Annotated in this window: 51 protein-coding genes, 1 tRNA gene and 1 pseudogene (1 of these 53 running past the window's edge); 31 read left to right on the forward strand and 22 right to left on the reverse strand. The window is 63.5% G+C overall.

The features are described from left to right. The 4 genes in view from CVS48_RS00265 to CVS48_RS00280 are tightly spaced (each overlapping or abutting the next) and all read left to right on the forward strand, a layout consistent with a single transcriptional unit that may run on beyond the window. Positions 1-298, forward strand: partial view of a Smr/MutS family protein gene (locus tag CVS48_RS00265; protein WP_100852829.1) — the final stretch only. 371 nt of this gene lie to the left of the window's left edge; 298 of the gene's 669 nt are visible here — the last part of the coding sequence; its start codon lies off the left edge, out of view; the stop codon is at positions 296-298. Next, positions 295-624 (forward strand): DMT family transporter, encoded by a 330-nt coding sequence (locus tag CVS48_RS00270; RefSeq protein ID WP_054424385.1) that lies wholly within the window; start codon positions 295-297, stop codon positions 622-624. Before CVS48_RS00265 ends, CVS48_RS00270 begins: the two co-directional genes overlap by 4 nt. Then, complete coding sequence (locus CVS48_RS00275) at positions 621-1,319, forward strand: hypothetical protein (protein WP_100852830.1); 699 nt, start codon at positions 621-623, stop codon at positions 1,317-1,319. Before CVS48_RS00270 ends, CVS48_RS00275 begins: the two co-directional genes overlap by 4 nt. Continuing rightward, entirely contained in the window at positions 1,306-2,439 is a 1,134-nt protein-coding gene (locus CVS48_RS00280) for a hypothetical protein (RefSeq protein WP_100852831.1), read from the forward strand. The genes CVS48_RS00275 and CVS48_RS00280 overlap by 14 nt, the downstream gene beginning before the upstream one ends. Before the next feature lie 7 nt (positions 2,440-2,446). Here the strand turns inward: CVS48_RS00280 and CVS48_RS00285 are convergent, their stop codons facing one another. After that, on the reverse strand, positions 2,447-4,537 hold the full coding sequence (locus CVS48_RS00285; RefSeq protein WP_100852832.1) for a sodium:solute symporter family protein: 2,091 nt from the start codon (positions 4,535-4,537) through the stop codon (positions 2,447-2,449). After that, positions 4,537-4,827 (reverse strand): DUF4212 domain-containing protein, encoded by a 291-nt coding sequence (locus tag CVS48_RS00290; protein ID WP_100852833.1) that lies wholly within the window; start codon positions 4,825-4,827, stop codon positions 4,537-4,539. The genes CVS48_RS00285 and CVS48_RS00290 overlap by 1 nt, the downstream gene beginning before the upstream one ends. Positions 4,828-5,570: 743 nt before the next feature. Here CVS48_RS00290 and kdpF point away from each other — a divergent pair. From kdpF to dapA, 9 genes are all read left to right on the forward strand, one after another. Further along, entirely contained in the window at positions 5,571-5,660 is a 90-nt protein-coding gene (gene kdpF, locus CVS48_RS00295; protein ID WP_050447213.1) for a K(+)-transporting ATPase subunit F, read from the forward strand. Continuing rightward, positions 5,660-7,456, forward strand: coding sequence for a potassium-transporting ATPase subunit KdpA (gene kdpA / locus CVS48_RS00300; protein WP_100852834.1), 1,797 nt, complete (start codon positions 5,660-5,662; stop codon positions 7,454-7,456). Before kdpF ends, kdpA begins: the two co-directional genes overlap by 1 nt. Before the next feature lie 22 nt (positions 7,457-7,478). After that, positions 7,479-9,638 (forward strand): potassium-transporting ATPase subunit KdpB, encoded by a 2,160-nt coding sequence (gene kdpB, locus CVS48_RS00305; protein WP_100852835.1) that lies wholly within the window; start codon positions 7,479-7,481, stop codon positions 9,636-9,638. A 77-nt stretch (positions 9,639-9,715) separates the two neighbouring features. Then, on the forward strand, positions 9,716-10,336 hold the full coding sequence (kdpC, locus tag CVS48_RS00310) for a potassium-transporting ATPase subunit KdpC (protein ID WP_100852836.1): 621 nt from the start codon (positions 9,716-9,718) through the stop codon (positions 10,334-10,336). A 51-nt stretch (positions 10,337-10,387) separates the two neighbouring features. Beyond that, positions 10,388-13,186 (forward strand): sensor histidine kinase, encoded by a 2,799-nt coding sequence (locus CVS48_RS00315; protein WP_100852837.1) that lies wholly within the window; start codon positions 10,388-10,390, stop codon positions 13,184-13,186. Between the two features lie 13 nt (positions 13,187-13,199). Continuing rightward, positions 13,200-13,892, forward strand: a complete 693-nt coding sequence (gene kdpE / locus CVS48_RS00320; RefSeq protein ID WP_100852838.1) for a two-component system response regulator KdpE — start codon at positions 13,200-13,202, stop codon at positions 13,890-13,892. Between the two features lie 126 nt (positions 13,893-14,018). After that, the gene (locus CVS48_RS00325; RefSeq protein WP_100852839.1) at positions 14,019-14,786 is read left to right on the forward strand and encodes a TorF family putative porin; all 768 of its coding nucleotides are present in this window, start codon (positions 14,019-14,021) and stop codon (positions 14,784-14,786) included. A 141-nt stretch (positions 14,787-14,927) separates the two neighbouring features. Continuing rightward, positions 14,928-15,248, forward strand: a complete 321-nt coding sequence (locus tag CVS48_RS00330) for a hypothetical protein (protein ID WP_242001133.1) — start codon at positions 14,928-14,930, stop codon at positions 15,246-15,248. 9 nt (positions 15,249-15,257) lie between these two features. Further along, positions 15,258-16,181 carry a 4-hydroxy-tetrahydrodipicolinate synthase gene (gene dapA / locus CVS48_RS00335; RefSeq protein WP_242001132.1) on the forward strand — a complete coding sequence of 308 codons (924 nt, stop codon included), beginning with the start codon at positions 15,258-15,260 and terminating at the stop codon, positions 16,179-16,181. On the opposite strand, the gene CVS48_RS00340 is transcribed toward dapA, so the two are convergent. The 3 genes from CVS48_RS00340 to icd form a co-directional block, all read right to left on the reverse strand. Then, the gene (locus tag CVS48_RS00340; protein ID WP_100852841.1) at positions 16,159-17,700 is read right to left on the reverse strand and encodes a methyl-accepting chemotaxis protein; all 1,542 of its coding nucleotides are present in this window, start codon (positions 17,698-17,700) and stop codon (positions 16,159-16,161) included. The two genes, dapA and CVS48_RS00340, sit on opposite strands and share 23 nt — an antisense overlap. Before the next feature lie 218 nt (positions 17,701-17,918). Continuing rightward, positions 17,919-19,184, reverse strand: coding sequence for an O-antigen ligase family protein (locus CVS48_RS00345; RefSeq protein WP_419191421.1), 1,266 nt, complete (start codon positions 19,182-19,184; stop codon positions 17,919-17,921). 120 nt (positions 19,185-19,304) lie between these two features. After that, the gene (icd, locus tag CVS48_RS00350) at positions 19,305-20,561 is read right to left on the reverse strand and encodes an NADP-dependent isocitrate dehydrogenase (RefSeq protein WP_050447222.1); all 1,257 of its coding nucleotides are present in this window, start codon (positions 20,559-20,561) and stop codon (positions 19,305-19,307) included. A gap of 201 nt (positions 20,562-20,762) precedes the next feature. Between icd and CVS48_RS00355 the strand changes: the two genes are divergently transcribed. After that, on the forward strand, positions 20,763-21,188 hold the full coding sequence (locus CVS48_RS00355; RefSeq protein WP_100852843.1) for a DUF1841 family protein: 426 nt from the start codon (positions 20,763-20,765) through the stop codon (positions 21,186-21,188). A gap of 7 nt (positions 21,189-21,195) precedes the next feature. Here the strand turns inward: CVS48_RS00355 and CVS48_RS00360 are convergent, their stop codons facing one another. Together CVS48_RS00360 and CVS48_RS00365 are read right to left on the reverse strand one after the other, a co-directional pair. After that, positions 21,196-21,558 (reverse strand): c-type cytochrome, encoded by a 363-nt coding sequence (locus CVS48_RS00360; protein WP_100852844.1) that lies wholly within the window; start codon positions 21,556-21,558, stop codon positions 21,196-21,198. A gap of 10 nt (positions 21,559-21,568) precedes the next feature. Next, positions 21,569-21,922: a c-type cytochrome gene (locus CVS48_RS00365; protein ID WP_100852845.1), complete on the reverse strand. Its 354-nt coding sequence runs from the start codon at positions 21,920-21,922 to the stop codon at positions 21,569-21,571. Positions 21,923-22,098: 176 nt separating this feature from the next. Here CVS48_RS00365 and CVS48_RS00370 point away from each other — a divergent pair, with 176 nt between their 5' ends. Both CVS48_RS00370 and CVS48_RS00375 read left to right on the forward strand, forming a co-directional pair. Then, on the forward strand, positions 22,099-22,980 hold the full coding sequence (locus tag CVS48_RS00370) for an AAA family ATPase (RefSeq protein ID WP_100852846.1): 882 nt from the start codon (positions 22,099-22,101) through the stop codon (positions 22,978-22,980). Between the two features lie 25 nt (positions 22,981-23,005). After that, complete coding sequence (locus CVS48_RS00375; RefSeq protein WP_100852847.1) at positions 23,006-24,178, forward strand: vWA domain-containing protein; 1,173 nt, start codon at positions 23,006-23,008, stop codon at positions 24,176-24,178. Positions 24,179-24,181: 3 nt separating this feature from the next. On the opposite strand, the gene CVS48_RS00380 is transcribed toward CVS48_RS00375, so the two are convergent. The 3 genes from CVS48_RS00380 to CVS48_RS00390 all read right to left on the reverse strand — a co-directional run bounded on the left by CVS48_RS00380 (position 24,182) and on the right by CVS48_RS00390 (position 26,080). Then, positions 24,182-24,739, reverse strand: coding sequence for a GNAT family N-acetyltransferase (locus CVS48_RS00380; RefSeq protein WP_100857456.1), 558 nt, complete (start codon positions 24,737-24,739; stop codon positions 24,182-24,184). Positions 24,740-24,852: 113 nt separating this feature from the next. Beyond that, entirely contained in the window at positions 24,853-25,230 is a 378-nt protein-coding gene (locus tag CVS48_RS00385; protein WP_100852848.1) for a hypothetical protein, read from the reverse strand. A 250-nt stretch (positions 25,231-25,480) separates the two neighbouring features. After that, complete coding sequence (locus CVS48_RS00390; protein ID WP_100852849.1) at positions 25,481-26,080, reverse strand: GNAT family N-acetyltransferase; 600 nt, start codon at positions 26,078-26,080, stop codon at positions 25,481-25,483. Positions 26,081-26,179: 99 nt separating this feature from the next. On the opposite strand from CVS48_RS00390, the gene CVS48_RS00395 reads away from it, so the two are divergent. The 3 genes from CVS48_RS00395 (at position 26,180) to CVS48_RS00405 (ending at position 31,245) form a co-directional block, all read left to right on the forward strand. Further along, positions 26,180-28,936 carry a M16 family metallopeptidase gene (locus CVS48_RS00395; protein WP_100857457.1) on the forward strand — a complete coding sequence of 919 codons (2,757 nt, stop codon included), beginning with the start codon at positions 26,180-26,182 and terminating at the stop codon, positions 28,934-28,936. A 284-nt stretch (positions 28,937-29,220) separates the two neighbouring features. Next, positions 29,221-29,610 (forward strand): DUF4148 domain-containing protein, encoded by a 390-nt coding sequence (locus tag CVS48_RS00400; RefSeq protein ID WP_100852850.1) that lies wholly within the window; start codon positions 29,221-29,223, stop codon positions 29,608-29,610. Positions 29,611-29,896: 286 nt separating this feature from the next. Then, a protein-coding gene (locus CVS48_RS00405; RefSeq protein WP_419191420.1) for an IS3 family transposase occupies positions 29,897-31,245 on the forward strand; the annotation gives its coding sequence in 2 pieces (ribosomal slippage) (positions 29,897-30,379 and positions 30,382-31,245; 1,347 coding nt in all). Between the two features lie 67 nt (positions 31,246-31,312). Here the strand turns inward: CVS48_RS00405 and dnaJ are convergent. The 7 genes from dnaJ to hrcA all read right to left on the reverse strand — a co-directional run bounded on the left by dnaJ (position 31,313) and on the right by hrcA (position 38,065). Then, positions 31,313-32,446: a molecular chaperone DnaJ gene (dnaJ, locus tag CVS48_RS00410; RefSeq protein WP_100852851.1), complete on the reverse strand. Its 1,134-nt coding sequence runs from the start codon at positions 32,444-32,446 to the stop codon at positions 31,313-31,315. A gap of 109 nt (positions 32,447-32,555) precedes the next feature. After that, entirely contained in the window at positions 32,556-34,481 is a 1,926-nt protein-coding gene (dnaK, locus tag CVS48_RS00415) for a molecular chaperone DnaK (protein ID WP_050447234.1), read from the reverse strand. 80 nt (positions 34,482-34,561) lie between these two features. Next, entirely contained in the window at positions 34,562-34,966 is a 405-nt protein-coding gene (locus tag CVS48_RS00420) for a thioredoxin family protein (RefSeq protein WP_100852852.1), read from the reverse strand. Between the two features lie 17 nt (positions 34,967-34,983). Next, a complete protein-coding gene (grpE, locus tag CVS48_RS00425; RefSeq protein ID WP_050447236.1) occupies positions 34,984-35,541 on the reverse strand; it encodes a nucleotide exchange factor GrpE in 558 nt (185 codons plus the stop codon). A 123-nt stretch (positions 35,542-35,664) separates the two neighbouring features. Further along, a complete protein-coding gene (locus CVS48_RS00430) occupies positions 35,665-35,901 on the reverse strand; it encodes a hypothetical protein (RefSeq protein ID WP_100852853.1) in 237 nt (78 codons plus the stop codon). Further along, positions 35,891-37,015, reverse strand: coding sequence for a ferrochelatase (gene hemH, locus CVS48_RS00435; protein WP_100852854.1), 1,125 nt, complete (start codon positions 37,013-37,015; stop codon positions 35,891-35,893). The genes CVS48_RS00430 and hemH overlap by 11 nt, the downstream gene beginning before the upstream one ends. Before the next feature lie 45 nt (positions 37,016-37,060). After that, complete coding sequence (hrcA, locus tag CVS48_RS00440; protein ID WP_050447240.1) at positions 37,061-38,065, reverse strand: heat-inducible transcriptional repressor HrcA; 1,005 nt, start codon at positions 38,063-38,065, stop codon at positions 37,061-37,063. A 141-nt stretch (positions 38,066-38,206) separates the two neighbouring features. Here hrcA and CVS48_RS00445 point away from each other — a divergent pair, with 141 nt between their 5' ends. Continuing rightward, positions 38,207-39,106, forward strand: coding sequence for an NAD kinase (locus CVS48_RS00445; RefSeq protein WP_100852855.1), 900 nt, complete (start codon positions 38,207-38,209; stop codon positions 39,104-39,106). A gap of 13 nt (positions 39,107-39,119) precedes the next feature. After that, positions 39,120-40,781: a DNA repair protein RecN gene (recN, locus tag CVS48_RS00450; protein ID WP_100852856.1), complete on the forward strand. Its 1,662-nt coding sequence runs from the start codon at positions 39,120-39,122 to the stop codon at positions 40,779-40,781. Positions 40,782-40,908: 127 nt separating this feature from the next. On the opposite strand, the gene fur is transcribed toward recN, so the two are convergent. Further along, entirely contained in the window at positions 40,909-41,328 is a 420-nt protein-coding gene (fur, locus tag CVS48_RS00455) for a ferric iron uptake transcriptional regulator (RefSeq protein WP_050447321.1), read from the reverse strand. Positions 41,329-41,483: 155 nt separating this feature from the next. On the opposite strand from fur, the gene CVS48_RS00460 reads away from it, so the two are divergent. Next, positions 41,484-42,020, forward strand: coding sequence for an outer membrane protein assembly factor BamE (locus tag CVS48_RS00460; protein WP_100852857.1), 537 nt, complete (start codon positions 41,484-41,486; stop codon positions 42,018-42,020). A gap of 18 nt (positions 42,021-42,038) precedes the next feature. Then, positions 42,039-42,830, forward strand: a complete 792-nt coding sequence (dapB, locus tag CVS48_RS00465) for a 4-hydroxy-tetrahydrodipicolinate reductase (RefSeq protein WP_100852858.1) — start codon at positions 42,039-42,041, stop codon at positions 42,828-42,830. A 64-nt stretch (positions 42,831-42,894) separates the two neighbouring features. Here the strand turns inward: dapB and murB are convergent, their stop codons facing one another. Further along, the gene (murB, locus tag CVS48_RS00470; protein WP_100852859.1) at positions 42,895-43,941 is read right to left on the reverse strand and encodes a UDP-N-acetylmuramate dehydrogenase; all 1,047 of its coding nucleotides are present in this window, start codon (positions 43,939-43,941) and stop codon (positions 42,895-42,897) included. A 210-nt stretch (positions 43,942-44,151) separates the two neighbouring features. Between murB and CVS48_RS00475 the strand changes: the two genes are divergently transcribed. The 4 genes from CVS48_RS00475 to istB all read left to right on the forward strand — a co-directional run bounded on the left by CVS48_RS00475 (position 44,152) and on the right by istB (position 48,786). After that, positions 44,152-44,227 (forward strand) — tRNA-Gly (locus CVS48_RS00475). Between the two features lie 227 nt (positions 44,228-44,454). Beyond that, positions 44,455-46,389, forward strand: a complete 1,935-nt coding sequence (locus CVS48_RS00480; protein WP_003097548.1) for a tyrosine-type recombinase/integrase — start codon at positions 44,455-44,457, stop codon at positions 46,387-46,389. A 119-nt stretch (positions 46,390-46,508) separates the two neighbouring features. Further along, a complete protein-coding gene (gene istA, locus CVS48_RS00485) occupies positions 46,509-48,008 on the forward strand; it encodes an IS21-like element ISPa36 family transposase (RefSeq protein WP_003097546.1) in 1,500 nt (499 codons plus the stop codon). Beyond that, positions 47,995-48,786, forward strand: coding sequence for an IS21-like element ISPa36 family helper ATPase IstB (gene istB / locus CVS48_RS00490; protein WP_003097544.1), 792 nt, complete (start codon positions 47,995-47,997; stop codon positions 48,784-48,786). The genes istA and istB overlap by 14 nt, the downstream gene beginning before the upstream one ends. A 212-nt stretch (positions 48,787-48,998) precedes the next feature. On the opposite strand, the gene CVS48_RS00500 is transcribed toward istB, so the two are convergent. Continuing rightward, positions 48,999-50,234 (reverse strand): TolC family protein, encoded by a 1,236-nt coding sequence (locus CVS48_RS00500; RefSeq protein WP_024099874.1) that lies wholly within the window; start codon positions 50,232-50,234, stop codon positions 48,999-49,001. A gap of 278 nt (positions 50,235-50,512) precedes the next feature. On the opposite strand from CVS48_RS00500, the gene CVS48_RS00505 reads away from it, so the two are divergent. Together CVS48_RS00505 and CVS48_RS00515 are read left to right on the forward strand one after the other, a co-directional pair. Then, a protein-coding gene (locus CVS48_RS00505) for an IS5-like element ISStma16 family transposase (RefSeq protein ID WP_086009121.1) occupies positions 50,513-51,305 on the forward strand; the annotation gives its coding sequence in 2 pieces (ribosomal slippage) (positions 50,513-50,772 and positions 50,771-51,305; 795 coding nt in all). Between the two features lie 415 nt (positions 51,306-51,720). Then, positions 51,721-51,996, forward strand: coding sequence for a hypothetical protein (locus CVS48_RS00515; RefSeq protein ID WP_003116793.1), 276 nt, complete (start codon positions 51,721-51,723; stop codon positions 51,994-51,996). On the opposite strand, the gene CVS48_RS00520 is transcribed toward CVS48_RS00515, so the two are convergent. Both CVS48_RS00520 and CVS48_RS00525 read right to left on the reverse strand, forming a co-directional pair. Beyond that, a protein-coding gene (locus CVS48_RS00520; protein WP_086009122.1) for an IS3-like element ISPa39 family transposase occupies positions 51,997-53,156 on the reverse strand; the annotation gives its coding sequence in 2 pieces (ribosomal slippage) (positions 51,997-52,898 and positions 52,898-53,156; 1,161 coding nt in all). A gap of 74 nt (positions 53,157-53,230) precedes the next feature. Beyond that, positions 53,231-54,397 (reverse strand): annotated as a pseudogene (locus CVS48_RS00525) (copper resistance system multicopper oxidase); the annotation flags it as partial. Positions 54,398-54,651: 254 nt separating this feature from the next. Between CVS48_RS00525 and CVS48_RS00530 the strand changes: the two are divergent. Continuing rightward, on the forward strand, positions 54,652-55,344 hold the full coding sequence (locus CVS48_RS00530; RefSeq protein WP_100857458.1) for a heavy metal response regulator transcription factor: 693 nt from the start codon (positions 54,652-54,654) through the stop codon (positions 55,342-55,344). After that, positions 55,328-56,752, forward strand: coding sequence for a Cu(+)/Ag(+) sensor histidine kinase (locus CVS48_RS00535; RefSeq protein ID WP_003121551.1), 1,425 nt, complete (start codon positions 55,328-55,330; stop codon positions 56,750-56,752). Before CVS48_RS00530 ends, CVS48_RS00535 begins: the two co-directional genes overlap by 17 nt. The last annotated feature ends 672 nt before the right edge of the window (positions 56,753-57,424 follow it).

The following is a 57,424-nucleotide window of genomic DNA, read 5'->3' on the forward strand; positions in this document are numbered from 1 at the left end:
GCGCGGCCAATGGCGCGCGGGCGCCGAACTGGACCTGCACGGCTTGCGCGTGGAGCAGGCGCGCCATGCGCTGCTGTCGTTCCTGGATGAATGCCAGGATCACGGCATCCGCTGCGTGCGTATCGTGCACGGCAAGGGCTATGGCTCGGAAGGCCTGGAACCCGTGCTGAAAGACAAGGCGCGCACCTGGCTGGTGCAGAAGAGCGAGGTGCTGGCGTTTTCCGAAGCGCCCGAACGCGAAGGCGGCGCCGGTGCGCTGCTGGTGCTGCTGCGGCAATCCGAAGGACAGCGCAAATGAAATGGCTATACCTGGGCGTGGCGATCATTGCCGAGATCTTCGCCACCAGCGCCCTGAAGGGCTCCGAAGGCTTCACCCGCCTGGTGCCGTCCATCATCACCGTGTTCGGCTACCTGATCTCGTTCTACTTCCTGTCGCTGACGCTGCGCGAGATCCCGGTCGGCATTGCCTACGCCATCTGGTCGGGCGTGGGCATCGTGCTGATCTCCATCGTGGGCGCGGTGTTGTTCAAGCAGCATCTGGACACGCCCGCGCTGATCGGCATCGGCCTCATCATCGCCGGCGTGGTGGTGATGAACGTGTTTTCGAAATCGGTCTCGCATTGACCGCGCGCACCGGGCGGTTTGGGTGGCCCGCGTCGTGGCGCAGGCAGGCGGCCTGGCTTTGCCTGGCTTGCCTGGCCGGGCTGGCTTGCCTGGGCTACCTGCCGGCCGCCAACGCCGCCGCCGACGCCACCAACGCCAACGCCAACGCTGCCGCACAGGATTTCAACCGCGCCGCCGAACTGGCCCGCTACCGCTCGTGGCTGAAGGACTTCACCCAGGATCTCAACACGCTGTCCGCCACGCGCCGCCCGCTTGGCGACGCCCAGTTGGACGAGATGTTCGCGCGCACGGTCGTGCCGGGTTCCCGGGGCGCGGGCTTCATCCGCCAGACCTTCGCGCGGCGCGGCACGGACGGCACCTACACGGCCCAATCCGGGCCGCGCCGCGTGTTCCTGGGCGTCTTGGAAAGCGGCATTCCTGCCGGCCAGGGCGGGCGTTACCCCGAGACGGACCCCGCCCTGAATGTCGCCGACCTGACCGTCTGGTACCTGCACGTGGACGTGGGCGACATGACCAATACGTACCTGCTGTCAGGCGAACATTTCACGCCCTACCGGCTGCCCCCGCCCGGCAAGCTGGAACGCAAGGCCTACCCCTTCCTGCTGATGCAGACCGACCATGGCGCCTTGCGCCTGGGCGGCGTCAGCAGTGAACTCTGGGGCCTGATCGTCTATTTGCAAAATGCCGCGTATTAAGTCCGCCCTGCGCCTGCTGGCCGTGGCCACGCTACCGCTCGCCTCTACATGGGCGCATGCGCTGTGCCAGCCCATGGCGGCATCCGGCCAACGGGAAACCGTGGTCGCCGATGTGCGCCTGGACGACACCAACACGCTGCTGGCGCTGGATGGCTCGCGCATCAAGACGTGGGAGCCCCCCGTTGGCATACGAACCGGCCAGCGCGCCACGCCCTACCTCTGGGCCGAAGCCGTGGACTGGTCCGTATACACCGCCGAACCAGGCGCCACCATCGGCCCTACCCTGCTGCGATTCGAGCGCGGCCCGGATGGCGTCAGGCATGTCTGCGGCATCGCCGAATACAGCGCCCGTGCCGTACACGAGGCGATGGAATCCGGGCAGGCCTCGCTGCCCATGCCCGACAACGAAACGCGCTTTCTTTACGACGACGCGGGGCGGCTTGCCGGCTATGAACTGCGGTCGCGCAACGCGGCGGGCCGTGCCAACCCCACGCAGCATTTCTGCCTGCGCTATGACCGCCACGGCTGGCTGGCCGAACAGGGCGCCAACGCCTGCAACAAGCCTTCGCAACCGCTGATGCGCTACGTGCACGATGCGTCCGGCCGCCTGCTGCGCACGATTTCCTACCTGGAAAGACAAGGCGACGCGATTGAGGTCAGGGAGTTCGACGCGCAAGGCAAGCCTGCCCAGCGCACCCTGCGCCAACGGCTGGATTGGGACAACGACAGGGTGGTGCTGGGTTTGCCCTACCCAGAGCGCGCATCGGAATATTCCATTCTGGTGCTGCCCGGCCCGAACTGGGCGGCACCGGCGTTGGAGTCGTATCACTATGACTGGGCCATCGTGCAGCCCAAGGGCGATGGCCGCGAGGTCTACGCCGCCCGGCGGGACCCCACCGCCGTGCTCGCGCAGGGCAACAGCGGCCCGAACGGCCGCTTCACGCTAAGCGCCGCGCAACGTCGGCAGGTTTGGGATGCAGTGGGCCGGCACCCCGGCGGCGTGCAATGGCTATGGGCGCCGGGGCAGATCTACACACTGATGCAAGCCCTGCCCGACCAAGTCTGGCAGGCTTGCATCGACCCCGAGAACCGGCAAGCGAACGCCTGCAAGGCGCCCTAGGCGCTTTCTAGCTACTTTCAGCAGGCGGCCGGGTCGCGCCGGGACGGCGCAGATAATCCACCAGCGCCACCGTCGCGCTGTCGGGTGGCGGGGTCAGCAAAGACACCACGATGATCGTCAGGAAGGCCACCGGCGCGCCGAACACGCCCGCCGCAATCGGCTGTATGCCCCACCACAAATCCACCGGTTGGATGCGCGAGATGCCCAGCACCGATTCGCGCAGCCACGGATGCGTGTAGGTCATATAGGCGAAGGTCACCAACAAGCCCGCCGCCATTCCCAAGGTGGCGCCCCATTTGTTGGCGCGCCGCCAGAACACCCCCATCACCAGCGCGGGAAAGAACGACGAGGCCGCGAACGAGAACGCCGCCGACACCATGAATAGAATGTCGGCGGGTTTGCGCGCCGCCACCCAGGCCGCGCCAAACGCCACCACCAGCAGCAGAATCTTCGACACCATCACGCGGCGCGCGGCCGACATGCGCGGCGACACCATCCGGTACCACATGTCATGCGACAGGGAATTGGACAAGGTCAGCAGCAGGCCGTCGGCCGTGGACAGGGCCGCGGCCAACCCGCCCGCCGCGACCAGCCCCGAAATCACATAAGGCAGGCCGCCGATTTCCGGCATGGCCAGCACCACGACGTCCGCCCCCATGCTGATTTCGCTTAACTGCACGACGCCGTCGCGGTTGATGTCGGTGACATCCAGCAGGTTGCTGTCAACCGCGCTCCAGGCATGCACCCAGTTGGGCAGGCTCAGGAAGTTGGAGCCGACCACCTGCGTGTAGACCTCGTACTTGACCAGCAGCGCCAGCGCGGGCGCCATGAAATACAGCAGCAGGATGAACAGCAGCGACCAGCACACCGACTTGCGCGCCTCGATCACCGAGGGCGTGGTGTATGAGCGCATCAATATGTGCGGCATTCCCGCCGTGCCCAGCATCAGGCACAGCACCAGCGCCAGGAAGTTGATGCGCATGTTGCGCTGTTCCTCGGGGTCCTTGGCGGGGAACGGTTCGGCGTGCGGCGTGGCGGGCGCGGCCCGCGCCTCGAAGGTGGCGCGCGCCTGCGACCAGGCCACCCGCGCATCTTCCACGCTGGCGGGGTAGGCGGCCAGTTCGCGCTCGACCGATCGGATGTCGACCATGGGCGCTTCGGTGGCGCTCAATTGCGCCAGGCGGCTGCGCAGCTTGTCTTTTTCCAGCGTCCAGGATTCCGGCAACGTCTGCACACGCTTGGCCATTTCATCGGCATGCTGCTGCCACAGCCGGCGCACCTCGATCTCGGAAGGATCATTCTGCAGATAGATCTCTTTTTCGGTCACCTGCTGCAGCACCACGCCCGCGGACAACTGCGGCACGGGCATGTTCGTATGCTTGACCGACAGCCACACCACCGGCACCAGGTAGGCAATGACCAGGATGATGTACTGGCCCACCTGCGTCCACGTGACGGCGCGCATGCCGCCCAGAAACGAGCACACCAGCATGCCGCCCAGCGCAACGAAGATACCCAGTTCGAACGAAATGCCGGTCATGCGCGTGGTGATGATGCCCACGCCGTAGATCTGCGCGACCAGATAGGTGAACGAGCACAGGATGGCGCAGGCCACACCGGCCAGGCGCGGCAAGTTGCCGCCGTAGCGCGCGCCCATGAAATCGGGGATGGTGTACTGACCAAAACGCCGCAGGTAGGGCGCCAGCAGCATGGCGACCAGCACATAGCCGCCCGTCCAGCCCAGGATGTAGGCCAGGCCGCCGTAACCCGTCAGGTACAACGTGCCCGCCACGCCGATGAAGGAGGCCACGGACATCCAGTCGGCGGCCGTGGCCATGCCGTTGTAGATGGCGGGCACACGCCGCCCGGCCACGTAGTATTCCACTTGGTCCGACGTGCGGCAGACGATGCCGATACCCGCGTACAAGCTCACCGTGACCAGCAGGAACACATAGCCGATCCAGTTGCGCGGCATGCCCAGCACTTCGGCCAGCGCCAGCAACAGAATCATCAGCGCAAAGCCCGCCGTGTACAGCACGTAGATACGCCGCAGCCGGATCTTGAATTCCTGGGGTGTATCTCCGCTGAAAAACGGCATCAGCGGTCTCCCCCGGCAGGGTCGGCATCTTCTTCAGCCAACTCATCAGCGCTGTTCATGACCCGGGCGTAGATACCAATGATGATCAGATAAGCCAGGGGTGCGCCATAAGCCGCCATCCAGAAGGCGAACGGCCAGCCGATGAAATCAAAGCTGAGCCTGCGGGCGAAGAAGGTAGGCACGAACGTCAGCGCCGCCCAGACGACAAGCAGCAACAGGATCAGCCGCAAATTGCGGCGCCAATAGGGAGTCGGGGTGGAAACAGGAAGAGGTGCGCGGGATTTCGGCATAGCTAGGATGTTTGCAGACCCTACCTGGATAGCGCGAAACGCTGCGTCTGAAAAGCCCTTGCGGCAGAAATTCAGGCTTTTTATGCGACAACGGCTGGCACTACCTGGTGCCAGCCGCTGTGCGTTTTGCTTTTTTTGAGTACTGCTTTACTTTTTTTATGTACCGGTGCCGCCGGTATTTGCCCATGCAGGGCTTTGTCTCCTCACCTGCATGGGAAGAGATTCTGCACCATGTGCGGGATTGTCACACTAGGGGAATGCCCTAAGACGGAGCATTCATTTACATATTCCATGCCCCACAGTGGTGCGAAATGACCACAAAGTTCTAAATATTGGGATTTTCTGGCTGAAATCCCGGAATTGAGCCGAATTCAGGAATCCCGCCCGTCCCGAAATATGACGCTTGCCACCGCGCGATGCCCGGAATCGGGCGTGGCGTGCCCTCCTTCCCCCGGGGCTGCATTTCACCTGGCCAGGGCGGCGTTTATTTCTTGTTTACGCCCCGTCCCCGAAGCTATATCCCGTTTTTACCCCCCGCTCCGTAACCTGCCGGTGTCCTGCTTTGGTCACCTGGCCTGCCCGGCGCGCATCCGCTTTCGCCGCGCAGGCCCGTCGTTCGAAGGGAGCGCCGCTCCCGGGAGGAAAAACGTGGATGCCATCTATATCACCGCCTTCGCCGTCATGGCTGGGCTGACATTCGGCCTGCTGCAGTTCTGCGCCAGCTTGTCGTCGGGAGAGCCGTCATGAACTGGCTCTATGCATTCAGCGGCCTGACGGCCGCGGCGCTGTTCGTCTACCTGCTGGTGGCGCTGTTCAAACCGGAGAAATTCTGATGACCGCCGAATTCATCGGGCTGCTGGTCTTGTACCTGGCAGTCCTGCTTGCGATCGCGCCGCTGCTTGGGCGCTACATCCGCATCGCCATGGAAAACGGCCAATCCAGGCTGACCGCCTGGGGCCGCCCCTTGGAACGCGGCATTTACCGGCTTGCGGGCATCGACCCGCAGGCTGAAATGGGTTGGAAGCGCTACGCCGTGGCAGTGCTGGCCTTCAACCTGATCGGCGTCGCGATGGTCTATGGCCTGCAACGCTTTCAGGGCATGTTGCCGCTGAATCCCGCGGCCATGGGCGCCGTCACCCCGGACTCGGCGCTCAACACCGCCATCAGCTTCGTCACCAACACCAACTGGCAAGGCTACGGCGGCGAAGCGACGATGAGCTACCTGACGCAGATGCTGGCGCTGACGGTGCAGAACTTCGTGTCCGCCGCCACCGGCATCGCCGTGCTGTTCGCGCTGATACGCGGTTTGTCGCGCCACAGCTCCGCCACGATCGGCAACTTCTGGGCGGATATGGTCCGCTGCACGATGTATGTGCTGCTGCCGCTGTCCTTCGTACTGGCGCTTGCGCTGGTCAGCCAGGGCGTCATCCAGAACTTCAGCCCCTATCAAGACGTGCAGACTGTACAAGCCCTGCATTACGAGCAGCCGCGCGTGAACACGGACGGCCAGCCCGTGCTTGATGCCTCGGGTCAGCCCGTGATGGATTCCGTGACGACATCGACGCAGACGCTCGCGATGGGGCCCGTAGCCTCGCAGGAAGCCATCAAGCTGCTGGGCACCAACGGCGGCGGCTTCTTCAATGCGAATTCGGCGCACCCGTTCGAGAACCCCACGCCGCTGGCGAACTTCCTGCAGATGCTGGCCATTCTGGCGATTCCCGCCGCGCTCTGCTTCGCGTTTGGCGAAATGGTCGGCAGCCGCCGCCAGGGCATCGCCATCCTGGCGGCCATGACGGTGCTGTTCGCCGTTTTCGCGCTGACCACCGCCTATTTCGAACAGCAGCCCAACCCCATGGCCGCGCAGGCGGGCGCCGACAGCGCGCTTACCGCGTTGACACCCGGCGGCAACATGGAGGGCAAGGAATCGCGCTTCGGCATCGCGGCCACCTCGCTCTTTGCCATCATCACCACGGCCGCGTCCTGCGGCGCCGTGAACGGCATGCATGACTCATTCAGCGCCATGGGCGGGCTGCCGCCGATGCTGCAGATGCAGTTGGGCGAAGTGGTCTACGGCGGCGTGGGCTCCGGGCTGTATGGCATGCTGGCCTTCGCGGTGCTGGCGGTCTTCATTGCCGGCCTGATGATCGGCCGCACCCCGGAATACCTGGGCAAGAAGATCGAAGCCTTCGACATGAAGATGGTGTCCATCATCATCCTCGCCACGCCCTTGCTGGTGCTGGGCGGAACCGCCCTGGCCGTCTCCGTTTCGGCGGGACAGGCCGGTGTGCTGAATCCGGGCATCCACGGCTTCTCGGAAATTCTGTATGCGCTGTCCTCGGCGGCCAACAACAACGGCAGCGCGTTTGCCGGGCTGTCCGCCAATACGCCCTTCTACAACGTGCTGCTGGGCATCGCCATGTGGTTTGGCCGCTTCGCCGTGATCGTCGCGGTGCTGGCCATGGCCGGCTCGCTGGCGGCCAAACGGCGCTTGCCCGCCGGCCCCGGCAGCATGCCCACCACCGGCCCCCTCTTTGTGGTGCTGCTGATCGGCGCGGTGCTGCTGGTGGGCGCGCTGACGTATGTGCCCGCGCTGGCCCTGGGGCCGGTCGCCGAACACCTGCAACCTTGAATGCAACAGGCTAGGAAACAACATGGCCAAGATTGAATTGCCAACCTCAAGCGCAGGCGGCGCCGCCGCCCACGCCCCCACGGTCACCGCACAAGAGCGCCCCTTCGGCATGTGGTCCCGCTCGCTCGTCGCGCCCGCCCTGCTGGACAGCCTGCGCAAGCTCTCGCCCGCCGCGCAGTTGAAGAACCCCGTCATGTTCGTCGTGTACGTGGGCAGCATCCTGACCACCGTGCTGTGGGTCATGGCCCTGCGCGGCCAGGCCGAAGCCCCGGCGGGCTTCATCCTGGCCATCGCCGTATGGCTGTGGTTCACGGTGCTGTTCGCCAACTTCGCCGAAGCGCTGGCCGAAGGCCGTGGCAAACAGCAGGCCGCGACCCTGCGTGGTTTGCGCACCACCATCAATGCGCGTTTGCTCAAAGGCTTTCGCGACGTGGATATCCGTGACGCGAACCCGGCGCAATGGCGCAGCCAGGCCACGAGCCAGGCATCCGGACTGCTGCGGCGCAATGACGTGGTGCTGGTCGAAGCGGGCGACACCATACCCGGCGACGGCCAGGTCATCGCCGGCGTCGCCTCGGTGGATGAAAGCGCCATCACGGGGGAATCCGCGCCCGTCATCCGTGAGTCGGGCGGCGACTTCTCGTCCGTCACGGGGGGCACCCGGGTGCTGTCCGACTGGATCTTCGTCCGCATCGCTGCCGACCCCGGCGAGAGTTTCCTGGATCGCATGATCTCGATGGTGGAAGGCGCCAAGCGCCAGAAGACGCCCAACGAACTCGCGCTGACCATTTTGCTGGTCGGGCTGACCGTGGTGTTCCTGCTGGTGGTCGTGACGCTGATGCCGTTCTCCATCTACGCGGTCAACGCGGCGGGTGGCGGCGCGGTGGTCACGGTGACGGTATTGGTGGCGCTGCTGGTCTGCCTGATCCCGACCACCATCGGCGGCCTGCTGTCGGCCATCGGCGTGGCGGGCATGAGCCGCATGATGAGCGCCAACGTCATCGCCACGTCCGGCCGCGCGGTCGAAGCGGCGGGCGACGTGGACGTGCTGCTGTTGGACAAGACCGGCACCATCACTTTCGGCAACCGCCAGGCATCCACGTTCCTGCCCGCGCCGGGCGTGTCCGCCCGTGAATTGGCCGACGCCGCCCGCCTGGCCTCCATGGCCGACGAAACGCCCGAAGGTCGCAGCATCGTGGCGCTGGCCGACAAGACCACCCACGCCCCCGCCGCGCGTGTTGAAGATGCGGAGTTCGTGCCGTTCACCGCGCAATCCCGCATGAGCGGCGTGAACCTGGGCGAACGCATGATCCGCAAGGGCGCGGTCGACGCCGTGCTGTCCTGGCTCAAGGCGCTGGACGCCAGCGTGCCCGACGCCGTGTTGCATCAGGCCGAAGACGTGGCGCGGCGCGGCAGCACGCCGCTGCTGGTCAGCGACGGCAACCGCGCGCTGGGCGTGGTGGAACTGAAAGACATCGTCAAGCCCGGCATCCAGACGCGCTTTGCCGAGCTGCGCCGCATGGGTATCAAGACCGTGATGATCACCGGCGACAACAAGCTGACCGCCGCCTCCATCGCGGCCGAAGCCGGCGTGGACGACTTCCTGGCCGAGGCCACGCCCGAAGCCAAGCTGCAATTGATTCGCGCCTATCAGGCCGAAGGCCGCCTGGTGGCGATGACGGGCGACGGCACCAACGACGCTCCCGCGCTGGCGCAGGCGGACGTAGCCGTGGCGATGAACTCGGGTACCCAGGCCGCCAAGGAAGCCGGCAACATGGTGGACCTGGACTCCAACCCCACCAAGCTGATCGAGATTGTCGAAATCGGCAAGCAGATGCTGATGACGCGCGGCGCGCTGACCACGTTCAGCGTGGCCAACGACGTGGCCAAGTACTTCGCCATCATCCCGGCCGCCTTCGCCACCGTCTTCCCGCAGTTGAACGTGCTGAACATCATGCACCTGACCACGCCCGCCTCGGCCATCCTGTCCGCCGTGATCTTCAACGCGCTGATCATCGTGGTGCTGATTCCGCTGGCGCTCAAGGGTGTGCGCTACCGGCCCCTGGGCGCATCGGTGCTGCTGCGCCGCAACCTGCTGATCTACGGGCTGGGCGGGCTGCTGGTGCCGTTCGTTGGCATCAAGCTGGTTGACATGGTGCTGGCCGCGCTGGGCTGGGCCTAGGCCGGCCGCGCCTGAGCCGGCCGCGCCTGAGCCAAGCCTGATCCTCGCTTCCTCTCCGTACAAACAAGGAATCCATCATGAAATCCATTACTACCCCTCCCCCTGCCCAGGCGCGCCAAGGCGGCGTGCTGCGTCCCGCGCTGGTCGTTTTCGCCGCGCTGTCATTGGTGACGGGCCTGGCCTACCCCTTCCTGACGCGCGGCGTGGCCGCCGTGGTGTTCCCACATGAAGCTGCCGGCTCGCTGATCACGCAAGGCGACAAGGTGGTCGGGTCGGAACTGATCGGCCAGTCGTTCACCGCGCCGCAGTACTTCTGGGGCCGGCCGTCGGCCACCGCGCCCATGCCGTACAACGGCGCGGCCTCGGGTGGCTCGAACCTGGGCCCGCGCAACCCCGCATTGGCCGAGGCCATCCAGGACCGCATCGCGGCCTTGAAGGCGGCCGACCCCGACAACCCCACGCCGGTGCCGGTGGACTTGGTCACCGCGTCCGGCAGTGGCCTGGACCCCAGCATCAGCCCCGCCGCGGCCAGCTACCAGGCCGCGCGAGTGGCACGCGCCCGCCATGTGCCGCGCGCGCAGGTGGATGCGTTGATCCAGGCCCACACGGAAAAGCCCTGGCTGGGCGTATTGGGGGAACCGGTCGTCAATGTGTTGACGCTGAACCTGGCGCTGGACAAATTGCACCCGGCACAATGATGGCGCGGCGTATAGTATCGCCAGCCTTTCCCACCCCACTCTTGCGCGTTCATGGCTGACATTGCTGGCGAGCGTCCCGATCCGGACGCGCTTTTGAAAACGCTGGACGACGCCGCGCGCGAGGCAGCGCGCGGCAAGCTGCGCGTGTACTTCGGCGCGTCGGCCGGCGTCGGCAAGACCTACGCCATGCTGGTGGCCGCCCGCGCTCAAGCGGCTCAGGGCGTGAACGTGCTGGCCGGCATCGTCGAAACCCACGGCCGTCGCGAAACGGCCGGCTTGCTTGACGGCATCGCAGCCCTGCCGCTGAAAGACGTGGCGTACCGGGGCCACGTGCTGAAAGAGTTCGACCTGGACGGCGCGTTGGCCGCGCGCCCCGGCCTGGTGCTGGTGGACGAACTGGCGCATTCCAACGCGCCCGGTTCGCGCCACGCCAAGCGCTGGCAAGACATCCACGAACTGCTGGCCGCCGGCATTGACGTCTGGACCACGCTGAACGTGCAGCATCTGGACAGCCTGAACGAAGCGGTGGGCAGCATCACCGGCGTGCGCGTCTGGGAAACCGTGCCCGACGAGGTCTTCGACACCGCCGACGAAGTCATCCTGGTGGACCTGTCGGCCGATGAACTGCTGCGCCGGCTGAAAGAAGGCAAGGTCTATCTGCCCGAACAAGCTCGCCACGCCACGCGCAATTTCTTTCGCAAAGGCAACCTGATCGCCCTGCGCGAGCTGGCGCTGCGCCGCACCGCCGACCATGTGGACGACGACGTGCAGGCGTATCGGCGCGACCGCGCCATCGAACCGGTATGGCGCACGCGCGAAGCCGTGGTGGCCTGCATCGGCCCGGACGCCGACGCCGAATACGTCATCCGCAGCGCCCATCGCCTGAGCCAGCAACTGGAATGCGATCTGCACGTGGTCACCATCGACACGCCGCGCGCGGCGCCCACGCCTCAAGCCGAGCAAGACCGCATGCAACGCAGCCTGGCGCTGGCGGACAGCCTGGGCGCGCGCACGGAGACGCTGGCGGGTGGCGACATGGTCGACGCGGTGGTGCGCTACGTGCGCCGGCACAACATTACCAAGGCCATCGTGGGCCGTACGCGCGCCAGCGGCCTGCAGCGCCTGCGCGTGTCCCTGTCCGCATTACTGTCCGCCGCCCTCGCGCCGGGATGGCTATGGCGCCGGCACAGCTTTGCCGACATGCTGGCCGCGGGCTGCCCTGAAATCGACATCATCCGGCTGGGCGCCCCCCCGCTGCCCGCCAGCGCCCCGCCAGGGCGCGACCCGCTGACACTGGGGCGTGGCGCGCGCATCAACGCCGACGACCGTGGCGCCAACCCCTGGCTGGGCTATGCCTGGGCGCTGTGCTATTGCGCGGTGGCCACCGGCTTGTCGATGCTGGCGTTTCCCGCGCTGCACCAGACCAACATCGTCATGCTGTTCCTGCTGGCGGTGGTGGCGGTGGCGCTGCGGCATGGGCGCGGCCCTGCCGCGCTGGCGTCGGTTGTCAGCGTCGGCTTGTTCGACTTTTTCTTCGTGCAGCCGCTGGCCTCGTTTGCCGTGTCGGACGTGCAATACCTGCTGACTTTCGCCGTGCTGCTGGCCGTGGGCCTGTTGATCGGGCAACTGACGGCGGGGCTGCGGCTACAGGCGCAGGTGTCGGTCAAGCGCGAAGCCGACGCGCGCAGCCTGTATGAGTTCGCGCGCGAATTGTCGTCCGCGCTGTTGCCCGAGCAGATCGTGGCCCTGGCCGGGGCATTCGTACACGCCACCTTCGGCTCGCGTTGTGCGCTGTATATCCTGGGACTGGACGACCGCTTGAAGCTGGCCTCACCCGCCGCCGCCGACATGCCTGCCCTGGAATCGGCGCTGGCCCAATGGGTGTATGACCACGGCCAGCCCGCCGGCGCGGGCACCACCACGCTGTCCAACAGCGAACTGCTGTATCTGCCCTTGAAAGCGCCGATGCGCACACGCGGCGTGCTGGCCCTGGCCGCGCCCCGCCGCAGCCTGTTCACGCATCCCGATTCGCGCCGCCAGATCGAAGCCTACGCCACGCTTATCGCCATTGCCCTGGAACGGCTGCACTACGTCGAGGTGGCGCAGCAGGCGCTGGTCAGCATGGAATCGGAACGGCTGCGCAACTCGCTGCTGGCGGCGGTGTCGCATGACCTGCGCACACCGCTCACCAGCCTGGTCGGCATGACCGACACGCTGACGCGCCGGCCGGGCACGCTGCCCGACGATGTACAGGAAACCATCCGCGCCATGCGCGACCAAGCCCAGCGCATGCATGCGCTGGTCGTCAATCTGCTGGATATGGCGCGGCTGCAAAGCCACGACACGCCGCTGCGTCTGGAATGGCAATCCATCGAAGAGCTGGTGGGCGCGTCGCTGGCCGCCATGCGCGAACCCCTGGCCGCGCACCGCGTGACCGTGGCCCCGCTGTCGAACCTGCCGCTGGTGGAGTGCGATGGGGTGCTGATCGAACGCGTGCTGTGCAACCTGCTTGAAAACGCGGCCAAGTACACCCCCCCCGGCAGCACCGTGCACATTCACGCAGCGGTTCACGACGGCATGCTGCGCGTGGCCGTGTGCGACAACGGCCCTGGCGTCGCGCCGGGCGCCGAACGCCGCATCTTCGAAAAATTCACGCGTGGCGACCGCGAGTCCGCAACGCCAGGTGTGGGCCTGGGTCTGGCCGTGTGCGACGCCATCATCCAGGCCCACCACGGCCGCATCTGGGTCGAGCACGCGCCAGGGCAAGCCTCGGGCGCGCAATTCGTCTTCAGCCTGCCGCTGGGCACGCCGCCCGACGTTCAACCCGAAATTCAATCCGACATTCCTTGAAGACACGCCCAGCATGTTCGACTACCAGCCTATCGTTCTGATCATCGAAGACGACGCCAATATCCGGCGCTTTGTGCGCCAGGCCCTGGAAAGCGAGGGATGCGTCGTGCACGAGGCCGACACGGTCAAGCGCGGCCTGATCGAAGCCGGCACGCGCCAGCCCGACGCCATCGTGCTGGACCTGGGGCTGCCCGACGAAGACGGCATGACGCTGATCCGCGAACTGCGCAGTTGGACGCAAGTGCCCGTGCTGGTCTTGTCCGCCCGCAGCGCCGAGCCCGACAAGGTAGCCGCGCTGGACGCGGGCGCCGACGACTACCTGACCAAGCCCTTCGGCGTCAGCGAACTGCTGGCGCGGCTGCGCGTGCTGTTGCGCCGCCATGCGCGGGCGGGCGCCGGCAACGCGGCCGAGATCACGTTCGGCGACGTCCGCATCGACTTCGCCAAGCGTGTCGTCGAGCGCGCCGGCCAGCACGTGCACCTGACCGCCATGGAATACCGCCTGCTTGCCGCGCTGCTTGCGCACCGGGGCAAGGTCATGACGCACCGCGAGCTGCTGCGCGAGGTCTGGGGCCCCTCGCACATCGAAAGCAACCACTACCTGCGCATCTACATGGGGCACCTGCGCCAGAAACTGGAAGCGGACCCGGCGCAGCCCGTCTTCCTGATGACCGAGATCGGCGTGGGCTACCGCTTCGCGGGCTGATCGCGCGATCACCGATCAGTTTTTCTTGGCCTTTATCCCGCCTTTACGGGAACAGCGCGAGTCTTGTCTCGCGGTTTATGCCGATCCTCCTATTGTTGCGATCCCGTTCAACACCAGGAGTACTCCATGTTCCGCAATTCCGTCGCCGCGCTCGCGCTGCTGAGCCTGGCCGCCACCGCGCAGGCCAGCGACATGCCCGCCGCCGCTGCCGCCCCCGCCGCCAGCGACGTCACGCTGTCGGCCAACCTTACGCTGGCCAGCCAATACCGCTATCGCGGCTTGATGCAGACGAACAACAAGCCCGCCATCCAAGGCGGCTTTGACCTGGCCCATGCCAGCGGCTTCTATCTGGGTAATTGGAACTCCAGCATCAGTTGGCTGGGCGACAGCAACCCCGACGTGTCCGCGCCCGTGGAAATGGATTTCTACGGCGGCTACAAGGGCAATCTGGCCGAAGGCGTGCCGGTGGACCTGGGCATCTTGCAGTACTACTACCCGGGCGACTTTCCCTCGGGCTACACCAGCCCCGACACCACCGAGCTGTACGCCGGCATCGGCTACGGCCCGGTCATGTTCAAGTACTCCATCGCCCTGACCAACCTGTTCGGCTTCGCCGACAGCAAATACAGCCAGTACTTCGATGTGGCCGCCAACGTCGACACCGGGGTGTGGGGGCTGACACTCAACGCCCATGTGGGACGCCAGCTCGTGAAGAACGTAGACAACGGTTCCTACACCGATTGGAAGCTCGGACTGACCAAGGACTTTGGACAGGGCCTGTCCGTGTCGCTGGCCTACCTGGACACCAACGCGGACCGCGCCGTCTACACCAACACGCACGGTCGCGACATGGGCCGCGCGACCGGCTTGCTGTCGCTGACCAAGACCTTCTGAGCGCCCGGGCGTTGACGCGATTTTTACGCGCCGCGCCCGCCTTTTTCGGCAGGATTTACGGCGCGATTCCTATAGTGGAATCGTCATCAACCAACAGGAAACGCGGATCGCCGCCAGCGGCGCCTCCGCTCCGCCCACACCATGATTCCCCGACTGCAACCTGGCCGCCCTGCTTCGCGCGATCTCCCCCAAAGCTTGCCGCTGGCTCGTAGCCAGCAGGTAGCGCTGACGGTCAGGATCGATACGCTGGATGCGTTGAAGGTGCGCCTTGCGCTGCACCAGGCGCTGGGTGACCGGATCGGCATCTACCTGCTGTCGGTGGACCATGCCCACGCGCAAAGCACGCTGCAACTGCAATGCGCCCGCGACGAACTGGACGACATGATGCATGCCGTCATGCGCGGGTTGCCCCAGGCAGAATTCGGACCGGTGCGCGCGGCCACCGCCATCACGGGACGCTAGGCCATGGACATGCCGCTGACTTACATGCCGCCGACTCACATGCCGCTACCTCCGCGTTTTGAAGGCATCTGGCTGCCCATGGTCACGCCGCTGCGCGGCGGCTATGTGGACATGGACGCCGCGCAGGCACTGGCCCGCTACTACCGCAACGCCGGCATCGCCGGCCTGGTGCTGTTCGGTTCCACCGGCGAAGGCAACCTGCTCAGCCTGTCCGAGAAAATCGACATGGCCCAGGCCATTGCCAGCGATCCGCATGCACTGCCGCTGATCTTCGGCGCGGGCGGCGTAGACACGCGAGGCGTGGCCACGGCCATCCGGCGCCTGGACAAGCATTGCCCGGCGGGCTATCTCGTGCCGCCGCCTTATTATCTGGGCCCCTCGCAAGCCGGTATCCTGTGGCATTACCGGCAGATCGCCTGGGCCACTGAACGCCCGATCATCCTCTACAACATCCCCAAGCGCACGGGCGTGACCATGACGGTCGAGACCATGGAAGCGCTGGCCTTGCTGCCCAACTTTTCCGCCGTCAAGGAATGCAACCCGGCGGTGCTTGCCGCGCTGAACACGCGCGGCAAACTGGATGTGCTGTGTGGCGACGACCTGTCCTTGCTGGACCATTGGCTGGCTGGCGGACGCGGCGCCATCCCGGCCGCCGCGCATCTGTTTCCCGAACGCTATGTGGAAATCATGCGTCTGGCGCACGCGGGCCAGGCGCAAGCCGCGCGCGAGCTTTTCGAGCCGCTGCGCGCGCTGATCCGCCTGCTGTTCGCCGAACCGAATCCCGCGCCGATCAAGCGTGCGCTTGCCATGCAAGGGCTGATCGCCGACGAACTGCGCATGCCCATGATGCCCGCCAGCCGCGAACTCACCCCTCGCCTGCAACGCGCGATGAGCGCCCTGCAAGACTTGCCTAGCCGGCTGCAGACAGCTTGAATACCGACACCGCGCGCGCCAGGCCATCCGCCTGTTCGTGCAGGGTGGCTGCCGACGCGGCGAACTCCTGCACGAGCGCCGCGTTCTGCTGCGTCACGCTGTCCAGGTGCGTGACGGCTTGGTTGATCTGCTCGATACCCACGCTTTGCTCGGCCGACGCGGTGGCAATCTCGCCCATCAACGGTGCGCTGGTGGCCGCCGATTCCAGCACGCTGCCCATGGTTGCGCTGGCCTGGCCCACCCGATCGCTGCCGCGCGTGACGGAGTCCGACGAGGTCTCGATCAAGCCCTTGATCTCTTTGGCGGCCGTGGCGGAACGCTGGGCCAATGCCCGAACTTCGCCCGCCACCACCGCAAAGCCGCGCCCCTGCTCGCCCGCCCGCGCCGCTTCAACTGCCGCGTTCAAGGCCAGGATGTTGGTTTGAAAGGCAATCCCGTCGATCACGCTGATGATCTCGCCGATGCGTTGTGAACTATGTGAGATCTCGCGCATGGCGTCGATGGCGTGCTGCGTCTCTTCGCTGCCCTGGCGGGCCAGTTGCGCCGCCTGGCCAGCCAGGGAACTGACTTCGCGCACGTGTTCCGCGCTTTGCTTGGCGGTGGCCGTAATCTCTTCCACGCTGGCGGCGGTCTGCTCAAGCGCCGCGGCCTGCTTCTCGGTACGGTCGGACAGATCCATGCTGCCCGCCGCGATCTGGCGCGAGGCCGCCGCGATGGATCCCGTGGACTGCACGATCGTGCGCAAGGCGGCTTGCAGGCGGTCCTGCATGCGACCCATTCCTTCGAACAGGCGACCGATCTCGCCGCGATGGTGGTGCGACACGCTGCCGGACAAGTCACCATTGGCCACCCGCTCGCACAGCGCCACGGCCTCATCCAGGGGGCCGATCACATGCGTGCGGAAGAAGCGCAATGCCCCGATCAGCAGCAACGCCAGCAAGCCTAGCGTCACCCCCCCCTGGCGCCACAAGGTGCCGGTGAACGCGGCGTCGACATCATCCACATAGAGCCCGGTAAAGATCAGCCAGCCCCAATCCGCGTCATAGGCCGCGTAGCTGATTTTCGGCAGGGCCTCGTCGGCGCCCGGCCTCGGAAAGCGGTACTCCACATAGCCGCCGCCCGCCTTGCCTTCGGCATAGAGGTTTTCGAAGATCGGCAAGCCGTCCACATCCTTGATGGCGCGTACGTTCGTACCCACCAGCTTGGCGTCCGGATGTACCAGCAGCGCGTAGTCATCACCGAACACGCCCACGTAGCCATCGTCGCCGTAGCGCAGTTGCGCCAGGCGCCGCGCCACATTCTGCTTGGCCTGCGCCAGGGGCATGCCTTCGCTGACGCTTTGCTTGCCATTGCGCAGGATGCCTGCCGACAGGTCCAGCACATGACGCAATTCGGTCTTGCGCTCGGTCACCATCTCGGCGCGGCGCTGCCAGGCATCCCAGGCACCCAGCATCAGAACCACCGCGCCAATGGCGAACACGAACCACAACAGCTCCCTGCGCAGACTGGAATTTTTCACAGTCTCTCCTCGTTATTTTCCAATCGGCCGTATGAAACTTTTGACGGCAGAATGTGACGGTTTATGTATTGCGATCCGTCAGGATACGGTGACGCAGCAGGGTTTTCACTAGGAAGGCATGCGGCGATTGATCTAGCGCAAGGCCCATAAGAAAAACGCAAGGCCCAGGGGCCTTGCGTTCGGTAGTGCTTGCATTGCGGAGATTTCTGCGCGTGCCGTCAGCGCCGCAAGGCGCTCTTGGCCGCCTGCGCGACGCGTGGCGTCGTCAGCGCAATCAACGTCACGACGACCAGCGAATAGTTGGGCACGCTGCGCATGTTGCGGAACATCATCTCGGTCAGGCTGAAGGCGCAATAGCCCAGGCAGAACAACAGCCCCAACTGCGCGCCGACGCGAATCACCCTGTCATCGCTGGCCAGACGACGGAAGAATACCGCCGCCGGCACCAGGTACAGGACAAGAATCGTGATCAGGCCCAGCAGGCCGTATCCCGCCAACGCAGCCAACAGGTCGTTGTGCGGTTCTCCGTAGCCGTCGACAACCTCTTGGGTAACAACGCCCTGGGTTTGAAGCGTCCGCAGCTCTTCGCGGAACTTGCTGGGGCCCACGCCCACGATCGGACTCTTTTCGAACATCAGGAACGAGGCGTGCCACAGCTGCAAGCGGATGCCGAAGGACGTATCGCGGTTGGCCGAAGTCGTGAATCGTTGGACGTCTTTCGAGATCTCGTGCATCCGGCTGCTGAACGTCCAGATGGCCGCGGCGCTGGCAACCAGCGCCACACAGACCGCCAAGGCGCAATACACCTTGTGGCGGCGCTGCCAATTTCGCAAACCCAACAGGAACACCACCCCCAGGATAGGCAGCAGCATCCAACTGCTGCGCGTCTCGAACAACCAGGTGGCGATGACGGACAGCGCCACCGCCAACAGCTTCACCGCGACTTCGGCCCGCGGCCAGCGCGTGGAAGGACCAAAGCCCAGGGACAAGAGCGTCATGCCGCCAAACAACAGCGTCAGGTTCGCGAACCCCACGGCGTTGTAGCGCCCGCCAACATCGATCATCGCGCCACGGCTCTCGGTTTCCATGACGAAGATCAATAGCAGCGACCCGCCAAGGGCACCCGCCAGGATGCTCCACTGCACCAGCTTGAGCCATCGCTGCGGCGCGCGCAGCAACAGCCACAGCACCGGCAGCGCCAACGCGAAGCGCAGCAGCTTTTCAAGTTCGGAGCTACTCCATACGCCTCGCACCGCGGACGTGGCGAAAAGGCAGGCCAGCGGCAGCAGCAGCACCAAGGACATCGGCCACAAGGCGCCGAAATCCAACGGCTCGTACCGCTTGACTGCGTTGACCGCCAGCGCAGTCAGCGCGATCAGGGCGCTTAGATAAAGAATGGCGGGTCCGCCAACCGGGCTGGTCAGGGCCAGCGCGGGTACCAACAACACAAGCCACGTGGCTAAGGAAACATACATTCGGGGCACAGCGATCAGCCTGGAAAGAACAGCGCAAGCGCAACGCGCTTCATGCGGAATAGGTAGACAAAACCCGCCCGCCATGACGGCGGACGGGTTCAGCGGAACATCGCGGGAGGGTTCGCGAATTTACATGTTTTCGATCATGACCTGGCCAAAGCCCGAGCACGACACCTGGGTCGCGCCTTCCAGCAGGCGGGCGAAGTCATACGTGACCTTCTTGGACAGGATGGACTTTTCCATGCTGGAGATGATCAGGTCAGCGGCTTCGGTCCAGCCCATGTGGCGCAGCATCATTTCGGCCGACAGGATTTCGGAACCGGGGTTCACGTAGTCCTTGCCCGCGTACTTGGGCGCCGTGCCGTGGGTGGCTTCGAACATGGCGACCGAGTCCGACAGGTTGGCCCCCGGCGCGATGCCGATGCCGCCCACTTGCGCCGCCAGCGCGTCCGAGATGTAGTCGCCGTTCAGGTTCAGCGTCGCGATAACGTCGTATTCGGCCGGACGCAGCAGGATCTGCTGCAGGAAGGCGTCGGCAATCACGTCCTTGACGATGATCTCGCGGCCCGTCCTGGGGTTCTTGAACTTGCACCACGGACCGCCGTCGATCAGTTGCGCGCCGAATTCCTTCTGCAGCAGTTCGTAGCCCCAGTCCCGGAAGCCGCCTTCCGTGAACTTCATGATGTTGCCCTTGTGTACCAGCGTCAGCGACGTGCGGTCGTTGTCGATGACGTACTGCGCGGCCTTGCGCACCAGGCGCTCGGTGCCTTCGCGCGACACGGGCTTGATGCCGATGGACGAGGTGTTCGGGAAGCGGATCTTCTTCACGCCCAGCTTGGTCTGCAGGAACTGGATCAGTTCCTTGGCCTGCTCGCTTTCGGCCATGTATTCGATGCCCGCATAAATGTCTTCCGAGTTTTCGCGGAAGATCACCATGTTGGTCTTTTCGGGCTCACGCACCGGCGAGGGCACGCCCTTGAAGTACGCCACCGGACGCAGGCAGACGTACAGGTCCAGTTGCTGGCGCAGCGCCACGTTCAGCGAGCGGATGCCGCCGCCAACCGGGGTGGTCAACGGGCCCTTGATGGAGACCACGTAGTCCTTGACGACTTCCAGGGTCTCGTCGGGCAGCCAGACGTCCGGGCCGTAGACCTTGGTGGCCTTCTCGCCGGCATAGACTTCCATCCAGTGGATCTTGCGCTTGCCGCCATAGGCTTTTTGCACCGCGGCGTCGACAACCTTGATCATCACTGGGGTGATGTCGGCGCCCGTGCCGTCGCCTTCGATGAAGGGAACGATGGGTTGTTCAGGCACATTCAGCGAGAAATCAGCGTTGACCGTGATTTTCTGGCCGCCAGCGGGAACCTTGATATGTTGGTAGGACATGAATGCTCCATTTGCTCCGGGTGGTTTTTCTGCACGCGCCGCATCGGATAGCGTCCGATTCCGCAGGGAAAATCGCCCTCGCGAACCGCACACCGGATGGCGGATAGCAACCAATTCTATATCGCAAAGGCCCCGGGGCAACCGGCCGCCATCGGGCGCGCGGTAAAATAATGCGTCCTACACCGCATTCCGTCCCCACCGATGTTCAATCCCTCACGCGACCAAGTCCGCGAATTCTTTATCGACACCTGGCGCAAGCACCGCGCCAACGAGGTGCTGACTCCGCTCGAGGCCATCGCGCTGGACTGGATCATCGAGCATCCCGAATACCACGGCGACCTTGAAAGCCCAGAGGCCATGACCATGGACTACGCGGTGGAAAAGGGGCGCACCAATCCGTTCCTGCACCTGTCCATGCACCTGGCCATCGCGGAACAATTGTCCATCGATCATCCGCCCGGCATCCGTCTGGCCTACCAGCAGTTAACCGCACGCTCGGACGCCCACCACGCAGCCCATGAAATCATGGAATGCCTGGGGCAAGTGGTGTGGGAAGCGCAGCGGCTGGGCACGCCGCTGGACAGCGACAGCTATATCGACCTGATCCGCCGCCGCGCCAGCCTGTAAGGCGTAATTACTTGCGCACGCCCAGGTCGCTGGGCAGGGACGCCAGCCATGCCGACACGTTGGAAATATCCTGGTCGGACAATTGCGTGGCGAAAGCGCCCATGATGGGGTTCTTGCGTACGTTGGCGGTGGCTGCGCTGCCGGAGGCGCCACGCTTGTAGGCCTTCAGCGCGTGGACCAGGTAATCAGCGTGCTGGCCGGCCAGCGTGGGGTAGGACGGGTCCACCGCGGTCTTGGCGTCGGCGCCGTGGCACGACGCGCAATTGAATTTATCGAAAACGGCCTTGCCGGCGGCCAGGTCCTGCGCCTGGACGGAAGCGCCCGCCATGGCGAAAGTCGCGCCCAGAAGGGCAAGCATCGTGCGATTCATTGTTTGCCCCTTATTTGAGATTCGCGTAGTACGCGGCCAGATCGGCGATGTCCTGGTCGGACAGGCTGCCGGCAATGGCGTCCATCGTGGGATGGCTGCGCGCGCCTTTCTTGTACTCGTTGAGGGCGGTTTCGATGTACTTGGCGTTTTGGCCAGCAATCATCGGCACGTGATAGAGCTCGGGGAACGTCGCCTTGTAGCCTTCGATGCCGTGGCAACCGATGCACATGGAAACCTTGTCGCGGGCGTTTTGGATGTTACCGACAGGCGCTGCGTCAGCAGCAACAGCCTGGCCGGCGATCGCACAGGATGCTATCGCGGCCAACACGGAAACCGTGCACTTCAGAGAGGTTCGCAACTTCATTGGAATGGCTCTTCTTGGTATGGCTTAAGGACTAGGGCCTGCTCACACGTCGGCCCCCTGCAAACACGTTGCGGGTCGAACCCAACTGCAAAACCGCCTGATTGTACGATAATTGCTCAGGATTAATACCTTGCGTTGGGTATTGATCACCGTCAATCCTCGGAAGCCATCAGCCTATGTCCGCAGCCCAGTCCGCACACTCCGCCACGCCCGCCCGCTTCAACGGGACCGACTCTTACGTCGCCACCGACGACCTGAAACTGGCCGTCAACGCCGCCCTGACTTTGCAGCGCCCGCTGCTGATCAAGGGCGAGCCGGGCACCGGCAAGACCATGCTGGCCGAAGAAGTGGCGCGCGCGCTGGGCCGGCCCCTGCTGCAATGGCACATCAAGTCCACCACCAAGGCGCATCAGGGCCTGTACGAATACGACGCCGTGTCGCGCCTGCGCGACTCGCAGCTGGGTGACGAGAAAGTGCGCGACATCCGCAACTACATCGTGCAAGGCACCTTGTGGCAAGCGTTCCAAGCGGACGAACCGGTGGTGCTGCTGATCGACGAGATCGACAAGGCCGACATCGAATTCCCCAACGACCTGCTGCGCGAACTGGACCGCATGGAATTCCATGTGTATGAAACGCGCGAGACCATCTCCGCGCGCCATCGCCCGCTGGTCATCATCACGTCCAACAACGAGAAGGACCTGCCCGACGCATTCCTGCGCCGCTGCTTCTTCCACTACATCCGCTTCCCCGACCGCGACACCATGCGCGACATCGTCGCCGTGCACTACCCGCACCTGAAGCAGGACGTGCTGCGCGCGGCGCTGGACACCTTCTTTGCGCTGCGCGATGCGCCCGGCCTGAAGAAAAAGCCGTCTACCTCTGAACTGCTGGACTGGCTGCGCCTGCTGCTGGCCGAAAACGCCACGGCGGCCGAGATCGACGCCCACACGGCAACCGCCGTGCCGCTGATGGCCGGCGCGCTTCTGAAGAACGAGCAAGACGTGCACCTGCTGGAACGCCTGGCGGCCATGACCCGCGGCGGCCAGCGCCGCTGATCCCCACGCCACCGGCCGCCCGCCCATGCTGATCGACTTCTTCTACCACCTTCGGGCGCACAAGCTGCCCGTCTCGGTCAAGGAATACCTGACCCTGGTGGACGCCCTGCGCCACGACCTGATGGCGCCCACGCTGGACGAGTTCTACTTCCTGGCACGCGCCACGCTGGTCAAGGACGAATCACTCTACGACCGCTACGACAAGGCCTTTGGCGCCTACTACAAGGGCATCCAGGCAGCGCTGCCGGCGGACAAGGAAATCCCGCTGGACTGGCTGATAAAAGAGTTCGAGAAGAACCTGTCGCCCGAAGAAAAAGCCGCCATTGAAAAGCACGGCTGGGACAAACTGATGGAGCTCTTCAAGGAACGCATGGAAGAGCAGAAAGAGCGCCACGCGGGCGGCAGCAAATGGATTGGCACCGGCGGCACCTCGCCGTTCGGCAACGGCGGTTATCACCCCGAAGGCATCCGCGTGGGCGGCGCATCGGCGGGCAACCGCTCGGCGGTCAAGGTCTGGGACATGCGCCAGTTCAAGGACTACGACGATCAGGTCGAACTGGGCACGCGCAACTTCAAGGTGGCGCTGCGGCGCTTGCGCCGTTTTGCGCGCCAAGGCGCCGACATGGAACTGGACCTGGACGACACCATCGCCAGCACCGCGCGCAACGCCGGCCACCTGGACCTGCGCATGGTGCCCGAACGCCACAACACCGTAAAGGTGCTGATGCTGCTGGACGTGGGCGGCAGCATGGACGACCACATCGGCCGCGTGGAAGAATTGTTTTCAGCGGCGCGCAGCGAATTCCGCAATCTGGAAGTCTATTACTTCCACAACTGCCCGTACGAAAGCCTGTGGCAAAGCAACCGCCGCCGCCAGAACGAACGTTTCGACACCTGGGACGTGCTGCGCAAGTACAACCCGGACTGGCGGCTGATCATCGTCGGCGACGCCACCATGAGCCCGTACGAAATCCTGCAACCCGGCGGGTCCGTCGAACACTACAACAAGGAACCTGGCGCACAGTGGATGCGGCGGCTGCTGGATGCCTGGCCGAAATCGGTGTGGCTCAACCCCGAGCCCACCGCGTCGTGGCAATACCGTCAGTCCATCGCGCTGATGCGCGACATCATGCAGGACCGCATGTATCCGGTCACCGTCGCGGGCCTGGAACAAGCGATGCGGGTCCTCTCCAAATAAGCCTTACCCATCCACCGGCTGCTCAGGCGTATCCAGCGTCAACTGATAAAACGCCAGATCCAGCCAGCGGCCGAACTTGAAGCCCGCTTCGCGGATTGTGCCGGCGTGCTTGAACCCCAGCTTCTCGTGCAGGCGGATGCTGCCGTCGTTGGAGGCGTCAATGCCGCCGACCAGCACGTGCACCTGATTGGCACGCGCTCGTTCGATCAGCACGCGCATCATTGCTTCGCCCAGGCCCCGGCCGCGAAAACGCCCGTCCACGTAGACGGAATGCTCAACGGAATACTTGAACGCGGGCCAGGCGCGGAAAGTGCCATAGCTGGCAAACGCCATCAGTTCGCCAGCCGCGTTTTCAAACCCGACCACCGGAAAGCCGCCCTGCTGCTTGGTCTGGAACCAACCCGACATCGCTTCGCGCGGCCGGGGCTTGTAGTCGTACAGCGCGGTGGAATTGACGATGGCGTCGTTGAAGATGGCCAGTATCTGATCCGCGTGGCGTTCGTACGTGCAATCGACAAGGGTTGCGCCGTCGGGCGCGTGGGTATCAGCGGGCGAGTTCATGGCGAAAAATTGTACTGTCACGGCCCGCATTTGTAGCCGCTCGCAACGGCCCTTGGCACAAAAAAAACCGCCGATCCGGCGGTTCAGTAAGGTGTTGCCGCTTCTGGCCACTCTCAGGCGGCGCGGCTCTCCACAGATCGGTTGGTGGCGGACGCGTGGCGCAGGCCGGGGCACTTGCGCCATGAAAGCTCGTCCGCATCCATGTCCAGGTCAAACAGATCATTGGCGGCCGGCCACGGATGGCTGCGCACGGCCGCGCCTTCCATCTCAAGCACATGTCCGGCGAACCCACGGGGCGAACCGCCGCATTCCGCGAAGTATCGTTGTGCGTTCAAGTCCACCACATAGGTGGTCATATCATGGGTCAGTATGGCCACGAATTGGCCGTCATCACTGGCATAGGCGTACTGAAACTGCCCTTTGATTCCGTCGCCGCTCAAGGCGCTACCGGTCAATTGGGACAGAGCACGCGTGACGATTTCGGTCAGCATGGGTCGTTCCTCCGAAAAATGCGCCGGCAGGATGCCGGCAGCGAAGGCGCGAACGACAAGCACCGGCGCCGCGCATGCGGCGGCGTCTGGCGTTGGACGGGAAGCCGGGTAGACGGCTGTCGCGCATCCCGTCGGCAACAGCTACTACGTTTGAAAAAGCTTACACCCGCAAGCCGGACGACCTCAAATTTGCCTTGTGCACGAAGGATATTGCAGCGCAGCACCCTCTGGTGGCGCTGCTTTCGACGGCTTATGCCGCCGCAACCGGCATGCCGCCTGGCTCTGCGTCACCGTTATTTCGACCCATCCAATGCTCCCGACGCAGGCGATAAAGCACATGCTCACGCAGCGGGTGGCCCGGGGACAACGCCGGATGATCAAACGTGCCGGCATCTGCCTGCATGCCAAGCCGCGCCATCACCGCGCGTGATCGCTGATTGCCCACCGCCGTGAACGCCACGATTTCATCCAGCCTGACCTGTTCGAACCCGACGCGCAGTGCCGCTTCAGCGGCTTCGCTGGCATAGCCACGCCCCCAAAACGGCTGCGCCAGACGCCAGCCCACTTCGATCCCCGGCGCGAACGGCAGCATCGCCGGCATGGGCTTGATGCCGACAAAGCCGATGAACGGCGCCACACCGGGCGCTTCAACGGCCCAGAACCCCCAGCCATGCTCGTCAATGCCCGCCGCCAGCCGTGCGGCCAGCGCATCGCTTTCCTGTGCCGACAGCGGCAGCAGGAACTCGGTCACGCGCGGATCCGCGTTCATTTCCGCGAACGGCTGGCGGTCATCCGCGCGCCATTGCCGCAGCACCAGTCGCGACGTTTCTACTTCCAGCGATAACGACATGTCGCACTTCCTTGTATTGCGTCTCAGGCTTGCAGCGCCTGAACCATTGCCAACGTATACACTCCAACGGATTCTGCCATGCGAAAGGAATTGTTTGCCATGCGCCTGTCCCTGTCGAAGCTGCCGCGCCCATTGGGTGCGCTGCTGTTCTCCTCCTTCCTGGCCTTTCAGGCCGGCGCCGCCAATCTTCCGGCCGGCGTCTCGGAGGCCGCCTCGGTTGAAGGCATCACTGAATACCGCTTGGCCAATGGCTTAAGGGTGCTGCTGGTACCCGACGAGTCCAAGCCGTCGACCACCGTCAACATGACCTACCTGGTGGGCTCGCGCAACGAGAACTACGGCCAGACCGGCATGGCGCACCTGCTGGAACACATGCTGTTCAAGGGTACGTCCACCACGCGCAACGCCATGGGCGAATTTTCGCGTCGTGGCCTGCAGGCCAACGGCTCCACCTCCAGCGACCGCACCAACTACTTCGCCAGTTTCGCCGCCAACCCCGACACCCTCAAGTGGTACCTGGGCTGGCAAGCCGACGCCATGGTTAATTCCCTGATCGCCAAGGAAGACCTGGATTCGGAAATGACCGTGGTCCGCAATGAAATGGAAAGCGGCGAAAACAGCCCGTCGCGCATCCTGATGCAAAAAATGCAGGCGGCCGCCTACCAGTGGCACAGCTACGGCAAGAACACCATCGGCGCCCGCTCCGACGTTGAAAACGTGGACATCGGCCAGCTTCGCGCCTTCTATCACGAGTACTACCAGCCCGATAATGCCGTGCTGATCGTGGCCGGCAAGTTCGACCCCCAGGCCACCCTGGCGGACATTGAACAAACGCTGGGCAAGCTGCCCAAGCCCGACCGCAAGTTGCCGCCCGAGTACACCGTGGAACCGGTGCAGGACGGCGAACGTTCGGTCACCTTGCGTCGTGCCGGCGGCACGCCGCTGGTAGCCGCCATGTACCACATCCCCGCCGCCGGCAGCCCCGATTTCGTGCCGCTGGACCTGGCCACCGTCATCCTGTCGGATACGCCGTCGGGCCGCCTGTACCACGCGCTGGTCGCCACGAAAATGGCCTCGGGCGTGTTCGGCTTCACCATGGAAAACCGCGATCCCGGCCTGGCGATGTTCGGCGCGCAATTGCCGCCGGGCAAAGACCTGGACGCTGCCATGAAGACGCTGACCGGCACGCTGGAATCGCTGGGTAAAACGCCTTTCACGCAACAGGAACTGGATCGCGCGCGCAGCAAATGGCTGACCGCCTGGGAACAAACCTACAGCGATCCCGAGCAGGTCGGTGTGGCGCTGTCCGAAGCCATCGCCGCTGGCGACTGGCGCTTGTTCTTCCTGCAGCGCGACCGCGCCCGCAAGGCCACGCTGACTGAAGTCCAACAAGCCGCAACCACCTATCTGCTGCAAAGCAATCGCATCGAAGGCCGCTACATTCCCACGGAAAAGCCGCTGCGTGCGCCGCAAACGCAGCGCGTGGACCTGACTGCCGTGTTCAAGGACTACAAGGGCGATCCGGACTTCAAGGCGGCATCCGCCTTTGACCCCACGCCCGAAAACATCGACAAGCTGACGCAAAGAAAAACACTGGAGCTCGCCAACGGGCCGGTTCAGTTGGCGCTGTTGCCCAAGGCCACGCGCGGCAGCCGCGTGCAGGCGCAGATGCTGATTCAATTCGGCAATGAAAAAGATCTGCTTGGCCAGCGCGTAAACTCGAGCGCCGCGGCGGATCTGCTGATCCGTGGCACGGCCAAGCTGTCGCGCCAGGAAATCCAGGACCGCCTGGACAAGCTGCAGGCCGAACTGGGCTTCAGCGGCGGCGGCACGACGCTGAAAATCGCCATGTCGACCAAGGGCGAGAACCTGCCCGAGCTGACCGCGCTGGCATTGGAAATCGTGCGCAACGCCAACTTCCCCAAGGAACAGTTGGACGAATACCAGCGCCAGCTTGAAACCTCGATCCAGAACGCCATGACCGAGCCCACGGCCTTGGCCGGACGCGCCCTGGCGCGCCAGGACAACCCGTGGCCCGCTGACGACCTGCGCTACGTGCCGACGTTTGAAGAGTCCTTGGCCAGCGTGCGCGGCCTGAACCGCGACGCGCTCGCCAAGTTCCACGCCAAGTTCTACGGCGCCGGCAAGATCGAGTATTCCGCCGTGGGCGACTTCGACCCCGCGGCTGTCGAAAAGGCCATCACCACGGGCCTGGCCGGTTGGAAGAAGGCGCCCGCCTACACCCGCGTGCCCAACCCGTATCGCGACATTCCCGCCAAGCAGTTCGACATCGATACGCCCGACAAGGCCAACGCCTTCTACGTGTCGCGCATGCCGTTGAAGCTGCAAGACACGGATGCGGACTACGCGGCCCTGTATCTGGCCAACTACCTGTTCGGTGCGTCTGAAACGTCACGCTTGTGGAACCGCGTGCGCGAAACCGAAGGCCTGTCCTACAACGTGCGCAGCTCGCTGTCGGTCTCGTCGTTCGAACCCAGCGCCAGTTGGACCATGTACGCCATTTACGCCCCCCAGAATCGTGACCGCCTGGAAAAGGCCATCAACGAGGAACTGGCGCGCGTGCTGAAGGACGGCTTTTCCGACAAGGAAGTGGCGGATGGCATCAACGCGCTTCTGAACTACCGCAACCTGGCCCGCGCGCAAGACGACATCCTGGCCAGCACCTGGCTTGACTACCTGCAACGCGGCCGCACGTTTGAGTGGTCAGCCGAGATGGACAAGAAGATCTCCGCCTTGACGCCCGACGCGGTCAATGCCGCGCTACGCAAGTACCTGCGCGCCGACGGTTTCAGCACCGCGGTCGCGGGCGACTTCAAAAAGAAAGCCGCGCCCTGAGCGTTTGCCGCCCCCAAAACCCCTGCCTCGTGCAGGGGTTTTTTTGCGTCAACGGATGTGAACCGGGCGATCCATCCGCTCGTCTGGTCTGCATAACCCTACGAAAAACGGTGATATTTACCAGAATCGAACGAATTACTCGATTATTTGGAAATATCTTTTCAGGTATTAAGGGTTTATCCCAAGTGGGATAGCGCGCAGAATTCAGTCATCGGGAACAAACAACGAACCACGACGGTAATGCCGGATTCGCTCCCATCCAAGATGACACGGAGGTCTCAATCATGAAAACCCTAACCACCACCCTGCTGCTATCCCTGGCTTTGGTTGGCGTTGGCGCCCAAGCCGCCGGCGTTGAACAAGCCAAGACCCGCGACCAGGTCGCGACCGAATTGCAGCAAGCCAAGGCCAACGGCCAATACACGTTCGGCGAACTGGACTACCCGCCCGCCCTGCCCCAAGCCGCCAGCTTGAGCTCGCAAGACGTGCAAGCCCAGTTGCAACAAGCCAAGATCAGCGGCGAATACACCTTCGGCGAACTCGAATACCCGCCCACCACTTCCGCGCCGGCCAGCGTGAAGACCCGCGCCGACGTCCAGCAAGAACTGGCCCAAGCCAAGGCCAGCGGCCAATACACGTTCGGCGAGCTCGACTACCCGCCGACCACCCGGTGAGCTGCTTGCTGTAGCCCGGCCGGTCTCAGGCGGCATCATGGCCTGGGACCGGTTTTTTACGGCATTTCGCCGACCGGCTTCGCCACGGCATGTAGGATGGGTGAAGCGCGCACCGCTCCCTGCAAGAACCCCACCCCCCCATCGCGCGCAACCCATCAAGCAGCGCCCCCCCAAAAAATCCCCCGCAAGACCGCAAAATCCCCCGCAAGACCGCAAAAAAAAAGCCGCGACCAAATGAACTGCACCCCAGAAGTTGGACACCCGTCCGACCTTTGGGGTGTTTTTCATGACGAAGTACGATGAGCGATTCAAGCTGAATGCGGTAAGGCATTACTTAGCTGGCCAGCTTGGCTATCGAGAGGTGGCCCGCAGCCATGGGATCGAGCATTCGATGCTGCGCCGTTGGGTAGCGAGCTACGAGCAGCACGGCAGTGCTGGGCTAGCCAAGAAGTTCAGTCATTACGATGCGGCGTTCAAGCAGGAGGTGCTTGGGCGGATAGACCTTGATGGCCTGTCAGATCGCCAGGCTGCGGCGCTCTATGACATTCGTCACGCGGGCAGCATCGGCATCTGGCGCGCCCAGTATGATGCTGGGGGAGCAGGCGCGTTGGCGCCGCGAACTAAAGGTAGACGTCCCATGCCGCATAAATACCCTCCGGCACCGACCCCCAAAGACATGACCGAGGACGAGTTGCGCAAAGAGAATGCCTATCTGCGTGCGGAGCTCGACTACCTAAAAAAATTGAAGGCCTTGATCCAAGCGGAACGGACCGAAGCGCTCGTCAAAAAGCGCAAATGGTCCAAGGATTAAGGTCAGCCCATCCGCTGACATTGTTGCTGCGCGCAGCCCGGCTGTCGCGCAGCACGTTTTACTACCATCTGAAGGCGCAGGGCGCGGCGGACAAGTACGCCGGGCTCAAGGCCAGGATCGGTGCCGTCTATGCCCGCAACAAGGGGCGCTACGGCTATCGCCGGATCACCTCGGTGCTGCGCCAGGCCGGCGAACTGATCAACCACAAGACGGTGCAGCGCCTGATGCAGGCGCTGGGGATAAAATCGCTAGTGCGGGCCAAGAAATATCGCTCATACCGTGGCGAGGTAGGCCGGATCGCACCGGATTTGCTCAAGCGCCAGTTCGAGGCGTCTGGCCCCAACCAGAAGTGGGCTACCGACGTGACCGAGTTCAACGTCCAGGGCAAGAAGCTGTATCTGTCCCCGGTGATGGACCTGTACAACGGCGAGATCGTGGCCTATCAAACCGAGCAGCGCCCGGTGTTCGGCCTGGTGACCAAGATGCTGAAAAAGGCCTTCGCCAAGCTCAAACCCTTGGATACGCCGTTGCTGCACTCGGATCAGGGCTGGCAATACCAGCAACGCGCCTACCGGCGCCTGCTAGCCGAGCGCGCCGTCACCCAGAGCATGTCCCGCAAGGGCAACTGCCTGGACAACGCCGCCATGGAGAGCTTCTTCGGCACGCTCAAGTCGGAGTTCTTCCATCTGAACCGCTTCGAGAGCATCGAGCAGCTACAGGCCGGCATCCGCCGCTACATCCACTACTACAATCACCACCGCATCAAGCTCAAGCTAAAAGGCCTGAGCCCGGTTCAATACCGGACCCAGGCCTTCGGCCCTTAGCTTTTAACTGTCCAACTTCTTGGGGTCAGTTCACAAATTCGCGGCTTTTTCCCATCCCTCAGCCCTATCAGCTGAAGAACTCCTTCACCCGATCCGTCCAGGACTTGCTTTGCGGCGAGTGGCGGTCGCCCCCGTCGTTCAGCGACGTCTCGAACTGGCGCAGGATGCTCTTTTGGTCCTCGCTCAGGCGCACCGGCGTTTCCACCACCACGTGGCAGTACAGATCACCCGGATAGCTGCCCCGCACGCCGCGAATACCCTTGCCGCGCAAACGGAAGGTTTTACCGGACTGCGTTCCCTCGGGAATCGAAATCTCGGCCTTGCCGCCCAACGTCGGCACCTGCAATTCGCCGCCCAACGCCGCCGTGGTGAACGGAATGGTCAGCTCGCAGTGCAGGTCGTCGCCATCGCGCTGGAAGATCTTGTGCTGCTTGATGTGGATTTCCACATACAAGTCGCCCGGAGGACCGCCGTTGATGCCCGGTTCGCCATTGCCGCTGGAGCGGATACGCATGCCGTCATCGATACCGGCCGGAATCTTCACCTGCAGCGTCTTGTTGCGGCGGATACGACCCACGCCGTCGCACGCCGGGCAGGGATCAGTGATTTCCTTGCCGTTGCCGTGGCAGGTCGGGCAGGTTTGCTGCACGCTGAAGAAACCCTGCTGCATGCGCACCGCGCCCGAACCTCCGCAAGTGCGGCAGGTCTTGGGCGACGTGCCGGCCTTGGCGCCGGAGCCGTGGCAGGTATCGCAGTGCTCCCAGCTCGGTACGCGGATTTCGGTGTCGAACCCGGCCGCGGCCTGTTCCAACGTGATTTCCAGCGCGTACTTCAGGTCGGCCCCGCGGTACACCTGCGGGCCGCCGCCGCGACGGCCACCGCCGCCAGCGCCTCCAAAGATCTCGCCGAAAATATCGCCGAAGGCGTCGGCAAAGCCGCCGCCCATCCCCGCCCCGCCCATGCCGGCGGAATTGGGGTCCACGCCTGCATGGCCATAGCGGTCATACGCAGCGCGCTTCTGTTCATCACCCAGGACCTCGTAAGCTTCCTTGGCTTCCTTGAACTTCTCTTCGGCTTCTTTGCTGTCCGGATTGCGGTCCGGGTGGTATTTCATGGCCAGCTTTCGATAGGCCTTCTTGAGTTCGTCGTCCGAGGCGTTCTTTGCCACGCCCAGAACTTCGTAATAGTCGCGTTTTGCCATGATCCGTGGGCTCAAAAACGAGCCATCTTTTCAGTGCTACAGAATGAGTACGCCCGGTAGGCGGATTTCTCCGGCTACCGGGCGGCAGAGGCTGGTCAGCGCCCGGCCATTATTGGTCGCGCTTGACTTCCTTGAAGTCGGCGTCAACGACGTTGTCGTCCACCGGCTTCGCGTTATCGGCCGCTTGCTGCTGGCCGGCGGCTTGCTGCGCCTGCATGTCGGCGTACATCTTTTCGCCCAGCTTCTGCGATGCGGTCGACAGGGCTTCCACCTTGGCGTCGATCGCGGCCTTGTCGCCTTCTTTCAGCGTGTCTTCCAGGTCCTTGATGGCGGCCTCGATGCTTTCCTTTTCGGAAGCCTCGAGCTTGTCGCCGTACTCGGTCAAGGACTTGCGGGTGGCGTGCACCAGCGCGTCGGCCTGGTTGCGCGACTGAGCCAGCTCGGCAACGCGGTGATCTTCCTCGGCGTTGGCCTCGGCATCCTTGACCATGCGCTGGATCTCGTCTTCCGACAGACCCGAGTTGGCCTTGATGGTGATCTTGTTTTCCTTGCCGGTGCCCTTGTCTTTCGCGGACACGTGCAGGATGCCGTTGGCGTCGATGTCGAACGTGACTTCGATCTGCGGCATGCCACGCGGCGACGGCGGAATCCCTTCAAGGTTGAACTCGCCCAGCGCCTTGTTGCCCGCGGCGATTTCGCGTTCGCCCTGGAACACCTTGATCGTCACGGCCGGCTGGTTGTCGTCAGCGGTCGAGAAGGTTTGCGAGAACCGGGTCGGGATCGTCGTGTTCTTCTGGATCATCTTCGTCATCACGCCGCCCAGGGTTTCGATACCCAGCGACAGCGGCGTCACGTCCAGCAGCAGCACGTCCTTGCGGTCGCCCGACAGCACGGAACCTTGAATGGCGGCGCCGGCGGCGACGGCTTCGTCAGGGTTCACGTCCTTGCGCGGTTCCTTGCCGAAGAATTCCTTCACCTTTTCCTGAACCTTGGGCATGCGGGTCATGCCGCCGACCAGGATCACGTCGTCGATGTCGGAAACCTTCACGCCGGCGTCCTTGATGGCGACGCGGCAGGGTTCGATCGTGCGTTCGATCAGTTCTTCGACCAGCGCTTCCAGCTTGGCGCGCGAGATCTTCAGGTTCAAGTGCTTCGGGCCCGAGGCGTCCGCCGTGATGTACGGCAGGTTGATTTCGGTTTGCTGCGCCGAAGACAGTTCGATCTTGGCCTTTTCAGCCGCTTCCTTCAGGCGTTGCAGGGCCAGCACGTCCTTGGACAGATCCACGCCTTGTTCTTTCTTGAACTCGGCAATGATGTAGTCAATGATGCGCTGGTCGAAGTCTTCGCCGCCCAGGAAGGTGTCGCCGTTGGTCGACAGCACTTCAAACTGCTTTTCACCGTCGACGTCAGCGATTTCGATGATGGACACGTCGAACGTGCCGCCACCCAAGTCATAGACGGCGATCTTGCGGTCGCCCTTTTCGGTCTTGTCCAGGCCAAAGGCCAACGCAGCCGCGGTGGGTTCGTTGATGATGCGCTTGACTTCCAGACCAGCGATGCGGCCGGCGTCCTTGGTGGCCTGGCGCTGGCTGTCGTTGAAGTAGGCGGGCACGGTGATGACGGCCTCGGTCACTTCTTCGCCCAGGTAGTCCTCGGCGGTCTTCTTCATCTTGCGCAGCACGTCGGCCGACACTTGGGGAGGCGCCATCTTCTTGCCGCGCACTTCCACCCAGGCGTCGCCGTTGTCGGCGCGAGCAATGGTGTAGGGCATCAGGTCGATGTCCTTTTGCACTGCCTTTTCTTCGAACTTGCGGCCGATCAGGCGCTTCACGGCGTACAGCGTGTTGCGCGGGTTGGTCACGGCCTGACGCTTGGCAGGCGCGCCGACCAACGTCTCGCCGTCGTCCATGTAGGCGACGATCGAGGGAGTGGTGCGAGTGCCTTCCGCGTTTTCAATGATTTTGACCTGCCCGCCGTCCATGACAGCCACGCAGCTGTTGGTCGTGCCCAGGTCAATGCCAATAATCTTGCTCATGGTGGGTTACCTTGAATTGAATCTATGAAAATAGAGGAAAACTTCTTGTCCCCACATAACTGGGGTTGCTCGCAGTGTTTTCAAGACGTCGGGCTTGAATTTTCCGCAATCGGATCCTGCAAGCGCTGGATCGCCGCCGTGAATTGGGGCAATCCGGGCCAACCGGTGATGCGCCCCAACCGTTTGCCGGCCCGATACAGCACAAAAGTGGGGACACCATGCAGCGAAAAGCGCCGGCCCAAGGGTTCGTCGGCGTAGACGTCAGCCTCGAACCAGGTCAAGCCCAGGTTCCGCAAACTATCCTGGTGCAGCAGCGCCGCCTGCTTGAAAAGATTGCAGTTATAGCAATCCTGCCCCCACAAAAACACGCAACGCAGATCCGTTCCCGGCGCCTGGACCACGGCGGCGTCGAATCCCGCGGTGTCGACATGACGCATGCCGAACACCTGGAAGACTTGAGCCGGATCGAAGCGGGGACCGGTCATGGCGCGCGGGGTGCGGTTCAGCCTTGGCCGGCGGACACAACCACCAGCGCCGGGCGCAACGTGCGGTCGGCGATGACGTAGCCCTTTTGCAGCAACTGCACCACGGTATTGGCGGGCTGCTCATGGGGAATGGACGAAATTGCCTGATGCAGGTGCGGGTCGAACTTGTCGCCCTGGGCCGGCGCAATGTCTTTCAGCATGTTGCGCTCGAACGCGGCGGACAACTGCTTCAAGGTCACTTCGACGCCTTCGCGCAGCGTTTGAACGGTCTGGTCGGGCTGGGCCAATGCAGCTTCCAGGCTGTCTTTCACCGGAACCAGGCTCTCGGCAAACGATTCAATGCCGAACTTACGCGCCTTGGACACTTCTTCCTGGGCGCGGCGGCGCACGTTTTCAGCTTCGGCTTGCACACGCAGAAGCTGGTCGTGCTGCTCATTGACGGTAGCCTGGGCCGCGTCCAACTGGGCGCGCAACTCGTTCAGCTCGGCCTGAGCGTCGTCCTGGGCGGCGGGGGCCGCGTCGGCGTTTTGGCCGACTTCGGGCGTCTGATCTGCAGGCTCGTGGGGTGCCGTCATGGGGAATCCTCCAAAAAGAATGGCTTTCGCAGACATGAATGGGGGCCAATACCCCTATTTCAAGCCCGGGAAAGCGAAATATTCCCTGACGGCGCCCGCCCTGGCCCGGGCGGGCTTGGCCGCTTACTTTTTGCCCGGTTGCGCGGGCGCGGCCGGGTCGCTGGCCGGAAAGCTTTCCTTGAGCGCGCGGTCAACCTGCTTGTCGTCATCGTCGGGATCCGGACGGATCGCGATGGGGTCGCTGGCCGGGAAGGTCTCCGCCAGCGCTTCGTCCAGGTCGTGCTCGACCTGATCTTCGTCCACGGGGGTCGCGACCGCCCCCTTTTTCACTTCCTTGCCGCTCTTGGGATCATGGTGCATGCGCCTTCTCCTTCAAGTCCGTGTTGACCTGGATCTTCAACGGCCAACCCTGCAAGTTTCGTTCCACCAGAGTAGCCAAGCCGGCGATCCATGCAGGGTCGTCGTTCAGCGCGGGGATGTACCGAAACTGCTTGCCGCCCGCCTCGATAAAGGCGTCGCGGCATTCCAGGCTGATCTCTTCCAGGGTTTCCAGACAGTCTGCCACAAATCCCGGACACACCACATCCACCTCGGTAACCCCCGATGCGGCCAAGGCCTTGAGCGTCGGCTCGGTATAGGGTTCGAGCCAACGGGCCGTGCCGAAGCGGCTTTGGAAGGTCACTTCAATCTGCTCACGCGGCAGGGACAGGCGTTGCGACAGCAGGCGCGCCGATTCCATGCAATCGCGGTAATAAGGGTCACCCAGCTCAATGGAATAACGCGGCAAACCGTGGAAGCTCATGACCAGTTTCTGCGGCTTGCCGTGGTCGCGCCAGAAGGATTCGATGCGGGCAGCCAGCGGGTCCAGCCAGAGCGGGTCTTCGTGGAACCGCTTGGTGAAGCGCAGTTCGGGCTGGTCGCGCAAACGCGCGGCATGCCGGGTCACGGCGTCCACCACGGTGGCGGTGGTGCTGGCGGCGTACTGCGGGTACAGCGGCACGGTCAGGATGCGCTCGCAACCGGCCGCGCGCAGGCGGGAGATCGTGTCCGGAATGGACGGGTTGCCGTAGCGCATGCCCAACTCGACCACGGCGTCGATGCCCGCCACTTCCAGCGCGGCGCGCACGCCGTCCGCCTGCCGCCGGCTGTAAACCATGAGCGGCGAGCCGTCCTTCAGCCAGACGCCGGCATAGCGCGGCGCGAGCTTCTTGGGACGCAAGGTCAGCACCAGCCCATGCAGAATGGGCTTCCAGAGATAGCGGGGGATTTCAATGACGCGGGGGTCGGACAGGAATTCGCCCAGGTATTTGCGGATGCCTGGTATGTCCGGGGTATCCGGCGTGCCAAGGTTGACCAGCAGCACCCCGACCTTGCTCGGCGCGCGTGCAGGCGGGTCTTCGTTGAAGGGGTCATCCTGCTCGGTTTCCGGCAGGTAGCGTTCAGGCCACAAATACTTGAACAGGCGAAGAAACACAAAAACTCCCCTTCCTCCGCAAGGAGGATGTAGCTTTGAATGGAACTACTGATTGTGGCTAAGGGCGTTGGACAGCAGGCGAGCCGTGATGTCCACAATGGGAATCACGCGTTCGTAAGCCATGCGGGTCGGGCCGATGACTCCCAGCGTGCCCACCACCTTGCCGTCCACCCCGTAAGGCGCCGTGATGACCGAAACCTCTTCCATCGGCACCAGTTGGGAATCGCCGCCGATATAGATCTGCACGCCCTGCGCCCGGCTGGACACGTCCAGCAGTTGAAGCAGATCGGTCTTTTTTTCGAACAGCGAGAACATTTTGCGCAGGCGGTCCATGTCGGACGCAATGTCGGTCACGTCCAGCAGCTTGCGCTCGCCGGAAATGACCATGGCGTCGCCGTCCTCGGCGGCTTCGGCGCTGGCCTCGACCGCCGCCTGCATCAGGCGCGAGATGTCTTCGCGCAGTTGTGCCAGTTCCGTGGACAGCGTCTGGCGCACCGCGTTGAAGGACTTGCCCGCGAAGTGCATGTTGAAGAAATTGCCGGCTTCCAGCAATTCGGCTTCGGCGTAGTCGCGCTGTACGAACAGAATGCGGTTCTGGACGTCGCCGTCAGGCGTGACGATGATCAGCAACACGCGCTTGTCGGACAGACGAATGAATTCAATCTGGCGAAACACCTGGGCGCGCTTGGGCGTCAGCACCACGCCGGCAAACTGCGTGAGGTTCGACAGCAAGGCGGCGGCCGCATTGACGGCACGGGTGGGTTCCGCGGCCGACAGCATTTCGCCGATGTTGTGAGGCTGCAATTGATACTGCTGAACCGCCAGCAGGGAATCGACGAACATGCGATAGCCCCGCGGCGTGGGAACGCGGCCGGCGGAGGTGTGCGGGCTATGGATCAGCCCCAGCTCTTCCAGATCCGCCATGACATTGCGGATTGTGGCTGGGGACAAGTCGAAGACTTTCGATAGCGTCCGCGAGCCGACAGGCTGCCCATCGGCGATGTAGCGTTCTATCAACGCTTTCAGTAGTGCGCGTGCGCGGTCATCCATAGCAGGTATTTTAGGGAATCTTTTCCAATTAAGGCGATTTTTGTCCCGCAAGCCGATATGCGGCCCCATATAATCGGCTAATCCGCCCATTCCGGGTAGATTTTGACCTTCGGGTCCCGCCTTTTTGATTCGCCCGCATCCATGCACTTTCCTACCGTCGCCCTGATCGGCAGATACCAGGACACCGGCCTGGACACCCCGCTGAGAGCCCTTGCGCACGCGCTGACGCAAGCGGGCAGGCATGTGCTCATCGATGCGGACACCGCCCGCAACACGGGCCTGACCGAATACCCGGTGGCTACCCTCGAAGAGATCGGCCAAAATGCGTCGCTGGCCGTCGTGATGGGCGGCGACGGCACCGTGCTGGGCGCGGGCCGGCATCTGGCGCCCTACGGCGTGCCGCTGGTGGGCATCAACCATGGGCGGCTGGGCTTCATTACCGATATTCCCTTGCAGGACGCGCACGGCGCCTTGGCCCGCGTGCTGGAAGGCAGCTTCCAGATCGAAGAACGCATGCTGCTCGAAGGCAGCGTATGGCGCGGCGACCAGAAAATGTATTCGGCGTCGGCACTCAACGACGTCGTGCTGAACCGCGCCGGACGCGGCGGCATGATTGAAGTGCGCGTCGAACTGGACGGCGCTTTCATGTACACGCAGCGCGCCGACGGCCTGATCATCGCCACGCCCACCGGCTCAACCGCCTATGCGCTGTCGGCCAACGGCCCCATCCTGCACCCCGGCTTGAACGCCATGGTGCTGGTGCCCGTGGCGCCGCAAACGCTGTCGAACCGCCCTATCGTCATTCCCGACACCGGCGTGCTGAACATGACGCTTACCGCCATGGGCCGCGTGGAAGTCGGCGCCAGCGTGCATTTCGACATGCAGACCTGGTCGGACCTGCAACCCGGCGACCGTATCGTCGTGCAGCGCGCGCCGCACACCATCCGCTTCGTGCATCCCGAGGGCTACAGCTTCTTTTCCACCCTGCGCCGCAAGCTGCACTGGAACCTGATGCCCCAAGCCACCGACAACGTAGAGTAGTAAGCGCCCCGACATGCTGCGCACCCTGCATATCCGCGACTTCGTCATTGTCGAACAGACCGAGATCCATTTCGGCTCCGGCTTTACCGTGTTCTCCGGCGAGACCGGCGCCGGCAAATCCATCCTGGTGGACGCCCTGGCGCTGACGCTTGGCGAACGCGGCGACGCCAGCATGCTGCGCGAAGGCGCGCCGCGCGCCGACATCACCGCCGTGTTCGATACCCCCAAGTCACTGCACGCCTGGCTGGCCGAACGCGAAATAGACGCCGACGACGAACTCTCGCTGCGCCGTGTCATCGATGCGCAAGGCCGCAGCCGCGCCTATATCAACGGCACGCCGGCCACCGTGGGGCAATTGCGCGAGCTGGGCGACAGCTTGGTCGACATCCATGGCCAGCACGCCCATCAAAGCCTGATGCGCCCCGACGCCCAACGCGATCTGCTTGACGCCCACGGCGGCCATGGCGATCTGCGCCAGGCCGTGGGCCAGGCCTGGAAGCAATGGCGCGCGCTGGCACGCCAATTGGAAGCCGCCGAAAAAGACGCCGCCAGCCTGGCTAACGAGCGCGAGCGCCTGCAATGGCAGGTTGATGAGCTTGATCAACTGGCGCTGGGGCCGGACGAATGGGACGCCCTGCAATCCGAGCACACGCGCCTGTCGCATTCCCAGTCGCTGCTGGATGGCGCCTCGCAAATCCTGGAAGGGCTGGATGGCGAAGGCGATTCCGCGCACCACCGCGTCACCGCCGCCAATCACCGCATTCACCAAATGCTGCGGCACGACCCCGGCCTGCAAGGCGTGTACGACGAACTGGAGTCCGCCCGCATCGCCATCAGCGAAGCCGTGTCCGACTTGAACAACTATGTCAGCCGTGTCGACCTTGACCCCAAGCGGCTGGCCGACGTGGAAGCGCGCCTGGGCCTGGTGTTTGAAACCGCGCGGAAATTCCGTGTCGAGCCCGACGCGCTGTGCGAACTGCGCGATTCCCTGCATGCCGAACTGACTGCGCTGCAAGCGGCGGGCGACATCGACGCGCTGCGCGCGCAGTCGACAGCCGCCCAGGCGCAATACGACGCTGCCGCCGCCAAGCTGACGACGGCCCGCCGCAAAGTAGCCAAAGACCTCGGCAAGCAAGTCACGCTGGCTATGCAGACCCTCGCCATGCAAGGCGGGAAGTTTGAACCCACGCTGACGCCCGGCGCGCCGTCCGCGCACGGCAACGAGCAGGTGGAATTCCTGGTGGCCGGCCACGCCGGCACCACGCCGCGCCCCTTGGCCAAGGTGGCTTCGGGCGGCGAGTTGTCACGCATTTCCCTGGCACTGTCCGTCATTGCCAGCCGCGCGGCGCGTGTGCCCACGCTGATCTTCGACGAGGTCGACAGCGGTGTGGGTGGCGCGGTGGCCGAAGCGGTGGGCAAGCTCTTGCGCGAACTGGGCGAACGCCATCAAGTGCTGTGCGTGACCCACCTGCCCCAGGTGGCGGCTTGCGCCAACAACCAGTTCCTGGTCAGCAAGACCGAATCGCGCGGCACCACGCGCTCCAGCATCGAAGAACTGGACGCCGCGGCGCGCGTCGAGGAAATTGCCCGCATGCTGGGGGGCATCAAACTCACCGCGACCACCCGCGAACACGCCCGCGAAATGCTGGAAGGTTTCGGCCAACCCGCCGCCTGACGCCGTGCGAGTTCAGGTTCTTGCATACAAAACGCACATAAAAAAAGCCCCTTCTATTAAAAGGGGCTTTTGATCTCACTGGCCCGCAGCGAGCGCGGCCACAGACCGTGGGGCGAACGCTAGCGGTTTAGCGCCCTTTCATGCAGGTGCTGCACACGCCGTACAACACCATCGCGTGGCTTTCCAGCGCGAAACCGTTGTCCTTGGCGATCTTTTGCTGGCGCTTTTCGATGTCCGGATCCGAGAACTCGACCACCGTGCCGCAATTCGTGCAGATCAGGTGATCGTGGTGGTCGCCGTCGTTCAGTTCGAAGACGGCCTTGCCGCTGTCGAACTGGCTGCGAGCCAGGATGCCTGCCTGTTCAAACTGCGTCAGCACGCGGTAGACCGTCGCCAGACCGATTTCGACGTTTTCGCCGATCAGGGCGCGGTAAACATCTTCGGCGCTGAGGTGGCGCAGATCGGATTTGCGGAAAATATCAAGAATTTTCAGGCGCGGAAATGTCGCCTTCAAACCCATGTTCTTCAGTTCGCTTTGGTCGCTCATGGTGTAATCGCTCTCCGTCCGCGTAGGCATGGGCAGGTTCAAGGGTCACCGCGAGCCGGCTCACCTGATTTCATGCCGCCTCGCGGAACTATCCTTATGAAACCTTTATGATAACGGTTTTGTCTGCTTCCAAATAATAGGGGCGCGTAGTGTCCATGATTGCACGAATTCCCTCCCGCTCGCTGAAGACCGGATTGGCCGTTGCCGCCCTGGCCATCGCTCTTGCCGGCTGCTCGGGGGACAAGTGGGGCTTCCCCTACAAAGCCGGTGTCCAGCAAGGCAACTGGATCACCCAGGAACAAGTCGCGCTGTTGCAGCCCGGCATGACGCGAGAGCAAGTCCGCTTTGCGCTGGGCAGCCCCACGCTTACCAGCGTGCTGCACGCCAACCGCTGGGACTACCCCTACTACTACAAGCCCGGCTACGGCGAAGCGCGTGAACGCAAGTTCACCGTCTGGTTCGAAAACGACCGCCTGACCCGCTGGGAAGGCGACAAGCAGCCTGACCTGCAACCCTATCAGCTGAACACGCCCAGCAGCACCGCCGACGAAAAGGCGGACGAGCGCCTGGATCGGGACGAAGCCCGGATCAACCAAGAGCAAGACCTGGAAAAGCGTGATGCCGACGCCCCCGTCAGCCCGCTGAACCAGTACCCCGGCCAGCCTGGCAACGCGCCCGAGCCGCTCCGGTAACTTCCAAGGATTTTTTTCATGCGTATTGCAATTGCCGGCGCAAGCGGCCGTATGGGCCAGATGCTGATCGACGCCATCCTCAAGTCCACCGACCTGCAATTGACGGTTGCACTGGACCGCAAGGGCTCGACCGCGCTGGGCCAGGACGCGGGCGCCCCGCTGGGCCAGCAGACCGGCGTGCTCATCACCGATGATCTTGACGCGCTGGCCAATGCGGATTGCCTGATCGATTTCACGCGGCCCGAAGGTACGCTGGAACATCTGCAAGCCTGCGTCAAGCACGGCACGCGAGCCGTCATCGGCACCACCGGGTTCGACGACAACGGCCGCGCCGCCATCGAAGTGGCCGCGCAAAAAATCGCCATCGTGTTCGCGCCCAACATGAGCGTGGGCGTCAACGCCACGCTCAAGCTGCTGGACATGGCTGCCCGCATCCTGAACTCGGGCTACGACGTGGAAGTGTTCGAAGCGCACCACCGCAACAAGGTCGACGCGCCCTCGGGCACCGCGCTGAAGATGGGCGAAACCATTGCGTCCGCCTGGGACGTGGCGCTGCCTGACGTAGCCACCTGGAGCCGCCATGGCGACACCGGCGTGCGCAAGCCCGGCACCATCGGCTTCTCGGTCCTGCGCGGCGGCGACATCGTGGGCGACCACACCGTATCGTTCTGCGGCATTGGCGAGCGCATCGAAATCACGCATCGCTCCGGTAGCCGCGCCACCTACGCGGAAGGCGCGTTGCGCGCCGCCCGCTTCCTGGAAGACAAGCACAACGGCCTGTACGACATGCAATCCGTGCTGGGCCTGTAAACCTGGCCTCTTCCAACGAAAAAAGGATCCCACGGGATCCTTTTTTCATGCGCGCTGCATTGCCTTACACCACCACGGGCTCAGGCTCCAGCTTGACGCCGTAACGCGCCTGCACCGACGCTTGAATTTCGCGCGCCAAAGCCATGATGTCGGCAGCCGTGGCGCCGCCTCGGTTCACCAGCACCAGCGCTTGCCGGTCATGCACGCCGGCCGCACCCAGCGCCTGCCCTTTCCAACCGCATTGGTCGATCAGCCAGCCCGCCGCCAGCTTGTAGCGGCCATCTGACTGCGCATAGGACACCAAGCCCGGGAACTGCTGAGCCAGACTGTCGCGCACATCGGCTTCAACAATCGGGTTCTTGAAAAAGCTGCCGGCGTTGCCGGTCACGGCAGGATCGGGCAACTTCGCGCGGCGAATTTCGCAGACCGCATCGAAAATGGCCCGCGCGGTGGGCCCACCCTGCGCAAGCCGCTCGTGGCGTTGCAGGTCGGGATAGCCCAGCATGGGGCGCCAGGGCCGGGGCAAGGCGAAGCGCACGCTGACGATGATCCAGCGGCCCGGCGCGTCGTGCTTGAAGGCGCTGTCGCGATAGGAAAAACGGCAGTCGGAAGGCCCCATCTCAACGAAGCGCCCCGCCGGGACATCCCAGGCGGTCAGGCTGTGAAACCGTTCTTCAAACTCAACGCCGTACGCACCAATGTTCTGTACCGGCGCCGCGCCGACCGTGCCCGGAATCAGCGCCAGGTTTTCCAGCCCATCCCAAGCTTGCGCCACACATTGCTCAACAAAGCCGTGCCAGTTTTCCCCGCCCGCCGCTTCAACCAGCCAGGCGTCCGACCGGTCCTGCAACAGGCGCACGCCCTTGAATGCCACCTTGGCCACCAGCCCGGGAACGCGCTCGGGCAACACCAGATTGCTGCCGCCGCCCAGTACCAAGAGGCTATCCGCACGCCGCGCCAGATCGGACAAGGCCGGCAGTTGGGACACGTCGTCCACCGATACGAACGCTTCGGCTCGTGACGCCAATCCCAGCGTATTCAGCGGGCTCAGGTCTTGGGCAACGGGAGTCAGCGCGTTTGGCGCCGTTTCGATAGCAGAGTGTGTTGACATGGGTGCTACGGGTTATGCTATAGTTTCGGTCTTCGCTCATATTACTTGATTGAGTGTTTGGGTTTAGCCCACTGGCCATTGGTTCGGCCAAGTACCAAACCCGAATGACAAGCTCAAAAAAATCATGTAAGATGCGCGCCTTCTGATCGATAACCAAGTTGATCAGAGTGAATAAGAAACAGGTTCTGAGTAGTGCATGACGGAACCCATGCGGGAGTAGCTCAGTTGGTAGAGCGCAACCTTGCCAAGGTTGAGGTCGCGAGTTCGAGACTCGTCTCCCGCTCCAATTTATGATCTACAGACTTCCACTGACGTCTGTAAGTCATTGAAAAGAGGAGCTTCGGCTCCTTTTTTCATTCCAGCGAAAGCCACGGAAGTCCACTGACAGCCACCATTTTTGAGGCCAAAAACAAGGCCAAAGAATGCGGGTCGTGCCGGTTCCGGGTTGTTGCTGGGGTTGGATCGGGATGACAAGCAGCATCGGGCCTAAGTCCAAGACTTAGGAGCTTGATGATGACACTCTCTGATCTGACCGTGCGGCAAGCCAAGGCCGCCGAGAAAACCTACAGCATCCCCGACACCGATGGCCTCGGCCTGGTGGTCGCCCGCACCGGCGGCAAGTCGTGGCATTTGCGCTATTACTGGCTCGGCAAGCAAAAGCGCATCTCCCTGGGGAACTACCCCGAGATCGGTTTGCGCGAAGCGCGCACCTTGCGCGACGAAGCCCGGGCGCTTCTGGCAAAGGGCGTCAACCCCCATACCGATCGGAAACAGAAGCGACACGCGGTCAAGCTTGCGGCCGACTACACCTTCAAGGCCGTCTTCGATGCGTGGGTCGAGCATCGCCGCAAGGAAATCAAGGAGGGCAGGAACAGCACGCTGTCGCAAATCCTGCGGATCTTCAACAAGGACGTGCTGCCTAGCCTCAAGCAGATGTCGATCTACGACATTCGCCGGCCCCAACTCCTGGGCGTCCTGGCGAGGATCGAGGAGCGCAAGGCGTTCACCACTGCCGAGAAGGTCCGCACCTGGCTGGGGCAGTTGTTCCGCTATGCCCTCGTCATCGTGGAGGGGCTGGAAGCCAATCCGGCCTCCGACCTGGACGTGGTGGCCGAGCCCAAGCCCCCGGTGAACCACAACCCCTACCTGCATCTTCCGGAGCTTCCCGAGTTCCTGCACAAGCTCAGGCTCTACAACCCTCGTGGTTGGCAGACCCAACTCGGCATCCGGCTGCTGTTCCTGACCGGCGTGCGTACCGGCGAGCTGCGGCTGGCGACCCCGGACCAGTTCGATCTCGACCGTGGCCTGTGGATCATCCCGCCGCAGATCGTCAAGCAACTCCAAGACGAGATGCGCAAGGCCGGCAAGCGCCCGCAGGACGTTCCGCCCTACATCGTGCCGTTGTCCGTGCAGGCCATCGAGATCGTGCGCTACCTGTTGGGTGTGATGAGGCCGGCCCAGGTCCATCTGCTCACGCACCGCAGCGAACTCAAGAAGCGCATCAGCGAGAACACCCTCAACGCGGCCTTGAAACGAATGGGCTACGAGGATCAACTGACCGGTCACGGCATCCGCGGAACCATCTCGACGGCGCTCAACGAGATCGGCTATCCCAAGATTTGGGTGGACGCGCAGCTTTCGCACTCGGACCCGAACAAGGTGAGTTCGGCCTACAACCACGCCAAGTATGTTGAGCCGCGCCGCCGGATGATGCAGGACTGGGCGGATCGTCTCGATCTGCTCGAACAGGGCCAAGTGGAAGCGGCCAGCGCGCACCTCACGATCCATATCGAGGGCGTGCCGGCCATGGCAGAGGAGGACAAGCCCAACACCATCGTCGCTGCTGCTTCTGCGGCATCCGTTCCGCCTGTGGTGGCCGAACCCATCGTCGTGACGCCAAACGACGGGGGAATCACATTCCAGCGACTGTCGCAGGTACCACCGCCCCCGACGCATGCGCCAGAGCCGGAGGTGTCTGTCATCCAGCGCGAGCGCGAGGAAATGCTGGTCATCTACGAATCGCCGAGCAGTCTGCCGGTCCCGCTGTTCGGCAAGTTGGCCGGGAAGTCCAAGGACCAGATCAACCGCGAGCTGAAGGCGGGCAAGCTGCTGTCCATCAGCTTGGGCAACCGCGGGCAACGCGTGCCCGACTGGCAGCTGGTACCCCTCAAGCACAAGCTGGCACAGGTGCTCATGAACCAGTGCCCGCATGCGGATCCGTGGGACCTGTACCGGATGCTGACCCGCCCACATCCGGACCTGGGTGATCGCGCAGCCATCGACATCGTGACACCAGGAAATTTGGGCATGGTCGTGCGGGTCATCGCGGGCACCCAGCAGCAGCCAAACAGGCCCGGACCTGACTCGTCTGTGCAAGGTATTCCAGAGGAGACTCGCCAGCGCATTCAACGGTTGCTAAATGATGCGGCAATGCTCGAAAGTGCCTGACGCTGTTGGCGCGCATCCAGAACTGACCCACTTTCGGCGGTGATGCGCGGGTAAAACTGACCCACCTGAAGCCCACATCCTGAGCATCTTTTGCTCGGGGGATTTCAGGAGTGATCACCATGGTCATGTTGGCCAAGATCCGGCGGATGCATTTCCGCGATGGCCTGCCGCTGCGCGAGATCGCCAAGCGCACGGGCCTATCCCGCAATACCATCCGGCGATGGCTGCGCAGCGGCCAGTCCGAGCCGGTCTATCCCAGGCGAGCCTCGCCCTCCCGGCTCGATCCCTACCGGTCCCAGTTGGAGACGTGGCTGCGTGCCGACAGCCATCGTCCCCGGCGGGAACAACGCACCGCCAAGGTGCTGTTCTCGCAGTTGCAGGCGATCGGCTATCCGGGCACCTACACCCGGGTGACGGCCTTCATCCGCCAGTGGAAGGCGGCCGGCGGCGCCAGCCGCCGCCCGGCCTTCGTGCCGTTGCACTTTCCTCCGGGTGAAGCCTTCCAGTTCGACTGGAGCCGCGAGTACGCCTTCGTCGGCAGCCACGCCAAGATGCCGCTGGATCTCGCCCACGTGAAGCTGGCCTGCAGCCGCGCCTTCTGGTTGGTGGCCTATCCCACCCAGAGCCACGAGATGCTGTTCGATGCTCATACCCAGGCGTTTACCGCCTTCGGTGGCGTGCCGCGCCGCGGCATCTACGACAACATGAAGACGGCGGTGGACGGGATCGGCCAGCACCGGGAACGGCGGGTCAACGCCCGCTTCCACGCCATGACCAGCCACTACCTGTTCGCCGCGGAGTTCTGCAACCGCGCCGCGGGTTGGGAGAAGGGGCGGGTCGAGAAGAACGTGCAGGACCGGCGCCGACAGATCTGGATCGAGGCCGGGGCCCGCCACTGGCCAGATCTGGACACCCTCAACGCCTGGCTCGCCAGCGAGTGCCGCGCCGCTTGGCCGATGCAGGCGCATCCGGATGCCTCCGACATCACCGTGGCCGAAGCTCTGGAGGACGAACAGCCCCACCTGATGCCGATGCCCGCGCCCTTCGACGGCTACATCGAGCGGCCGGTGCGGGTCAGTTCGACCGCGCTGGTCAGCTTCCAGCGCAACCGCTACAGCGTGCCGTGCGAACACGCCCACGCCGTCGCCAGCCTGCGCGTGTATCCCTTCGAACTGGCCGTGGTGGTCGGCGAGGCCGAGGTCGCCCGCCACCGGCGCAGCTTCGAGCGTGATCGGGTCCACTACGACTGGCAGCACTACATCGCCCTGGTCCAGCGCAAGCCGGGGGCACTGCGTGACGGCGCGCCGTTCCTGTCCATGCCCGATCCGCTGCGCAAGCTGCAGCAGGTGTTGCTGCGCCAGCCTCACGGCGACCGCGCCATGGCCCAGGTGCTGGCCGCCGTACCCGTGCACGGGCTCGAAGCGGTACTGGTGGCGGTGGAACTGGCACTCGAGTCCGGCCTGGTGCGCGCCGACCACGTGCTCAACGTGCTGGGGCGATTGCAGCATCCGGACCGCACGATCGAGACGGTCGCCTCGCGAGTGACGCTGCGTCATCCGCCGGTGTCCGATCCGGCCCGCTACGACGCCCTGCGGGAGGCAGATCATGTCGACGCCTGACCTGCCGCTGCGCATGCAGCAGCTCAAGCTGCACGGCATGGCCAGCCAGTGGCCCGAACTGCTGGCCAAGATGCGCCTGCACACCATGGAGCCCGAACACTGGATGGCCGAACTGCTGCAGGCCGAGTCCGCCGAACGGCAGGTTCGTGCCCAGGCCAACCAGATGAAGGCCGCACGTTTCCCCGTCCATCGTGACCTGCTCGGGTTCGACTTCGCGGCCAGTCCCGTTGATCGCGCACTGGTCGAACGACTCCACCAGGGTGACTTCATCCACACCCCCGAGAACGTCGTCCTTGTCGGTGGACCGGGCACCGGCAAGACCCACCTGGCCACCGCCATCGGCATCCAGGCCGTGCGCCAGCATCGCCTGCGCGTGCGCTTCTTCTCCACCATCGAACTGGTCAATGCGCTGGAGAAGGAACAGGCCCAGGGCAAGGCCGGGCAGATCGCCCTGCGCCTGACCTATGCCGACCTGGTCATCCTCGATGAACTGGGCTACCTGCCGTTCACCCCCTCAGGCGGCGCGCTGCTGTTCCACCTGATCAGCAAGCTCTACGAGCGCACCAGCCTCGCCATCACCACCAACTTGGCCTTCTCCGAATGGGGTCAGGTGTTCGGCGACGCCAAGATGACCACCGCGCTGCTGGATCGCATCACCCACCACTGCCACATCCTGGAGACCGGCAACGACTCCTGGCGGCTGCGCAACAGCACCGCCGCCAACAAGACCAAAGCCAGAATCAGGGCAAAGGAGGCCACCACCCAGACCACCAACTGATACCCTCAGCCCCGTACACCGGGTGGGTCAAAGTTCAACGCGCAGCCTGGGTCAGTTTTAAGTGCGCGCCAACAGACGTTGGCAGCGGGGGAGCCGCTGAGGTGGCCGGCGCGCCATTGGGCGACGCCCCATCCAACGGCAATACCGGCAGCAACCAGCGTCAAGCCGGCAAGGATGTTTCTCGAAGAGGTATTCATGGCGAGGGTCTCCACTCAGTCCGCGATCAGGCTGTTCAGTCGGGCGACGAGGCTGTCGCGCTGCGCTCCAAGGTCGATCAGACGCATGCGCGTCTCCAGCACCTGGGCGCGTGCACTGAGCACAGCGCTCAGGTCCCCCTTGGCGGATCGGTAGTTGCTCAATGCAAGCGCCGCTCGGTTCCGTACCAGTTGCAAGCCGGCGGTCTGCAGGCGGTCGATCTGGCTGTTCAACGCTTGGAGTTCGGCGGCGCTGTCGTCCAGCTCCTGCAAATGCCGCCGCGCCACGTCTTCGCGTTCGGCGTCCAGACGTTCCAACTCGTGCCGTTTTGCCTCGATCATGGGCACTTGGCGTCGATCCTTCTGCCAAGGCAGATCGAATGTCACCTGAAATGACACCATGTCGCCCCATCGGCGATCACGCCGGCTATAGGCTATCTCCCAGGCCCAATCGCCGCGGGTCTCTGATTGGGCTTCGCGGGACTCGGCCCGGGCCATGCTTTGCATCGCCGGATAGAGTTCAAGCTCCGCGTGATTCGCCAGTTCTGTGCGCAGTTGCGCGACGGGGCGAGTGAGCGGGCCTGGATCGCCTTGCAGTGCTTCGTCGGCCCTGGAGCCCACCCAGCGCCGCAACGCGGCCCTGGCCTTGGCCCGGTCCCGCTGTAGATCGTCACGGCGGTCCGTGAGTGTCAGCGCCTCCTGTTCCGCGACCAACAGATCGCCAGCCTGGGCGGTGCCGCCGGCGACGCGAGCGGGGAGACTGTCTTGCAGGCGCTGGTTCTCCGCGAGCAGTTCCGTCAGCAGTATCTCCCGTTGCTCCACCGCCTGCGCGGCGATCCACGCCAGGCTGAGTTCCTGGCGGATCTGCAATCGCTGCAAAACCAGCGCCGCGCGTTCTCGATCCACACGCGCCTGCGCGCTGGCGACCTGGGCGTCGCGCTTGGCCCTGTTGGGCACTTCCTGCATGAGCGCCAAGCGCTGCATCGTCATGGATTCGCGCGTCATGCTCCAGCGATCCATGCCGCTGATGGGGTAGTTTTCGATGCCGAGCGAGAGCTTGGGGTCGGGCAGCGAGCCTGCTGCCTTCTGCACGGATTCGGCGACGTTAACCTGCAACTGCTGCGCGCTTATGCGTGGGCTCTGCTGCTCCGCGATAAGGCGTGCCTCAGCAAAATCGAGGGCGTAGGCTACAGGCGAGACAAGCGCACTGCCCGCCAACGCGATGCTGATAGCTTTCAGACGATGCACTCGCATCGAGGCCGGCGTTGTGCCTCGGCCGTACGCCGACGGGCGCCCCTCGGGGGCGCCAAAAAAGGGAGTAAACATGGTTGTCCTCGGAATTGGTATTCACGAAATCACGTGGTCTGCCGCATCGGTGCGCGGCGAGCACGGACACATAAATCAATTCCGCAGGACTTGGAACGTGAGGTAGATCGGCGGAAAGCCCGCGCGGGGATTGGGAGGAATGTAGGTAACGTGCCGCCTGAGAACGTGTTCAAAGTCTCGCCCTCTTGATGTGAGAAGCTCGCTGGGTGAGAAAAGGCTACCCCAGCGACATCAAGCGCGAGCAGTTCGAGGTGATCCGGCCATTGCTGGAGAGTGCGCGCAGAAAGACTGCCCCACGCAAAGTGGAGCTGTACGAGGTGTTCTGCGCCGTGCTGTACCTGCTGCGCACGGGCTGTCAGTGGCGGGCACTGCCCAGCGACTTTCCCAAATGGCGCACCGTGCACTCGTACTTTGCCATCTGGAGCGAGCCACGCGAGGGTGGCAGCCTGCTGGAGCAGGCATTAAAAAAATCAGGTTGGCGCGGCCCGCGAGAAACTGGGGCGCAACGCCTGCAGCACGCTCTTGATCGTGGACGCGCAGAGCGTGAAGAACACGGACACGGCGGGCTTGAAGGGCTATGACGCAGGCAAGAAGGTCTCGGGCATCAAGCGCCACATCGCGGTGGACACCCAGGGATTGCCGCATGCGATAGCGGTGACCACGGCCGAGGTGACGGACCGCAAAGGCGCACTGCAGGCGCTACAGCGCTGCAAGCCCCGGTTGAGCCGGCTACAAAGCCTGCTGTGCGATGCAGGCTACATCGGTCGGCCGTTCGCGCAAGGCGTGCAGCAGATTCTGGGAGGGCATGTGACGGTGCAGATCGCCAAGAGAAGCGAGCTTCACACTTTCAAAGTGATGCCCAAGCGCTGGGTCGTGGAACGCAGCTTTGCCTGGCTGGACAAGAACAGGAGGCTGTGGAAGAACTGCGAGCGATGGCTCAACACCAGCCTGCAGTTCGTCCACTTGGCATTCTTGGTGCTCTTGCTCAAAAGACTTTGAACACGCTCTGAGGGCTACCCGGTCGAGAACCAACCCGGGCAGCGAGTTGGCGAGCCACATCACGTGCGCCGCGAGAAACTGAATGTCCAGCCCCTGCCATGAAAGCGCCGACTCCCGATCGCCACTGCAATGAGCGTGGCACAACTGTGGCGCTTCGCTGTCCATGGAATCAGGCATGCCGGTGCAATCCGACATTGGCAACTTGTCAGCCTGCTGCATCGAGATCGTGGCACGCATTTGCGTGGTTTCCACAGATGCCCTCGGGTCTGGCTTGGGACAGACGTACATCGCCATCGCAACCTGCGAGAAAAGCAAGGTTACGACTAGGCCGCTGGTAATCCAGCGGCTCCATCTTGCGAGAAGGCGCCTTAAGCCGATCATGCGGACATACTATTGGAAGTTGTAGGGAGTTGAATTGATCAAGGTCAGTTTCCAGGATGAATTGATGCGTCTGGACGGCGCCTTGGCCCGAACCGGCACCCGCTGCAAATCCACCGGCAAGGGCGGGCACCGCACGTGGTTGTCATGCTTTACGCGCCTCGGCAACTCGCAAGGCTCTAAGCTCAAATCGATCAGCTACAAGATTCGTCTGTCCCGAGAGTCGCTGCAGGTGCGTAATGACCTCGTAGGGGCCATCGGCTATTGGGCGCGTGCAGATTCCGTGACCTGCCCCCTTTCTCAGGGCCACTAGCTACTTAGTAGAGTCCAGGTTGGGGAGCATACCGCTCCGGTGGGTCAGGTTTCGATCAGCGGTCGAACCAGTCAAGGCACCTTCGTTGCGCAGCGCGGCGGCGAACTCGGCAGGCGTGCATTTGGGCAGTGAGCTGTGCGGACGCACCTCGTTGTAGTCCTTGCGCCAGATGGCGATTACCGCCCGTGCGTGCTCGAGCGAGATAAACCAGTTTTCGTTCAAGCATTCGTCCCGGAACTTGCCGTTGAAGCTCTCCACATAGGCGTTCTGCGTGGGTTTCCCTGGCTGGGTCAGCACAAGCGTCACGCCGTTGGCGGTCGCCCACTGGTCCAGCGCCCGGCCGGTAAACTCGGGTCCCTGGTCGGTCCTGATCGCCGCGGGGTAGCCGCGGAAACGGCATACCGCATCCAGGATGTCGGCCACGTTCTGGCCATTTATCCTCCGGCCGACGGCGATTTCCACCGCTTCCTTGGTGCAATCGTCCACCACCGTCAGGCACTTGATCGGGCGCCCGTTGGCCAGGGCGTCGAAGACGAAGTCCATCGACCAGGTGTGGTTGGGCCCCGACGGCAGCTGCAGCGGACGGCGCTCGACGGCCACGCGATCGCGCTTGCGGCGCTTGCGCACCGCCAGGCCAGCGTTGCGGTACAGCCGGTAGATTCGCTTGTGGTTGGCGATCCAGCCCTCCCGTTCCAGCAGGATGTGCAGCCGTCGGTAGCCGAACCGGCGACGTTCGCCCGCCAACGCAACGAGCCTGGCCTGCAACGGCGCGTTCGCCATGCGCGGCTGGTAGTGCAACACGCTGCGTGACAAGCCCAGTGCCCGGCAGGCCCGCCGCTCCGACAGGCCCAGCTTCGCCCGCACGTCCGCGACGGCAGCCCGTCGCGTCGGCGGGCTCAGTATTTTCCCCGCGCCACGATCCTCAGCGCTTCGTTGTCCAACATCGACTCGGCCAACAGCTTTTTGAGCCGCGCGTTCTCCGCTTCCAGTGCCTTCAGGCGCTTGGCGTCGGGCACATCCATGCCGCCGAACTTGCGCCGCCACAGGTAGAACGACGCGTCACTGAAGCCGTGCTTGCGGCAAAGCTCCTTGACCGGCGTGCCGGCGGCCGCCTGCTTCAGGAAGCCGATGATCTGCTCTTCGGTGTATCGCTTCTTCATGTCCGTCCTCTTGTGAGACGGACTCTACTAAGATCAGGTTGGCCCGGAAAACGGGGGGCAGGTCAATGGTCCATGCCCCCCATCATGCCGCCCATCATGTCGTTCATGGTCAGCCATTCGACCGGATCGAGGGCAGGCACGGGAGCTTGAAGACCTTCACGCACGGCCAGCGTGGCACGCGCGTAGCCTGTCCGGTCCATCGCCTGGGCGAAGATCGTGTAAGCGTCATCCCGTGGCTGGACGATCACGTCGACGGTTTCGCCAGGACCGAATCGGAACTCATCGACGGTCACCGGCTCCACGTCAACACCATCGACGTGCACCACCGTGAGTTTCAGTCCTGGAATGCGTACGTCGTAGAAGGTGTTGCCCGCACCGTTGACCATGCGCAGCCGCACGCGCTCACCCGGTCGGAACAGCGCCGTCCAATTGCCGGCGGGGGTGACGCCGTTGGCCAGATAGGTCAGCGTGGCGGCAGACAGATCTGCGAGATCCGTCGGATTCATCCGCATCTCGTTCCACATCTTGCGCTTGTCGATCGCAGCGGCCGTGCCTTCGCGCGAGGCGTCCCGGAAGAAGTCGAAGACGGTAGGTTGGTTGTAGTTGTAATAGTCGCTTTGGGACTTGAGCTTGGTGAACACCCGCATCGGGTCTTCGTCGGTCCAATCCGAGAACAGCAGCACGTGGTCACGGTCGGCGTGGATGGTCTCGGCGCCAGCGGGGTCGATGATGATCGCCCCGTACATGCCCGTGAGTTCCTGGAAGCCGGAGTGCGAGTGGTACCAGTAGGAGCCGCTCTGCTGAACCTTGAAGCGGTACGTGAAGGTCTCGCCGGGAGCGATGCCATTGAAGCTGATGCCCGGCACGCCATCCATCTGATACGGCAGGATGATCCCGTGCCAGTGAATGGATGTGGCTTCACGCAGCTTGTTGGTTACACGGATTGTGACGGTGTCACCCTCGCGCCAACGCAATGTCGGTGCCGGCAGCGAGCCGTTGATGGTCGTAGCCACGCCTGGCTTGCCCGTGAAGTTCACGGGCGATTCGGCGATCACCAAGTCGAACTCGGTGCCCTTCAGCACAGGGGCGGCACCGCGCGTCGCGGAGCCTTGCTGGGCAAATGCCTTGAACGCCGGCGTGGACAGCCCAGCGAGAACGCCGCCGGCGGCTAACCCTTGGACGAAACGCCGACGAGAAAGGCCCTGTGTGGGCACGATAAAAAAGGGTGAACGAGGCGGCATGGCCTGAAATCCTCCATAGATGACTCGGAAGTCGTTCTAAACGCCACCCCATCCTGAGCGGCACAGTTCGACGCAATGCAGGTCATGCTATGGGTTGGGCACTTTCCATCGAATGACCCCTGAATTACATTCATGTAATGTTCGTGTCATGTTCGTGGAAGCTGGCAACCAGTAAATTGCTGATTGAAAGTGGATGAATGCGTACATCGTGAGCGGCTATTTTTCCGCGCCGTAGCGATTTCATGGGACATGCGATGAAACTGCTGGTCGTTGAAGACGAGAACAAGACGGCGGATTACGTCCGCCAAGGTCTCATGGAGGCGGGATTCGTCGTGGATCTGGCGCGCAACGGATTGGACGGACACCACCTGGCCATGGGCGAGACATACGATCTGGTGGTCTTGGATGTCATGCTGCCGGATGTCGATGGCTGGCGCATCGTGCGTGCCCTTCGAGATGCCGGTAAACAGGTCCCTGTGCTCTTTCTGACGGCGCGTGGCGGTGTAGACGACCGTGTCAAGGGATTGGAACTGGGAGCGGACGACTACCTCGTCAAGCCATTCGCGTTCTCTGAGTTGCTGGCGCGGGTGCGGACGCTGCTGCGACGCGGAAGCGCTCCGAGCCAGCCTGATCGCATCCAGGTTGCCGATTTGGTGCTGGACTTGGCGCGCCGGCGCGCAACGCCCGCTGGCCAACGCATCAATCTCACCAGCAAGGAGTTCGCGTTGCTTGAGCTCCTGGCCCGTCGCCAGGGGGAGGTCCTTCCACGGTCTCTGATCGCGTCGCAGGTATGGGACATGAATTTCGACAGCGACAGCAACGTCATCGATGTAGCCATCCGCCGTCTACGCGCGAAGATAGACGATGCGTTCAATCCGAAGCTCATCCACACCGTGCGTGGAATGGGATACACGCTCGATGCGCCCGATGATGCCCCTGCGCCATAAGCCGCGGCAAAGCCGTCCAGCGTCGCTTGCATTGAGGGTCACGGCCCTCGTTGGTATCGCCACGACCTTGGTGTTTCTTGTGTTCAATTGGGTCATTCTCCGGTCGTTGGAGCACCACTTTGCTCAACAGGATGCCCACGAACTGGAGGCAGTGACAACCGCTTTGGCTCAGCCCTTGCACCAGCTTGCAAGTGACATCGCAAGCGACGAACTGAAGCAACACTTGGCCAACGCAGTCGCAGGACATCATGGGATGACGTACGGCGTCTACGATGGGGCTGGCAATAGCATCTATGCCACGCCCGGTCCTGACCTGTCTAAACTTGCCAGTAGCAAAAAGTTGGTCAACCGCATCACCGCTGACGATTTGATCGTGTGGCAGGAGGATCAGAGGTCATATCGAGGTGTGGTGCTGCAACTGCCTGCTGACGATTCAGCGGCGCCCGGCTACCGCATCGTCGCTGCCATGGACATCGGCTTTCATCTCGACTTCCTGGCGGAGTTCAAGCGCATGCTCTGGTGGGCAACCGGCTTGGTCATGTGCCTGGCGCTCGGTGTGGCTTGGCTGGCGGTGCAGTGGGGCCACCTGCCGATTCGCAAGGTCAATGAAGAGATTCGGGCGATTCGCTCTTCAAAGCTGGATGTGAGGCTGGATCCTCGGGATGTGCCGATCGAACTGGCGGAACTGGTATTCGCCTTCAACGATATGTTGGCGAGAATCGAGGAAGGCTTCACCCGGCTATCACACTTTTCCGCAGACATCGCGCACGAGTTGCGCACGCCCGTCACCAACCTGGTCACGCAGACTCACGTGGCGCTTGGCCAGCCGCGCAGCAACGAGGAATACAGAGAAATCCTCTATTCAAATTTGGAAGAGTTTGATCGGATGGGACGCATGATTGGTGACATGCTGTTTCTTGCCCAAACGGAAAATGATCCCCGCAACTTGCGTCTGTCTACCATTGATCTGTCCGAATTGGTGCGGAGTCTGTTCGACTATTTCGAGGCGCTGGCAGAAGATAGCGGCATTACGCTTGGTGTTAAAGGGGCGATCGGCAGCATAGCGGCGGATCGGGAAATGCTCACCCGGGCGCTGAACAATCTTCTCTCGAATGCAATTCGACACACGCCTCGCGGCAAGAGCATCACGGTCTTGCTTTCGCAGGACGAGCAGTGGACAACGATCAGTGTGGTCAATCCCGGTGAGAGAATTCCTGAGCGCGATCTACCAAAGCTCTTCAACCGCTTCTACCGAGTTGATCCGGCACGGCAACGAAATACGGCGGGCGCCGGTCTTGGCCTTGCCATCGTGAAATCGATTGCGGAGGCACATGGTGGCTCCGTTGCCGTGACCTCCAGTGAGCTTGTCACCAGGTTTGACTTGGTATTGCCCCATCTGCGGCAGTAGTCCGAGGGCGCTGCGGTCCGTCCAGCCAACTGGCGTATCTCTTTGCCTGATTCTGGGATCTACCCGGCCGGCCACGTTGCTACGCGAGCGGGACATTTTTTCTCCGTGACTGCCACGTGCCCAGTCCTAGCGGCAGGCGCCGACATCATGCGCTTGTGTATCCCATCGCTACGTCCACACCGCGCGCGGGGGCCTTTGCTCGGTCGTGATCCGGTCACCGATCGTCGATAGCCTCAGCGGTCAGTGCCGAACGTCTGCCTGCTCGGCGCCTCGATCGCGCGCAGACCTGGCTGTGTGCGCTGAGCCCCTGAGGTGAGTTGGAAGTTGGTCTGCTGGTTCGTTGCGCGGGTATATGTACCCGTAGCTGGGTACAGAGAGTCTTATTGATCAAGATCAAGGTACTGCTATCAGGCGCCGGCTGCATATGAACGCAGCCAACCGCCAAAACTACCTATGCAGGTGTCCACTAAAACTTGACCACTGCACCCCGCCCGAAGGCTTCTCCGACTCGCCCGCTGACGCGGGCCAGGTCAACCCCACAACGACAGGCGAGAACGCCCCGCCATGCCTTGCAGCGCCGGTCTTGAGGCGTGGCGTGGAAGCTCCATAGCGATGCCGGGCGGGTTGTCCCTGAACCGCGTTGAGGACGGCACGCACCTGCACAACCTGCCG

This window comes from Achromobacter spanius (assembly GCF_002812705.1).
GTDB lineage: Bacteria > Pseudomonadota > Gammaproteobacteria > Burkholderiales > Burkholderiaceae_B > Achromobacter > Achromobacter spanius.

What these genes read in the sequence shown, in the direction of transcription:
- CVS48_RS00380 (WP_100857456.1), bottom strand. Translation starts at nt 24,739, where the DNA reads ATGAACTCGCCCGCTGATACCCACGCGCCCGACGGCGCAACCCTTGTC.
- kdpC (WP_100852836.1), top strand. Translation starts at nt 9,716, where the DNA reads ATGAAATCCATTACTACCCCTCCCCCTGCCCAGGCGCGCCAAGGCGGC.
- dnaK (WP_050447234.1), bottom strand. Translation starts at nt 34,481, where the DNA reads ATGAGCAAGATTATTGGCATTGACCTGGGCACGACCAACAGCTGCGTG.
- CVS48_RS00530 (WP_100857458.1), top strand. Translation starts at nt 54,652, where the DNA reads ATGAAACTGCTGGTCGTTGAAGACGAGAACAAGACGGCGGATTACGTC.
- CVS48_RS00330 (WP_242001133.1), top strand. Translation starts at nt 14,928, where the DNA reads ATGATTCCCCGACTGCAACCTGGCCGCCCTGCTTCGCGCGATCTCCCC.
- CVS48_RS00360 (WP_100852844.1), bottom strand. Translation starts at nt 21,558, where the DNA reads ATGAATCGCACGATGCTTGCCCTTCTGGGCGCGACTTTCGCCATGGCG.
- CVS48_RS00355 (WP_100852843.1), top strand. Translation starts at nt 20,763, where the DNA reads ATGTTCAATCCCTCACGCGACCAAGTCCGCGAATTCTTTATCGACACC.
- CVS48_RS00325 (WP_100852839.1), top strand. Translation starts at nt 14,019, where the DNA reads ATGTTCCGCAATTCCGTCGCCGCGCTCGCGCTGCTGAGCCTGGCCGCC.
- CVS48_RS00535 (WP_003121551.1), top strand. Translation starts at nt 55,328, where the DNA reads ATGCCCCTGCGCCATAAGCCGCGGCAAAGCCGTCCAGCGTCGCTTGCA.
- dnaJ (WP_100852851.1), bottom strand. Translation starts at nt 32,446, where the DNA reads ATGGCAAAACGCGACTATTACGAAGTTCTGGGCGTGGCAAAGAACGCC.
- murB (WP_100852859.1), bottom strand. Translation starts at nt 43,941, where the DNA reads ATGTCAACACACTCTGCTATCGAAACGGCGCCAAACGCGCTGACTCCC.
- kdpA (WP_100852834.1), top strand. Translation starts at nt 5,660, where the DNA reads ATGACCGCCGAATTCATCGGGCTGCTGGTCTTGTACCTGGCAGTCCTG.
- CVS48_RS00270 (WP_054424385.1), top strand. Translation starts at nt 295, where the DNA reads ATGAAATGGCTATACCTGGGCGTGGCGATCATTGCCGAGATCTTCGCC.
- CVS48_RS00460 (WP_100852857.1), top strand. Translation starts at nt 41,484, where the DNA reads ATGATTGCACGAATTCCCTCCCGCTCGCTGAAGACCGGATTGGCCGTT.
- CVS48_RS00420 (WP_100852852.1), bottom strand. Translation starts at nt 34,966, where the DNA reads ATGACCGGTCCCCGCTTCGATCCGGCTCAAGTCTTCCAGGTGTTCGGC.
- CVS48_RS00285 (WP_100852832.1), bottom strand. Translation starts at nt 4,537, where the DNA reads ATGCCGTTTTTCAGCGGAGATACACCCCAGGAATTCAAGATCCGGCTG.
- CVS48_RS00395 (WP_100857457.1), top strand. Translation starts at nt 26,180, where the DNA reads ATGCGCCTGTCCCTGTCGAAGCTGCCGCGCCCATTGGGTGCGCTGCTG.
- hrcA (WP_050447240.1), bottom strand. Translation starts at nt 38,065, where the DNA reads ATGGATGACCGCGCACGCGCACTACTGAAAGCGTTGATAGAACGCTAC.
- kdpB (WP_100852835.1), top strand. Translation starts at nt 7,479, where the DNA reads ATGGCCAAGATTGAATTGCCAACCTCAAGCGCAGGCGGCGCCGCCGCC.
- dapB (WP_100852858.1), top strand. Translation starts at nt 42,039, where the DNA reads ATGCGTATTGCAATTGCCGGCGCAAGCGGCCGTATGGGCCAGATGCTG.
- kdpF (WP_050447213.1), top strand. Translation starts at nt 5,571, where the DNA reads ATGAACTGGCTCTATGCATTCAGCGGCCTGACGGCCGCGGCGCTGTTC.
- CVS48_RS00445 (WP_100852855.1), top strand. Translation starts at nt 38,207, where the DNA reads ATGCACTTTCCTACCGTCGCCCTGATCGGCAGATACCAGGACACCGGC.
- istB (WP_003097544.1), top strand. Translation starts at nt 47,995, where the DNA reads ATGTCGACGCCTGACCTGCCGCTGCGCATGCAGCAGCTCAAGCTGCAC.
- CVS48_RS00280 (WP_100852831.1), top strand. Translation starts at nt 1,306, where the DNA reads ATGCCGCGTATTAAGTCCGCCCTGCGCCTGCTGGCCGTGGCCACGCTA.
- icd (WP_050447222.1), bottom strand. Translation starts at nt 20,561, where the DNA reads ATGTCCTACCAACATATCAAGGTTCCCGCTGGCGGCCAGAAAATCACG.
- CVS48_RS00315 (WP_100852837.1), top strand. Translation starts at nt 10,388, where the DNA reads ATGGCTGACATTGCTGGCGAGCGTCCCGATCCGGACGCGCTTTTGAAA.
- fur (WP_050447321.1), bottom strand. Translation starts at nt 41,328, where the DNA reads ATGAGCGACCAAAGCGAACTGAAGAACATGGGTTTGAAGGCGACATTT.
- recN (WP_100852856.1), top strand. Translation starts at nt 39,120, where the DNA reads ATGCTGCGCACCCTGCATATCCGCGACTTCGTCATTGTCGAACAGACC.
- dapA (WP_242001132.1), top strand. Translation starts at nt 15,258, where the DNA reads ATGCCGCTGACTTACATGCCGCCGACTCACATGCCGCTACCTCCGCGT.
- istA (WP_003097546.1), top strand. Translation starts at nt 46,509, where the DNA reads ATGGTCATGTTGGCCAAGATCCGGCGGATGCATTTCCGCGATGGCCTG.
- grpE (WP_050447236.1), bottom strand. Translation starts at nt 35,541, where the DNA reads ATGACGGCACCCCACGAGCCTGCAGATCAGACGCCCGAAGTCGGCCAA.
- CVS48_RS00365 (WP_100852845.1), bottom strand. Translation starts at nt 21,922, where the DNA reads ATGAAGTTGCGAACCTCTCTGAAGTGCACGGTTTCCGTGTTGGCCGCG.
- CVS48_RS00290 (WP_100852833.1), bottom strand. Translation starts at nt 4,827, where the DNA reads ATGCCGAAATCCCGCGCACCTCTTCCTGTTTCCACCCCGACTCCCTAT.
- CVS48_RS00500 (WP_024099874.1), bottom strand. Translation starts at nt 50,234, where the DNA reads ATGCGAGTGCATCGTCTGAAAGCTATCAGCATCGCGTTGGCGGGCAGT.
- CVS48_RS00370 (WP_100852846.1), top strand. Translation starts at nt 22,099, where the DNA reads ATGTCCGCAGCCCAGTCCGCACACTCCGCCACGCCCGCCCGCTTCAAC.
- CVS48_RS00430 (WP_100852853.1), bottom strand. Translation starts at nt 35,901, where the DNA reads ATGCACCATGATCCCAAGAGCGGCAAGGAAGTGAAAAAGGGGGCGGTC.
- CVS48_RS00480 (WP_003097548.1), top strand. Translation starts at nt 44,455, where the DNA reads ATGACACTCTCTGATCTGACCGTGCGGCAAGCCAAGGCCGCCGAGAAA.
- CVS48_RS00375 (WP_100852847.1), top strand. Translation starts at nt 23,006, where the DNA reads ATGCTGATCGACTTCTTCTACCACCTTCGGGCGCACAAGCTGCCCGTC.
- CVS48_RS00390 (WP_100852849.1), bottom strand. Translation starts at nt 26,080, where the DNA reads ATGTCGTTATCGCTGGAAGTAGAAACGTCGCGACTGGTGCTGCGGCAA.
- CVS48_RS00400 (WP_100852850.1), top strand. Translation starts at nt 29,221, where the DNA reads ATGAAAACCCTAACCACCACCCTGCTGCTATCCCTGGCTTTGGTTGGC.
- CVS48_RS00385 (WP_100852848.1), bottom strand. Translation starts at nt 25,230, where the DNA reads ATGCTGACCGAAATCGTCACGCGTGCTCTGTCCCAATTGACCGGTAGC.
- kdpE (WP_100852838.1), top strand. Translation starts at nt 13,200, where the DNA reads ATGTTCGACTACCAGCCTATCGTTCTGATCATCGAAGACGACGCCAAT.